This window comes from Rossellomorea pakistanensis (genome assembly GCF_016908495.1).
GTDB lineage: Bacteria > Bacillota > Bacilli > Bacillales > Bacillaceae_B > Rossellomorea > Rossellomorea pakistanensis.
In genome coordinates, this window is sequence record NZ_JAFBDZ010000006.1 from 1 (window position 1) to 57,671 (window position 57,671).

Genomic DNA, 57,671 nt, shown 5'->3' on the forward strand with positions numbered 1-57,671 from the left:
ACGACCAAATATAGTAAATGGGCATAAGAAAGGTCGTTCATAAAGGAGATGAACGACCAAATATCGTAAGTGGGCAAGAGAAAGGTCGTTCATAAAGGGGATGAACGACCAAATATTGTCAGTGGGGAAGAGGAAGGTCGTTTATAATGGGAATGAACGACCAAATATCATCAGTGTGGAAGAGAAAGGTTGTTCATAAAGGGAATGAACGACCAAATATCGTAAGTGTGGAAAAGAAAGGTCGTTCATAATGGGGATGAACGACCAAATATAGTAAATGGGCATAAGAAAGGTCGTTCATAAAGGGAATGAACGACCAAATATCGTAAGTGGGCAAGAGAAAGGTCGTTCATAAAGGGAATGAACGACCAAATATCGTAAATGGGCATAAGAAAGGTCGTTCATAAAGGAGATGAACGACCAAATATTGTAAGTAGGGAAGAGGAAGGTCGTTTATAAAGGGGATGGATGACCAAATATCGGAAAGCGAGTTCCTTCCGCTTTAACCACCCCTTTCAAATAGCAACAAAGCTTCCGAAATCAGCCAAAAATTTAAATGCTTCATTTCAAATTCTCATGATCTTTATGATAGAATGTTTGGTAAACGTAAATGGAACGTCATGTTATTGTTATTTTGAAAAAGCAAAAGTGTGATGGGTTTGAAAGAAAGAGGAGAGTTAGTATGAATACAAGATCAATGATTTTTACGGTTTATGGTGACTATGTCCGGCATTATGGAAACAAAATTTGGATTGGGAGTTTAATTCGCTTGCTTAATGAATTTGGCCATAATGATCAGGCGGTCCGAGCGGCTATTTCTCGAATGAATAAGCAGGGATGGGTACAGGCAGAGAAACAAGGGAATAAGAGTTTCTATTTTCTAACAGAACGTGGAGTAAGGAGAATGGAGGAGGCTGCAAACCGTATCTTCAAGCTAAAACCAGAAGAATGGGATGGGAAATGGCGGATTCTTATGTATACGATTCCAGAGGAAATACGTAATATTCGTGATGAGCTTCGGAAGGAATTGGTTTGGAGTGGCTTTGGGACACTTTCAAACAGTTGCTGGATCTCGCCTAATAATCTCGATAAACAAGTGAGTGATTTAATCGATAAATATGATATTAAGCAATATGTTGACTTTTTTATCGCAAACTATGAAGGTCCTGGAGAAAACCAACGACTCATCGAAAAAAGCTGGGATTTAAACGAAATCAATGATCGTTACCAGGAATTCATCACCCATTATAGTCAAAAATACGTAATCGATAAAAATAAAATAGAAAAAGGAAAAATGTCTGATGCGGAATGCTTTGTAGAAAGAACGAAGCTCGTGCATGAATATCGAAAGTTTTTATTTGTCGATCCAGGTCTTCCAGAGGAGCTTCTTCCAGCTAAGTGGCTAGGGGGCCATGCTGCAACGCTATTTGCACAATATTACAAGGAACTGGCACATCCTGCATCACGGTTCTTTGAATCTGTTTTTAAAGAAGGAAATGAGCTGACAAATAAAGATCAAGCTTATAATATGTTCGATCATCCACTAATTCTTGATTAATAGGAGAGGGTTCAATGAATCGATTAACAGATATCCTAAACATCCAGTACCCGATTTTACAGGGAGGGATGGGCAATATAAGTAATGCCAAGCTAACAGCAGCCGTATCGGAAGCAGGGGGTTTGGGAACAATCGGAGCAGGAACAATGCTCCCAGACGAAGTAGAAGAGATCATTCTTGAAACTAAAACATTTACAGATTATCCCTTTGCTTTAAATATTCCACTCTCTGTTACCCTGTCTGTTGAACAAATGGTGGGACTGGTTCTAAAGCATCAACTATCGGCAGTATCTTTATCTGCCGGAAACCCTGCCCCATTTATTTCGGCCTTTAAAGAAAAAGGCATTGCGGTGATTTGTGTAGTGGCATCGGCTAAACAGGCAAAAAAAGCGGAAGCAGCAGGAGCTGATATTATCGTGGCGGAAGGGTATGAAGCCGCTGGAATTAACTCTTCTTTAGAAACAACGACACTTACGCTCATCCCTCAAGTGATTGATGCTGTGTCTATTCCAGTCGTCGCAGCTGGAGGTATAGGGGATGGAAGAGGGTTAGCTTCTATCCTGGCTCTGGGTGGCAGTGGGGTGCAAATGGGAACGCGTTTAATTGCCACAAAAGAGGCACCCTTCCATGAAAATTACAAAAACACATTGCTTGAAGCAGATGACAAAGGAACAGTCATCTTAGGTAGAAGCTTTGGAAAAGTTCGCCGTGTGATGAAAACGCCGTATGCCGATTATCTTCTTAGAATTGAAAATGAAGTGCCGTTAGAGCACTATGCTGAACAAACCTCAGAAGATTATCACCGAATTGGTGCTTTAAAAGGCGAACTCGATAAAGGGTTTATCAACGGAGGGCAGATTAGTAGTCTTGTGTCAGATATTCCAACGGTAGCTGAATTATTTACTAGAATGGTAGAGGAAGCTAAAGGAAAGTTGAGGGAGGCTCAAAGATTATTGTAGGGGCTTATGATTTGGGCCCTGCAAATTAGTGAAAGCAAGAATGGGTACCTCAAAGGAGTCCAATGAGGCCCTGAAAGAGTGGAAAAGTGAAAATGAAGGCCACCAAGGAGTCCAATGAGGCCCTGAAAAAGCGGAAAAGTGAAAATGAAGGCCACCAAGGAGTCCAATGAGGCCCTGAAAAAGTGGAAAAGTGAAAAAGAGGGCCTCAAAGGAGTCCAATGTGGCCCTGAAAAAGTGGAAAAGTGAAAAAGAGGGCCTCAAAGGAATCCAATGAGGCTCTGAAAAAGCGGGAAAGTAAAATAGAGGGCCACAATAGGGAAAGGAGCTTTTTTATATCTTCTTATTTAAAACAGAAATATTCAAAAATGCAAAAAGCCCCATTATAAAAACAATGATTCATTCTAAATAGCCCCTTCTTTGAGAACGGATCCCAGCACTCCTAATCAACAGCAACCGTTCCTTCAAACCCCTCCCTATGGTAGAAATTGACACCCCAACATAAAAAAGAGCCCCAACTGCAGAAAGATCTTATCATAAATTCAATCATAAACTTCCTCTTCAAAAAACCTCTCTGTAATCAGGTTCTTCAGCACAAACCGTCTAAAGCACTTGTTCGCCCCTACCAGGAAAATCAAAACACAAGCTCCATCAAAAGAATCTACTCTTTCATGGAGGGACAGTCACTACGAACCTAAAAGAAAAAGCACTCGCAAGAGTTCAAAACACAAAAAGAAAAGCAGAAACTCTAGAAAAAATCAAATGAAAAGTATATACTTATACCAAATTTCAAATTTTCGGAATATTATTGACTTTCATATAACCTGAGTGATAATATAACGTTGTATTCACGATATGTGTATTGATTATCATATAATTCTTGTCTTTATTGTGAATCTTTGGGAGTTATTAGTCATTTGACTAATAAAAATATAAAAAAGGAATAAAAGGGGGATTTATTTGTGAGAAAAAGTTTGCTGCTAGTGGTTGCTTCCATGTTGGCATTAATGCTTGCTCTAGCAGGCTGTGGAAGTGAACAGGGTTCGAACTCAACAGAAAAGGAAGACAAGAAATACGTCATTGGTGCAACCCAGATCCTAGAACATCCATCTTTAGATGCTGCATTTAAAGGTTTTAAGAAGGCATTAGAGGATGAAGGGTTTAAAGAGGGAGAAAATGTTGAGTATGACTTTCAAAACGCTCAAAATGACCAAAGTAATGCCCAAACGATTGCAAATAACTTTGTTGGTGATAAAGTAGACTTGATTTTTGCTAATTCAACTCCAAGTGCATTAAGTGCGTTAAATGCGACGAAAGAAATCCCTATTGTATTTACCTCTGTTACAGATCCAGTAGGTGCTGGATTAGTTAAAGCTTTAGATGAGCCTGGGGAAAATATCACAGGAACATCTGATACACATCCGGAGGCAATTTCAAATACGGTTAATTTTATGATTGATGAGGTAGGAATTAAGAAGATTGGAATTGTTTACAATTCTGGTGAGCAGAATTCTGTAGTTCAAGTCAAAGAAGTCGAAAAGATTGCTAAGGATAAAGGGGCAGAAGTAGTAACAGCCTCAGTTGCAACCTCTGCTGAAGTAAAGCAAGCAGCTGAATCATTAGTTGGGCGTGTAGATGCAATCTATATGCCAACGGATAATACCGTTGTATCAGCAATTGAAGCCCTTATTGGAATTGCAAATGAAAAGGATATCCCATTATTCGCAGGGGATCTTGATTCGATGGAACGTGGAGCTGTAGCCGCAAGTGGCTTTAATTATGAGGATCTTGGCTACCAAACAGGATTAATGGCTGCTCAAATTTTAAAGGGTGAGAAGAAGCCTTCTGAACTAGATATTGAATATCCTAAAGACTTTACATTGGTAATTAATAAAGAAGCTGCAGAAAAGCAAGGGATAGAAGTTAAAGAAGAGTGGAGCGAAATTGGGAAGTTTCTTGAATAAGAAAGGATGATTCTTAGTGTTCACTGCAATTTTTGGTTCCTTTGAATCGGGAATCATCTATGCCATTATGGCTTTGGGTGTCTATTTAACTTTTAGAATACTAGATTTTCCGGATCTAACGGTAGATGGAAGTTTTGTTACGGGGGCTGCCGTCGCAGCCACCATGATTGTTGGAGGGACAAACCCTTTTGTTGCCACACTGGTGGCTATCGCAGCAGGTTTTGTGGCTGGTTGTTTAACAGGTGTTTTACACACGTTTGGAAAGATTAATGCACTTTTATCAGGTATTTTGATGATGATCGCTCTTTATTCCATTAATCTACGGATTATGGGAAGGTCCAATGTCCCGCTTCTCAATACAGATACATCCTTTACATCTGTAGAAAATGTTTGGGCAAGTCTTGGCTTCGATTCTTTTTTCAACGGAATTCTTTCAGCTGTTGGATTGGGAGACTCTCTTCCTAGTACATGGGGAGTTCTGATTTTTATGATCTTTGTTACGTTTGCGATAAAATTTTTAACAGATCGTTTTCTTGCTACTGAAATTGGTCTAGCATTAAGAGCTACTGGTGATAATCAAAGAATGATTCGAAGCTTTTCGGCGAATACGAATCTATTAATCATTCTTGGACTAGGAATCTCTAACGCTATGGTTGCATTATCTGGAGCACTTATTGCCCAGTATGGCGGTTTTGCAGATGTTGGTATGGGGATAGGGATGATCATTATCGGTCTTGCTTCAGTAATAATCGGGGAAGCCCTATTTGGAACGAAAACGATTGTTCGAACCACTTTAGCGGTTATTGGAGGGGCGATTATCTACCGTATTGTAGTCAGCCTCGCATTAAGGGTAGAGTTTCTCGAGACGGGGGATATGAAGCTTATTACGGCAACGATTGTGATATTAGCTCTCATTACACCTAAGGTTCTAGACCACTATCGAGAGAAGAAACGGAAAGCAGTCAAAAATGCAGAAAGATTACAAAAGGTTGCCGTACCAAGTGAAGGAAAGGGTGATAATGGTGCTACACTTAAATCAGATTCATAAAGTCTTTAACGAGGGTACACCAGATGAAAAAATTGCCCTTGATAATATTAATCTGAAATTAAACCCTGGGGACTTTGTTACGGTCATTGGAAGTAATGGTGCAGGGAAATCGACCTTAATGAATATTATTTCTGGTGTAATCCTTCCTGATACCGGTTCTGTCAATATTAATGATAAAGAAGTTAGTAGAGTGTCTGAGTATAAACGTTCCCGATTAATTGGGAGAGTTTTTCAGGACCCAATGGCAGGAACGGCACCATCTATGACGATTGAAGAAAACCTAGCAATGGCTTATTCAAGAAATAAGACACGTACATTAAAGCGAGGGGTTTCAAAGAAAAGAAAAGAGCATTTTAAAGACGTCTTGGAAACTCTTCATCTTGGTTTGGAGAATCGCCTGAATGCGAAGGTAGGGTTATTATCTGGGGGAGAACGCCAAGCGCTTTCCTTATTGATGGCAACCTTTACAGAGCCAGCGATTCTACTATTGGATGAGCATACCGCTGCTTTAGATCCATCAAGAGCAGAATTAATCACTAATTTGACCAGGGAAATTGTCGATCAGTATCATTTAACAACATTGATGGTAACCCACAATATGCAGCAAGCGATTGATCTTGGCAACAAGCTGATTATGATGGATAAAGGACAGATCATTTTAGAAGTAAATGAAGAAGAAAAGAAAAACTTAACAGTACCTGGATTACTGAATGAGTTTCAAAGAATTAGAGGATCACAAATGTCGAGTGACCGAGCATTATTATCCTAATAAAGCAATGGGCCAAATACGGCTCATTGTTTTTTTATGGAATAGGTGTCTCTTGAAATCATTTAATCTTTCTTCAAACAAAAGTGCTTCCACTTCTCCAGATGGGCTTGGTCTTCGAAATATAGACCGAGTTTTTCATAAGGTAAGAAAGTATAAAAAATTTGGAGTGTTTACAGATGAAAAAGTTTGTCATTGTCCAGCCCCTAGGCTTTCGAGTCATAAGCCAAGCCCACCTAGAAAGGGAAAAATCACCCTTTTTAGGTGACTCGACTTATGCTTGTCAGAGGTCCACAGGATGTGGGTCAGAAAGGCGTTGCCACAGAAGGTGGCGAACTTAGCCTTTCATCCTCTTTTCAAGGCCCTTGCGCATTTCTTAGTTTTTTAAATTTTTTTAATTAATTGACTATTAGTAATACAAAATGTTATTATATCGTTGAATAAACGTTATATAGATAATGTATTATTTACTTTAAAGGGGTGAAGAGATGAAGTCTGGAATGGAAGTAGGACGACAAGCGTCGATTATGTTCACCGTGACCCCAGATATGTTCGCTCAATTTGAAGGTGAGGTCGTTCATCCTGTCTACTCAACTGTTTCAATGGTCTATCATATGGAATGGGCTTCAAGAAAAATCATTCTTCCATATCTAGAGGATGAAGAAGAAGGAATGGGTGGTGCTGTTACGGTTCAACATCTGGCACCAAGTAGTGAAGGGTCTTCGGTTACTGTGACAGCGACGGTGACAAAAATAATAAAAAATGTCGTGATAACGGCAGTAGAGGCAAGGAACCAAAAAGAAATCATTGGCAAGGGAGAAGTAAAGCAAGTGGTGCTCCCTAAATCCAAAATTAGCGGTTTGATTGATCATTCCTTCTTTTAATCTACTTTTATTTTTGATGTGGTATGTAAGCGATTTCAAAAACTGTTGCAATGAGGTGAAAGTAGATGGATATGTTTGAAAAAATAAAAAATCATGAGCAAGTTGTTTTCTGTAATGATGAAGATACAGGCTTAAAGGCCATTATTGCTATACATAATACAACTCTTGGCCCGGCATTAGGCGGCTGCAGAATGCGCCCGTATCGTTCTGTTGATGAAGCCTTAGAAGATGTTTTACGTCTTTCAAAAGGAATGACTTATAAATGTGCTGCTGCAGATGTTGATTTTGGCGGTGGAAAAGCGGTTATTATTGGAGATCCAGTGAAAGACAAGAATCCTGAACTTTTCCGTGCTTTTGGTCAGTTTGTAGAGTCGCTTAATGGTCGTTTTTATACGGGAACAGATATGGGGACAACACCAGAGGATTTCGTCTATGCCCTTAGAGAAACGAATTGCATTGTCGGAGTGGATGAAGTATATGGCGGGAGTGGAGATTCTTCCATTCCAACGGCCTTAGGGGTTCTATATGGATTAGAAGCAACGAATCACCGCTTGTGGGGATCAAAAGACCTTTATGGTAAACGTTATGCCATCCAAGGATTGGGGAAAGTCGGCATTAAGGTTGCTGAACGTTTGTTAGAAGAAGGAGCAGACCTTTATGTTACAGATATTAATCAGCCAGCAATCGATCATCTAGTTTCAAAAGCTAGAGGTATGGGTGCAGCCCTTAAAGTCGTATCAGGAGAAGAAATCTATTCTGCAGATGCAGATGTCTTTGTTCCTTGTGCCATTGGAGGGGTTATTAATGATAACACGATTGAGCAGCTAAAAGTGAAAGCAGTAGTAGGTTCTGCCAACAACCAGTTACTAAATCTCGATCACGGAAAGAAATTGCATGAAAAAGGGATTCTATACGCCCCTGATTATCTCGTTAATGCGGGAGGGCTTATTCAAGTGGCAGATGAGCTTTACGAGCCTAATAGGGAACGAGTTTTACAGAAAACGAGAGCCATTTATGATTCTCTTCAAATGATTTATACCCAAGCAGAGAATCAAGGAATCACCACGGTTGAAGCGGCGGATCGATTCTGTGAAGATCGTATTCATTCACGTTCCCGTCGGAATAGTTTCTTTTCTCATATGAAACGCCCGAAGTGGTCTGTTAGAACGTAAATGGCAATAACAGCTTTACACTTTAAAAAAAGAGGTGAAGAAATGGAAAGTCAATTTCCGATCATTCGATTAATGGATGAACAAGGTGAGTTTGTGTCTGAAGATAATGTAAAGGACATTACCCCTGAACTTGCCAAGACCTTTTACCGTCATCTGACACGAATAAGGGTGTTTGATCGCAAAGCAGTAAGTCTTCAGAGACAAGGAAGAATTGGAACATATGCTCCTTATGAAGGACAGGAGGCTTCACAGGTAGGAAGCGCTCTAGCATTAAATGAATCGGATTGGATGTTTCCTTCCTACCGAGATCACGGTGCGACCATGACTTTTGGTCATACATTACGAAATATCCTATTGTTTTGGAAAGGGCGAAACGAAGGCTGTGTTCCGCCAGATGGCAAGAGAATTTTCCCACCCGGTATTCCGATTGCGACACAATTACCGCATGCAGTTGGTGCTGCTTTTGCTGAAAAAAAGAAAGGGACCCGAAACGTGTCCATCGCTTATTTTGGTGATGGTGCAACATCTGAAGGTGATTTCCACGAAGGGCTGAACGTAGCAAGTGTCTTTCACGCTCCAGTCATCTTTTTTAATCAAAACAACCAATATGCTATTTCAGTACCCATTCACAAGCAAATGAAAACAAAGACGATTGCTCAGAAAGCATTGGCCTACGATATCCCAGGAATTCGCATAGATGGAAATGATGTGTTTGCGGTTTATTTTGAAACATTAAAAGCTGCCGAAAGAGCCAGAAACGGAGATGGCCCCACTCTCATTGAAGCGGTGACATGGAGATATGGTGCCCACACAACGGCGGATGATCCAACGAAATATCGAAATCAGCAAGAAAGTGAACGGAAGCGAAAGGTGAGTGACCCCATCTTAAGACTAGAAAAATTGATGAAAAATCAAGGCTGGTTTGATGATGAATGGGCAGCCTCTGTGGAAAAAGAGTCCATTCTTGAAGTGGAAAAAGCCGTCGAGGAAATGGAGAGCTTTGAGGAAGCGGATCCAAAAGTGATCTTTGATTATGTTTTTGAAAAACCTACATGGACGATCCAGCAACAAAGAGATCTACTTTTACAACAGCAGAGAGGTGAAAGCTAATGGAAACGGCGGTTAAGACCAAAACTTTAACAATGGTTGGCGCGATTACAGATGCGATGAGAACGATGATCAAGGAATCAGAGGATGTCCTTTTATTAGGTGAGGATATCGGTAAAAACGGTGGGGTATTTCGAGCAACTGATGGCTTGCAGGAGGAATTTGGAGAAGAAAGAGTTATTGATACACCATTGAGTGAAGCAGGCTTCATTGGGGCTGCGATTGGCATGGCGGTCAACGGTTTCCGTCCAGTGGCTGAGATTCAATTTCTTGGTTTTATTTATCCAGCGTATGAACAAATTATGACACATGCAACACGGATACGCTCACGTACATTAGGTCATTTTACTTGTCCGTTAGTCATTCGTGCTCCATACGGTGCAGGAGTAAGAGCACCGGAAATCCATTCTGACAGCACCGAAGCCATTTTCACCCATATGCCTGGTCTGAAAGTAGTTTGTCCATCCAGTCCGTACGATGCAAAAGGACTTCTCATTGCATCGATTGAAGATCCAGATCCTGTCCTATTTTTAGAACCGATGAGGATGTATCGATCTGTAAAGGAAGAAGTTCCGGAAGGGAAATACTCGGTTGAAATCGGAAAGGGAAAGCTGCTTAAGGAAGGCGAGCATGTTTCTGTTTTTGCTTGGGGAGCGATGATGAAAGTAGCAATGGATGCTGCCAGCTTAGCTTCTGAAAAAGGAATTAAGTGCGATGTGATTGACTTAAGAACACTCTATCCATTGGATAAGGAGATTATCTCTCAATCCGTTCAAAAAACGGGAAGGACAGTCATTGTCCATGAAGGGCATCAGACAAGTGGTGTGGGAAATGATATTTTAGCCATCATTAACGATTCTTCATTTCTTTATCAAAAAGCCCCGGTAGAGAGAGTTACAGGCTTTGACACACCAGTTCCATACTTTGGATTTGAGGATTATTACTTACCATCAACAGAGCGAGTAGTCAAAGCAATAGAAAAAGTAATGGAGTTCTAGGAGGGGTTACATGGAAGTAAAGCTGCACGATATTGGCGAAGGAATGACGGAAGCGCATATATGTCATTATTTCGTCAAAAAAGGTGATGAAGTAAAGGCTGACCAGCCGCTTGTAGAAGTTCAAACGGACAAAATGACAGCTGAGATCCCCGCACCAAGTTCTGGTGTCGTCAAGGAAATTATTGTGCGTGAAGGAGAGACCATTCCTGTTGGCACCACAGTGTTAATCATTGAACCCATCAGAAGTATGATTGCAAAGCCTAAACAGTCTATTGTTGTTCACTCACAAAGGGTTTTAGCATCTCCCTACACAAGGAAAATAGCAAGGGAAAAAGGAATTGCTATTGAAGAGATTAAAGGGACTGGTCCATCTGGAAGAATAATGGACAATGATGTATACGAATTTATGTCACAACAAAATACAAAAGAATACGAACCTCAAAAAATTCAAGAAACCACACCTCAGATAACCAACAAAGAGATCCATCAAGAAGTTATTCCATTTAGAGGCAGAAGGAAACAAATTGCCCATAAAATGAGTCAATCTTTAAAGACGATTCCACATTGTACCCATTTTGAAGAAATTGATATGACTGAATTGATACTCCTTAAAAATTCATTAAAAGGTAGAAACCTGTCCATATCGATTACTGGCTTTTTAGTTAAAGCACTATCGCTAGCCTTAAAAGAATACCCGATTTTCAATGCACGGTTGGATGAAAACAATGAACAAATAGTACTTGAAAAAGAACATCATGTTGGGTTAGCAACAGATACAGAAGAAGGACTTATCGTCCCGATTATTCGAAATGTAGAGAAGAAAAACGTAAAAGAAATTGCTGAAGAAATGAAAGTTCTTTCAAAAAAAGCTATTAACAATGAACTTACCGTTAAGGACGTCAGTGGTGGAACATTTACGGTGAGTAATGTTGGACCATTGCATGGATCTATCGGAGCAACCCCTATTATTAACCATCCTGAGGTAGCCCTTGTTTCTTTTCATAAAACGAAGAAGCGTCCAGTTGTCAATGATCAAGATGAAATTGTTGTTCGTTCAATCATGAATATATCGATGTCATTTGATCATCGAATCGCAGATGGAGCGACGGCTGTTGCCTTTACAAACCGTTTTGCTCAGCTGATTGAAAACCCAAGTCTAATGATTGTGGAGTTGATATAAATGGTTGTGGGCGAAATTACAGAAGAAAGAGATCTAGTGGTGATTGGAGGAGGACCTGGTGGATACCATGCGGCCATTCGAGCGAATCAGCTTGGATTATCTGTCACACTTGTGGAAAAAGAGGAGCTAGGCGGAGTTTGTTTAAATAAGGGCTGCATCCCTTCCAAGTTAATGACTCACTTTGCAAAGCGCTATAAAGCGATAGAACATGACAGGAATATGGGACTAGATATTAGTGCGGTCTCTATTAATCTTTCAAGACTACAAGAGTATAAAAAGAATTTAACAAGTGGATTAAAAAAAGGGGTAGAGTCACTTTGCAAAGCGAATAAGATAGAGATCTTGAAAGGGACGGCTATGTTTCTATCTGAAGATCGAATCGGTATCGAAAATGGGCATCAATATTCGATATATCGCTTTAAGAAAGCCATTATCGCAACAGGGAGCACGACACGGCCATCTCCCCATTTCCCTAATAACGACTCAAGATGTTTAGACTCGGCTTCTATATTTGAATTAAAGGAGCTCCCTGAAGAATTGATCGTCGAAGGCAGCGGTTATATTGAACTAGAAGTAGCTATGAGTTTTCAGGCATTAGGCAGTAAAGTGACCCTCATTCTCAACAGTGAATTAGATTTCGATCAGACGATGACTAAAGAACTATTTAGAGTTTTAAAGAAAAATAAAGTGAAAGTTTTAAAAGGCTATTCATTAAAAGAAATGAAACATGAAGGGTCTTCTCTTAAAGCCCAGTATTCTTCCGACGGTGGAGAGACGATTTTGGTTGAAGGCTCCCACTATTTTTCGGTAGGCAAACAGGTGCCCAATATTGAAGAACTGGGAATAGACCGTTTGAAGCTAGAGCAGAATGAAGAAGGATTTTTGATAGTAAATGAACAATGTCAAACCTCCTTGCCACATATTTATGCGATTGGTGATGTAACAGGAGGAAAGATACTTGCAACAAAAGCCATTAAGCAGGGAAAAGTGGCGGCGGAAGCGATTGCTGGATTCGCTTCAGAATATAATGAGTTCTTTCTCCCAGCAATTGTTCATACAATTCCAGCTATCGCTAGTGTTGGACTAACGGAAGAACAAGCAAAAGATCGTTATGAAATTATGACAAGTGTCTATCCATTAGGAGGAAATGGCTTTGCACAGTTGACCGGTGAGAAAGAGGGAGTCGTCAAAGTCATCATGGATCGTCAGAGTGATGTTTTATTAGGTCTTCATATGATGGGAAGCTCTGCTGTTGAGCTCATTTCAAGCTCGATTATTGGGCTTGAAATGGGAGGTAGAGACGAAGATTTCACCTTTCCATTCTATCCACATCCAAGTATAAATGAAAGTTTATTAGAAGCAGTAGAAGCTTTAAAAGGGAAAGCCATTCACCTGCCCCCTTCGAAACAAAGGGAGATCGCAAAGGTCTAAGTCTATACCAATGTCTGTTTTCGCAAACGTTGATTTACTACTGTCAAAATGATTCTGTATCCCTATGTGTGCTTGATGTCAGAAGGAGAGTTCGAATTGTAGAAATTGGTGATTAGCCAATTTCTTTATTTAATCGTTTCTCATCCGAAAGGAGCTATTCCGATGAACAATCGGCTCCGCTTTACCGCGGAGAAGCGTTCTCGCTTTACACCCCGCTCTTGATAGAAAAATAATAAATAATTAATATAATATTCAGAAATATAAATTGATGGAGGGATATGAAATGCAAGAAAAAACAGTACCAACAAATGCAAAAGTAGATGATTTCTTTCCAGTTAAAGAAGTGGATTATCTAGAATATTATACAGGTAACGCGAAGCAGGCTTGCCACTATTTCTGTACCGCTTTTGGTTTTAAACCAGTTGCATACTCTGGATTAGAAACAGGTAATCGCGAAACTGTTTCGTATGTTCTTCAACAAAATAAAGTCCGTTTAGTTATAACGGGTTCATTAAACGATAGCAGCCGAGTTTCCCAATTTGTTTTGAAACATGGTGATGGTGTAAAAGATATCGCCCTTACGGTTGATAATGTTGAAAAGGCTTACAGTGAAGCTGTTTCAAGAGGAGCAATCGAAATTACTCCTCCGATGACTCTTACTGATGAAAATGGAACAGTAAAGAAAGCAATCATTGGTACATACGGAGATACGATTCACACACTAGTTGAACGAAATGATTATAAAGGACTCTTTATGCCAGGCTTTGAGGCGCTAGATTCCACTACTCCATATAAAGATGCAGGAATTATCGGAGTAGACCATGTTGTTGGAAATGTAGAAAGAATGGAAGAATGGGTTTCCTATTATGAGAAAGTAATGGGCTTTAAAGAAATGAGACATTTTACCAACGATGACATTAATACGGAATATTCTGCACTTATGTCTAAGGTTATGCATAATGGTGGACGAATTAAATTTCCAATCAATGAGCCTGCAGAAGGAAAGAGAAAATCACAAATTGAAGAGTATTTAGATTTTTATAATGGCCCAGGTGTTCAACATATTGCGATTTTAACAGAGGATATTGTGAAAACGGTAGGAATTCTTAAAGAAAATGGTGTTGAATTTTTAAGCACACCAGATACTTATTACGATATGTTATCAGAACGAGTAGGAGAAATTGACGAAGAAATTGAAAAGATTAAAGAATTAAGTATTTTAGTAGACAGAGATGATGAGGGTTATTTGCTGCAAATTTTCACTAAACCTATTGTAGACCGTCCAACACTGTTTATTGAGGTTATTCAACGTAAGGGTGCAAGAGGGTTCGGTGAAGGAAACTTTAAAGCTCTTTTCGAGTCAATTGAGCGTGAACAAGAGCGTAGAGGAAATTTATAAAAGCAATTAAAGGGGCTGTTACAAGGGAAGATATCTTCTTCTCCTTAAGCCCCTCAACCTTGATGTAACCGGGGGGTTAATCATTGGTCGTGAAGTTTAAAACTAGAAAAAGAGTCGAGGCAATTGCTCCTTATGTATTAGGAAAAAGCTTAGAAGAGATAAAGATAGAGAATGGACTCTCACAAATACGAAAGCTATCAGAAAATGAAAATATATACGGATGCTCTCCAGAGGTAAAGAAATGGATCTCGTTCGAGGGAAGTGATCTTAATCTTTATCCAGATGGAATGGCTGTTGAGCTAACGAAAAAAGTAAGTGACTTTTTTAAGGTGGATCAGGACCAGCTTGTGTTTGGGAATGGATCAGATGAAGTGATTCGACTATTAACACGCGCTTACATTAGTGAAGGCGAGGAAGCCATAATGGCCGACGTAACGTTTCCTCGTTATCAAACAAATGTGTATCTTGAAGGAGGAACACCTGTCATTGTTCCACTTGAAAATGGAATCCACCACCTAGAAAACATGCTAGAAGCTATTACAAAAAAAACGAAAATGATCTTCGTCTGTAATCCTAACAACCCAACAGGGACGATTGTTGGAAGGGATGAGCTGTTATCTTTTATTAAGAAAGTACCAGAGCACATCCTCGTAGTGATAGATGAAGCATACGTAGAGTATGTTTCAACGGATGATTTTTTGCATACCGTTCCATTAGTCGAGCAATTTGAAAACTTAATTGTTCTTAGGACGTTTAGCAAAATATATGGTTTAGCGGGCCTTAGAATCGGATTTGGCATAATGAATAAAGAAATCACAGAGCAGCTCCGAAAAGTAAAGGATGTTTTCAATGTAAGTCGTTTAGCCCAGGGCGCTGCAAGGGTTGCTCTTGAAGATCAAGCTTTTATTAAAAAATGTTCTGAAAATAATTTAAAGGGAAGAAAGTTCCTTGAGGGTTCTTTTCAAAAAATGGGTCTTAATTATTTTCCATCACAATCGAACTTTATTATGGTGGACTGTGAACAAAACGGAGATGTCGTTGCAAGAGGGCTGATGAAAAAAGGAATCATTGTTCGTTCAGGAACATTATTGGGATATCCAACAACGTTACGTGTAACGATTGGATCAGATGAAGATAATCATTATTTCATTGAATCCCTAACTCAAGTGTTGAAAGGCGTGTGATGTCATGGAGTTAAGACCAGATGCGTTAGAGTGGAAAGATGCCTATAAGCTAATGGTGGGATCAATTTTACCAAGGCCCATCGCATTTGTATCAAGCGTAGATGAGAATGAGAATGTTAATCTTGCCCCTTTCAGTTTTTTTACAGCCATATGTGCCGATCCGATGCTAATCTGTTTTTCACCTATGAGAAAAGGGACGGATGGCAGTAAAAAGGATACATTATTCAATATTGAGCAAACGAAAGAATTTGTTATCAATATCGTAAGTGAAGATTTTGTTCAACAAATGAATGATACAGCCGTGGAATTTGATTGTGAGATTGATGAATTTGAACAGGCATCCTTAACAAAAGGAAATTCAGAAACCGTTCGGCCTCCATATGTAAAAGAAAGTAAGGTCCAATTGGAATGCACTCTCCATCAGGTTCTTCATTTTGGTGATAAACCAGGAGCAGGAAGTCTTGTCATTGGTAAAGTTGAGTTTGTCAGAATTGCAGATGATTTGTACTACGAGGGAAAAATTGACTCAGATTTACTTCAACCCGTAGGTCGTTTAGCTGGCCAATTATATACAAAACCAATGAGTGATACTTTTGAACTAGTGCGTAAAAGGTGAAACTATGAAGCTGATAACTTTTGAAAATAAAGAGGGAAAAGAAAGAATTGGATTGCTTATGAATGAAGGAGTACTGGATCTTTTTGAGAGTTCGAATGGGATGATCCCCAATAATATGGTTTCTTTTATAGAAAATCATGAAAAATATCTTCCCATGATTAATCCATTCTCAAATAGTCAACTGTATTCGAAAGAGGAGATAAAAGTAAAATCACCGCTTCCAAGGCCGGTTAGTGTCCGTGATTTTTATGCTTTTGAAGAGCATGTCAAAACGTCAAGGGCAAAGCGTGGACTTGATGTTGTACCTGAATGGTATGAGATTCCTGTTTTTTATTTTACGAATCATTTAGCCATTAAAGGTCCTGAAGAAGTTATTGAGAGGCCAATCGGATGTAAGTGGCTTGACTATGAGCTTGAAATAGCCTGTGTAATTGGTAAAGAGGGGAAAAATATTTCTAGGGAAGAGGCAGAAGACTACATTTTTGGGTACTGCATTATGAATGATTGGAGTGCTCGTGATTTCCAAAGACAAGAAATGAAAGTTGGATTGGGGCCAGCAAAAGGAAAAGACTTTGCGACCTCATTCGGCCCATACCTTGTGACAAAAGATGAACTAGAAGCCTATCGAGTAGGAGACCGTTATCAGTTAGAAATGACAGCTAAGGTTAATGGAAGGCTTCTTTCGCAAGGGAATTACGAGCAAATCTATTATTCGTTTGCAGAAATGATTGAACGGGCGTCCGCAGGGGTAACCCTCTATCCAGGCGAAGTTATTGGATCAGGGACTGTAGGAACTGGTTGTATTTTAGAGCTTGGAACGGATGTTCACCGCTGGCTTGAACCTGGTGATGAAATAGAATTAGAGATTACGGGATTAGGGGCATTAAAAAATACTGTAACGGAAGGAGGAGTTTGATGTATTACCGTAAGCTAGGGAAAATACCTAAGAAAAGACATACGATGTTTAAGAAGGAAGATGGTAGTCTTTTTCGTGAGCAAGTAATGGGAACAAAGGGCTTTTCAGGAACACAATCCATTTTGTATCACCACCATTTGCCTACAGAGGTGGTAAAGTCTGAAGTTGTAAAAAAATATCTTCCCGAATATGAAATAGAGGATGAGAAGGCATTAAGACACCGTCACTTTTTAACAAGTGAAGTAAAGAGAACAGGAAATGGTCTTGATGCCCGCGAGTATATACTGGGGAATGATGATCTGCTTATCGGAACGGCTCAGGTTACAGAAAATATGGGCTCTTATTATCGTAATGGTGATGGAGATGAAATGCTTTATATCCACTACGGAAAAGGGAAAATTGAGACAATGTTTGGTACACTCAGCTATCGGCCAGGAGACTATGTAACAATTCCAATTGGGACGATTTATCGAATGATGCCGGAAGAGGAAACAAAGATGCTTTTTGTCGAATCCTTCAGCCAAATTACGACTCCAAGGAGATATCGTAATGAATATGGGCAGCTTCTTGAGCATAGCCCATTTTGTGAACGTGACCTTAGAGGGCCGGAGACATTGGAAACTCACAGTGCTAAGGGTGAGTATGAAGTTTTAACTAAATCAAGAGGCTATATTCATTCCCATATTTTAAATCATCATCCACTTGATGTTGTGGGATGGGATGGCTATTTATATCCTTGGGTGTTCAATATTGAAGATTTTGAACCGATCACAGGAAGGGTACATCAGCCGCCGCCAGTCCATCAAACCTTTGAAGGTCATAACTTTGTGGTGTGCTCCTTTGTTCCGAGACTGTATGATTACCATCCAGAATCGATTCCAGCTCCGTACTACCACAGTAATGTGAACAGTGATGAATTGCTTTATTATGTGGAAGGCAATTTTATGAGTCGTAAAGGAATTAAACAAGAATCGATTACACTTCATCCAAGTGGTATTCCTCATGGGCCACATCCAGGAACAACAGAAGCGAGTATCGGTAAGAAAGAGACATTGGAATTAGCCGTCATGATCGATACGTTCCGTCCATTAAAAATTGTAAAGTCTACGACTGGATATGAGGACGATCACTACATGTATACATGGATTGAGAAATAATTTATTACTCAAAGAACTTCGCATAGGAAGAAAGCGAAGTTCTTTTTTAAAGTGAAATTAGTGGGTATATATTGAATAAATGGTAATATTATACTATGGTAGTATAAGAGGAAAAAAGTAAACAGAATTCTATTAATTCGTTTAGATATAGAATGTATAAAACCTTTTTATTCTCAAATAGGGGAGTTGGAGTATATATGGCACTAAATTTCACAAAAGCATTTTCTTTCAAAACCATCGAATTTCATGACAAAAAAGAAGCGGATATTAATGGGCTTGAACATTTAGAAGTAAAGACAAGCTCTACAGATGTAAGAGTTGAACCAACAGATGGGGATACCCTCGTGGCAAAACTTGAAGGGAAGATTAGTGAAAAGCTTGAAGAGGAATACGAGCTAGTTTTGGAGAAAAAGGGAAATATTCTAGAGATTTATATTGCTGACCGAGGCGGGTTTAAGCTTCAAGTAGGAGTCACCATTAAAGATTTGAATCTTAACATTAAGGTTCCAAATAAGCTTTGGAAAAGTATTACCTTCGAAACATCTTCTGGGGATATTGATGTATTGAATATGAAGGCGGATCATATGGAATTAATTGCGAGTTCAGGAAATGTTCTAGCGAAAGAATTGTTAATTTCTGATCGTTTTTCTTCAAGAACAAATAGTGGTGATGCTGATATTATTGATGTTGATTCAAGCATTATGGAAATAAAAGCAAGCAGTGGAACCATTCTTCTACAAAGAGTGACTTCTGAAAAAATCAGAATGTACACTTCATCCGGAGATGTGATCGTAAAGCAGGGAGCAGGAACGATTACAGCAGAAACAAGCTCAGGAGAAATAGATTTAGAAATAAATCGACTTCTTGGAGATATTGACACTCAGACTTCAAGCGGTGATATCTTGATAAACTTTAATGAATCCCCTCAATCTCTCTCTCTGGATTTCAGAAGTAGCTCAGGCAATGGAACGGTAAAATTAAAAGAAATGGCGTATAAGGAAAAATCCGCTCAGCGTATTGTCGGAAGTATTGGTGATGAGAAATATTTAATCCGTGCAACAACGTCTTCAGGGGACTTTACTTTAATTTAATAAAATACAAGAAGCTTGCGGATTTTTTCTGCGGGCTTTTTTTATTTTCCCTTAAAAAAATATCAATTTTTCGTCGAATAAAAAGTTTTTGTGTCCGATTAAAAAAAGGTGTCGAAATGGGTCTGATAGGAAAAAAAATAAAAATTTTTTTAAATATAGGAATGTTGATGTAAAGATGATGTAAGCGTTTACTATTAGACTGACTAATCTAAATTGTCAAAAAACTTTTCAAAAGGGTGTTGACCAATCATAAAAACCGGCGTAATATTGTCCTCAACATAATTTTCTGACAACTATTTATCGGTGTCAGTTTAGCTTATATGTCATTGCCATTTTGGACAAAAAACAATGAAGGGAGCGATCGACATGAGCGAACAATGGATTTACTTAAACGGCCAATATGTAAAAAAGGAAGAGGCGGTCGTATCTGTGTATGATCACGGATTTTTATACGGAGACGGGGTGTTCGAAGGGATTAGAATGTACGACGGCAATGTGTTTCGACTGAAAGAGCATGTTGATCGCCTATATGACTCAGCAAAATCCATTATGTTAAACATCCCGCAAAGTAAAGAAGAATTATCAGACGTCATTGTAGAAACCTTAAGAAGAAATGAATTGCGTGACGCATATATACGGGTAGTTGTATCAAGAGGTGTTGGAAATCTTGGGTTAGACCCTTTCACATGTAGTAAACCACAAATCATCGTTATTGCAGAACAGCTCGCATTATTTCCAAAGAGCCTTTACGATACAGGGATTGAAATTGTCACGGTTGCCAGCAGAAGAAACCGGGCTGACGTTTTATCTCCAAAAGTAAAATCATTAAACTATTTAAATAATATTCTTGTAAAAATTGAAGCGAATCTAGCAGGAGTAAGTGAAGCGTTAATGTTAAACGATCAAGGATATGTTGCAGAAGGTTCAGCAGATAATATCTTTATCGTCAAAGGAAATGTGATCAAAACACCACCTGGTTATGTTGGAGCATTGGAAGGTATTACGCGAAACGCGATCATCGATATGGCTCAGCTATTAGGATTCGAAATGCGTGAAGAAGTGTTCACAAGACATGATGTCTACACAGCAGATGAGGTATTCCTCACTGGAACAGCGGCAGAGGTGATCGCAGTTGTGAAAGTGGACGGAAGAGAAATTGGTGATGGTAAACCTGGAAGCTATACAAAACAACTTCTAGAATCATTTAGAAAAACGGTCACTGAAGAAGGTCGTAAAGTTTATACACATGGAAATGTTCAAGCAGGATAAAAGCAGATGGAGGAGATACAGTGCGCAGTGACATGATCAAGGTCGGCATTGACCGTGCTCCCCATCGAAGCTTGCTATATGCAACGGGAGTAAAAACAAAGGATTTAGAAAAACCATTTATCGGGGTGTGTAATTCCTATATTGACATCATCCCAGGACATGTACATTTAAAAGCTTACGCTGAAATCGTAAAAGAAGCAATTCGGGAAGCAGGTGGCATCCCATTCGAATTTAACACCATTGGAGTCGATGATGGAATAGCAATGGGACATATCGGTATGAGGTACTCACTTCCTAGTAGGGAACTGATTGCCGATTCAGCTGAAACCGTCATTAATGCTCATTGGTTTGATGGAGTATTCTTCATTCCAAACTGTGACAAAATCACACCAGGGATGTTAATGGCAGCAGCAAGGACCAACGTACCTTCTGTGTTCGTCTCAGGAGGTCCCATGGAAGGTGGAACATCCTCATCCGGAAAACCACTTTCACTCGTTTCTGTATTTGAAGGTGTTGGAGCCCATCAATCAGGACAAATGACAAGTGAAGAGTTATTAGACATTGAACAAAATGCATGTCCAACATGCGGATCCTGTTCGGGAATGTTTACAGCCAATTCAATGAACTCCTTGATGGAAATGCTTGGGTTAGCCCTTCCAGGTAACGGGACAATTGTTGCCACGTCAGAAGAACGGCATCAACTGATTCGAGAAGCTGCCCATCATCTAGTAAAAATGATTAAGAATGATATCAAACCTAGAGACATTATTACCAAAGAAGCGATTGACGACGCATTTGCTCTTGATATGGCAATGGGAGGCTCAACAAATACGGTCCTTCATACACTAGCGATTGCAAATGAAGCAGAGATTGAATATGACCTTAACCGAATAAACGAAATTGCTAAAAAGGTTCCATACTTATCAAAAATTAGCCCAGCATCAGATTATACGATGGAAGATGTACATCATGCGGGTGGAATTAGCGCCATTATTAAGGAACTTTGTGAAATTGATGGGGCCGTCCATAAAGACCGTCTAACTGTAACTGGAAAATCGATTTATGAGCTGGTAAAGGACTATGAGATTAAGAATGATCAAGTGATTCGACGAAAAGACAATCCGTATAGTCCTGTTGGAGGATTATCGATATTGAATGGAAACCTTGCCCCTGATGGCTGCGTCATCAAAGTTGGAGCCGTGGATCCATCAATTAAAACTTTTATGGGAGAAGCGATTATTTTTGACTCTCAAGATGAAGCCCAAAAAGGAATTGATGACGGTACTGTTAAAGAAGGCCATGTAGTAGTCATACGCTATGAAGGTCCAAAAGGCGGACCGGGAATGCCTGAGATGTTAGCTCCAACCGCAGCTATTGCTGGTAGAGGGTTAGGAACAAAAGTAGCGCTTATTACAGATGGTCGTTTCTCAGGTGCATCCAGGGGAATCTCCATTGGACATATTTCTCCAGAAGCAGCTGAGGGTGGACCGATTGCTTTCATTGAGAATGGAGATCCGATTTTTATCGACCTTGAAAATAGAACAATAAATGTTCTTATCCCTGAAGTCGAATTAGAATACAGGAAACAAAACTGGGTACAGCCTGAGCCGAAAATTAAAAGGGGTTATTTAGCCCGCTATTCCAAATTAGTAACCTCCGCTAGTACTGGAGGAATTATGAAAATTTAATACAGTTAAAACGTTGACGAGGTAAAAGTAATTGGATTTCGTATTTCCAGAGAGCCGGTATAGCTGGAAGCCGGTAATACGCCCAATCGCGACATCCCCTCTGAGTATCGTTCTGAACCCTCTCTAGTAGGAGCGATCGAGTATAGTACTCGTTATCAAAATGGTAGTCATTCGAAGAAATACTGAATGACTCGTTAAGGTAGTGTTTGTGAAAATACTACAAACTAGGGTGGTACCATGAAGAGGAAAATAGCCTTTTCATCCCTACGAAACTAAGTAAGTGTCGTAGTGGGTGAAAAGGCTTTTTTATATGGAACAAATTGTCATTCTGTTATCGCCAAGGCGCTTATGCTTTTGTATTAAACAATTCCTGGGAGGAGATTAAAAATGAAGGTAAATGTAAAGGCAGATCCTGAGTCACGGCTAAGCGGTGCTGAAACTCTGATTCATGCCTTAAAGCAAGAAAGTGTTGAGGTTGTTTTTGGTTATCCGGGCGGAGCAGTTTTACCAATTTATGATGCACTTTATCAAAATCCAATTAAACATGTGCTAGCAAGACACGAACAAGGCGCTATCCACGCTGCAGAAGGATATGCAAGAGTTTCCGGAAAACCTGGTGTTGTTATTGCGACGTCAGGACCGGGCGCAACGAATCTGGTTACGGGGATAGCAGATGCGATGATGGACTCGCTCCCACTAGTGGTTTTTACAGGGCAAGTAGCATCTGGAGTCATTGGGACGGACGCCTTCCAAGAAGCCGATGTCATGGGAATTACGATGCCGATTACCAAGCACAACTACCAAGTTCGAGATTTGCAAGATCTCCCTAGAATTGTGAAAGAGGCCTTTCATATAGCAACAACTGGAAGACCAGGACCTGTACTCATTGACATACCAAAAGATGTATCGACTACAACAGCTTTCGTAACATTTGATGAACCTGTCCATCTTCCCGGGTTTCAACCAACCGTACATCCAAATGTGTTACAAATAAAAAAGTTAAACGAGGCGATTGAAACTGCAAAGAAACCAGTCATTTTAGCAGGTGCTGGTGTATTGCATGCTAAAGCATCAGAACAATTGCTTGCGGTAGCGGAAACGAAAAATATTCCAGTTGTTCACACACTTCTTGGATTAGGTGGATTTCCGGCGAGCCACCCCTTATTTCTAGGGATGGGAGGGATGCATGGATGCTATGCCGCTAATATGAGCTTATATGAATGCGATTTACTGATCAGTGTTGGAGCAAGATTTGACGATCGATTGACAGGAAATCTGCAAACCTTCGCTCCAAATGCAAAAGTGGCCCATATTGACATTGACCCAGCTGAAATTGGAAAAAATGTTGACACTCATATCCCGATAGTGGGAGATGCAAAAGAAGCATTACAAAAGCTTTTAGAGGAAAACGGATCAAGCTCGTTGTGTGAGGAGTGGCTCGTGCATCTTGATCAATACAAACAAGAATATCCATATTGGCATAACGAGGTGAAGGAAAGTATATCACCACAAGGATTACTAGAAATGATTCACACAATGACAAAGGGAGAATCGATTGTCACTACTGATGTTGGTCAGCATCAAATGTGGGCAGCTCAGTATTACACATTCAATGAGCCTCATAATTGGGTAACATCAGGTGGATTAGGGACTATGGGATTCGGATTTCCTGCAGCCATTGGAGCCCAATTGGCACAGCCAGATAAAAACGTTATTGCAATGGTTGGGGATGGTGGGTTTCAAATGACATCTCAAGAACTCATTCTGTTAAACGAATTGAACCTCCCCATTAAGGTAGTCCTTGTAAACAACGGAGCCCTTGGTATGGTAAGGCAATGGCAGGAAACCTTTTATGAGAAGCGGTATTCCCAATCATTGCTTTCTGTTCAACCTGATTTTGTAAAACTTGCGGAGTCCTACGGTGTGAGAGGGTTTAAAGTGACATCAACAGAAGAAGCAAGAACCATACTTTCTAAAGTTCTTCATACACGCGAGCCTGCCGTAATCGATTGTCGAGTTTGCCCATCAGAAAATGTTTATCCAATGGTCGCACCTGGTACTGGGCTACATGAAATGATTGGGGTGAAACCATGAAAAAGAGAGTCGTAACGGCAACGGTTTTTAATCAAAGTGGAGTTCTAAATAGAGTTACAGGTCTTTTTACAAAACGTCAGTTCAACATTGAAAGTATTACAGTAGGTCACACCGAAACAGAAGGTGTTTCCAAAATGACATTTGTTGTTTCTGTAGAAGATGACCGACAAATCGAACAGCTTATTAAACAATTAAATAAGCAAATTGATGTACTAAAGGTATCTGATATTACGGATCAAGCCATTGTGGCAAGAGAGCTCGCACTCATTAAAGTGCTAAGCAATGGTCAAACCCGGGCAGAGATTAGTGGAATTGTAGAGCCTTTTCGGGCAACAATCATTGATATTTCAAGAGATAGTGTCACCGTTCAAGTAACCGGTGATACGGAAAAGGTTGAAGCAATGATTGATCTATTAAAGCCATACGGAATTAAAGAATTAGCTCGCACTGGTTTAACCGCTTTTACTAGAGGTTCACAAAAATCAGTCACAGATCTTAAGCAATACACATTATTAAAATAAATCGAAAAGGATGATGGAGAATGGTAAAAGTATATTATAACGGAGATGTAGCGGAAGACTTATTAAAAGGAAGAAAGGTAGCTGTTGTTGGTTACGGTTCACAAGGTCATGCTCATGCACAAAATTTAAGGGAAAGCGGTTATGAAGTCGTAGTAGGATTACGTAAAGGAAAGTCATGGGAGCAAGCTGAAAAAGACGGTTTTTCAGTAAAATCAGTAAAAGAGGCTAGTGAAGAAGCAGATGTGGTAATGGTTTTACTACCAGATGAGCTGCAGCCTACTGTGTATAAAAATGAAATCGAACCCGCTTTATCACCAGGAAAAGCCTTAGCTTTTGCCCATGGATTTAATGTTCATTTTAATCAAGTAGTCCCTCCTAAAGATGTTGATGTATTCCTTGTAGCACCTAAAGGTCCAGGACATCTTGTAAGAAGAACGTTTGAAAGCGGCGCTGGAGTACCTGCTCTTTTCGGGGTTTATCAAAATGTAACAGGTGATGCTGACAAATTAGCCCTTTCTTATGCAAAAGGGATCGGGGCTGGACGTGCTGGAATTTTAGAAACAACCTTCCAAGAAGAAACGGAAACAGACTTATTCGGAGAGCAAGCAGTCCTTTGCGGAGGCTTAACCTCTTTAGTAAAAGCAGGATTTGAAACCCTTGTAGAAGCTGGTTATCAACCAGAAGTTGCCTATTTCGAGTGTTTACACGAATTGAAGCTCATTGTAGATCTCATGTATGAAGATGGTCTCGAGGGCATGAGATACTCTATTTCCGATACAGCTCAATGGGGAGATTTCGTTTCAGGACCACGAGTTGTGAATGAAGAAACGAAAGCAAGAATGAAGGAAGTTCTTGAAGATATTCAATCTGGTAAATTCGCAAAAGGCTGGATCCTAGAAAACCAAGCAAATCGTCCAGAATTTAATGCAACAAATCAACGTGAAAATAACCATCAAATTGAAGTGGTAGGAAGAAAGTTGAGAGAACTAATGCCATTTATTAAAAAAGATGAGAAGAAGGAAGTGGTGATGAGTGCGCAAGATTGATGTCTTTGACACAACCCTTAGAGATGGAGAGCAATCTGCCGGTGTAAATTTGAACACGCTTGAAAAAGTGGAAGTGGCGAAACAATTAGAAAGATTAGGTGTCGATATTATCGAAGCGGGATTCCCTGCAGCTTCAAGAGGCGATCTTCAAGCAGTAAAAATGATTGCCGACACGATTAAAGGCAGTTCGGTTACTGGACTCGCCAGAGCAAATGAAAAAGACATTGATGCTGCATGGGAGGCTTTAAAAGGATCCAGTGAGCCAAGGTTACATGTATTTCTTGCAACATCACCGATTCACATGACTTATAAATTGAAAATGACAACAGATCAAGTATTGGACACGGCGGTTGCAGCAGTGAAATACGCTAAGAAAAAGTTCACACATGTTCAGTGGTCTGCAGAAGATGCATGTCGATCAGATAAACAGTTTTTGGTCAAAATCATTACTGAAGTCATCAATGCAGGAGCAACGGTTATTAATCTTCCAGATACAGTAGGGTATCGAGCTCCGGAAGAATATGGTTCCCTTTTCCGCTACATCAAAGAGAATGTTCCAAATATTGAAGGGGTAAAGCTATCCGCTCATACTCACGATGATCTTGGGTTAGCAACAGCCAATTCATTGGCAGCTATTGAAAATGGAGCAGATCAAATTGAAGGAACCATCAATGCCATTGGAGAGAGAGCAGGAAATGCGGGACTAGAAGAAATTGCTGTAGCTCTGCATATTAGAGAGGATTTTTATCAAGCCTCCACAAGATTGAAGCTGGATGAAATTAAGCGTACGAGTAATCTTGTAAGTAAGCTTACGGGAATGATCGTCCCTGGAAATAAAGCTGTCGTTGGAAACAACGCATTTGCCCATGAATCAGGGATCCATCAAGATGGCGTTTTAAAAGAAAAAACGACCTATGAAATCATTACTCCAGAGCTTATTGGTGTAAAAACCAATCGTTTAGTTCTTGGAAAGCATTCAGGCCGACACGCCTTCAAAAATAAAGCAGTGGAAATGGGCTTTGAACTTAATGATCAAAAGCTAAATGAAGGCTTTAAAGCATTTAAGGATCTTGCGGATAAGAAAAAAGAGGTAACGGACGAAGATATCTTCGCCATTCTCACAGATAAACAAACAGAAGCTCAGGATGTAAAAACTTACGAGTTAAAGAGTTTGCAAGTTCAATATGGAATGGATAATATTCCAACTGCGACCATTGCCGTTGTTAAACCTGATGGAGAATACAAGCAAGAAGCAGCAACTGGTTCTGGTAGTGTTGAAGCCATTTATAATACGATTGAAAAACTAGTAGAAGACACCGTAGTCCTCTTAGATTACAAGATTAACTCTGTTGGCGGCGGAAGAGATGCATTAGCTGAAGTTTTCGTCCAAGTAAAATATAACGAGACCGTCTCGAGCGGTAGAGGAACTGCTCAGGATGTTTTAGAAGCATCTGCAAGAGCCTATTTGAACGCAGTCAATCGAGTGCTAGGTGTAAAGAGTAAAGAACGGAAAGAAGTAACGGTATAAATGCAACTGACTGAATAAACAAATAACAACTGGAGGGATGATGATGAAAAAGAAAGTGGCAGTACTACCTGGAGATGGAATCGGTCAAGAAGTAATGAATGGAGCTCTTGATGTATTAAAAGCCGTTGGCGACTGGTTTGGTCATGAATTTGAAGTGGTACAAGGAGATATTGGTGGTGTTGCCATTGATCTTCATGGAAATCCTCTTCCCTCAGAAACACTTGAGCTATGTAAAAAGAGTGATGCAGTACTTCTCGGCGCGGTTGGAGGACCGAAATGGAAGGATGTACCCGTTCATCTTCGACCAGAGAAAGGCCTGCTAGAAATTAGAAAAGAGCTAGGTTTGTTCGCTAATCTACGACCAGTCTCTACATTTGAAAGCTTGCTTTCGGCTTCTCCGTTAAAACGTAATGTTGTTGAGGATGTTGATTTTGTCCTCGTAAGAGAGTTGACGGGTGGATTATATTTTGGGAAACCAAGCGAAAGAAGAGGAAAAAATAAAGAAGTGGCAGTGGATACCCTTCAATATGAAAGAAGCGAAATTGAAAGAGTCGTTCATAAAGCCTTTCAACTAGCATCAAAACGTAGAAAAAAACTGACATCAGTGGATAAAGCAAATGTACTAGAAACGAGTCGAATGTGGCGGGAAATCGTGGACGAAGTTTCTGGGAGCTACCCAGATATTGAGGTCGAGCATCTGCTAGTAGATGTTGCCGCTATGAAGCTTGTATATCAGCCTAAGCAATTTGATGTTATCGTGACAGAGAACATGTTCGGTGACATCCTAAGTGATGAAGCCTCAATGCTAACAGGCTCACTCGGTATGCTCCCTTCTGCTAGTTTACGTGAAGATGGATTTGGGCTGTATGAACCCGTTCATGGATCAGCCCCTGATATTGCCGGACAGGACAAAGCAAATCCGCTGGCCATGATCTTATCCGTTGCGATGATGCTGAGGCATTCCTTTGGTTTAAAAGAAGAGGCGGAAATGATTGAGCTCGCTGTGCAGGAAGTGCTTAATGCCGGCTATCGAACAGGAGACCTTTGGAATCTCGGAAACGGTCCAGTTGTCGGCACAAAGGCCATGAGCCAATTCGTTGTCGAACGACTAGAAGCAGACCATGCCCTATCATCAATCCTAAGCGCATATTTGTAAGAAATATTGTCAAGGGATTGGGAGTCGAAGGTGTCAGGTACAAAAGCGGTGAATTGTACGTGGCAAACACACCACTACCGATTACATTTAAAACTTTCATCTTTATATATGGTTGTTTTCTAAAAGAATGTTGTTTTTTAAGAACATTATTTAAAAAAGGTTGGTCTTCGCTGCAGGTGCGAGACTCCTGCGGGAGTAGCGGGACAGGTGAGACCCCACAGGAGCAAAGCGACGAGGAGGCTCACCGCCCGCCCCGAGCATCCTGTAGCGGAAACCAACTAACTCCTTTTCAAATAACAACAATGTTTATGAAAACGGCCATATATTCTAAATCAAACTATTAATAAGGGAGGGTAAAAACCTTTGAAGCCAAAGAATATCATTGAAAAGTTATGGGACGATCATGTGGTTTATAAGGAAAATGGAAAACCTGATTTGTTATATATTGATCTTCATCTTGTCCATGAAGTCACCTCGCCACAAGCGTTTGAAGGATTAAGGATGAAAAATCGAACCGTTAGAAGACCTGAACTAACATTCGCCACAATGGACCATAATGTTCCCACGAAAAACAGGGACGTAATCGATGATGAGGTAGCGAAGACACAAATGTCGAAGCTCAAGGAAAATTGTGATGAGTTTGGGATCGAACTAGCGGATATTCATCATCCTGATCAAGGCATCGTCCATGTAATTGGCCCGGAGCTTGGTCTTACACAGCCAGGAAAAACGATTGTGTGTGGTGATAGTCATACCTCTACACATGGAGCATTTGGTGCTCTCGCATTTGGAATTGGAACTAGTGAAGTTGAGCATGTCCTAGCTGCCCAAACGTTATGGCAATCAAGACCGAAAACCTTACAAATAAAAGTCAATGGAACCCTTGGTTTTGGTGTTACAGCTAAAGATCTCATACTAGCGATTATTGCCAAGTTTGGGGTTGGTGTAGGGGCAGGCTATATTATTGAATTTACAGGTGAAGCGATTAGAAACCTTTCAATGGAAGAACGGATGACCGTTTGCAATATGTCGATTGAGGCTGGGGCGAGAGCTGGAATCATCAGTCCAGATGACGTCACCTTTGAATACCTAAAAGGTAGAAGACATGTTCCAGATGGTACCGAATTTCAAAAGGCTGTTGAAAAGTGGAAGCAGTACTCTTCAGATGAGGAAGCTACCTATGATTTGACCCTAGAGCTTGATGGAGCCGAAGTTGAACCTCAGGTCACCTGGGGAACGAATCCATCCATGGGAATTAGTATTAGTCAAAAGGTTCCAACACCACAGCTGTATGAAAAAAAATCTGAACAAGAAGCGGTTGAAAGAGCTCTAGATTATATGGGGCTTGAAGGTGGGATCAATATCAATGAAGTAGCGGTTGATTATGTCTTCATCGGCTCTTGTACGAATTCGAGGTTAAGTGATTTAAGGGCAGCGGCAGAGGTGGTTAAAGGGAAAAAAGTTCAGGATAGTGTCACAGCCCTTGTTGTCCCGGGTTCCCTAACGGTAAAAGTTCAAGCAGAAAAAGAAGGTCTTCACAAGATTTTCGAAGAAGCAGGTTTTGAGTGGAGAGAAGCGGGATGCAGCATGTGTCTCGCCATGAATAATGATGTAGTACCACCAGGAAAACGTTGTGCCTCTACATCGAATCGAAATTTTGAAGGCCGTCAAGGAAACGGATCACGTACGCATCTTGTTAGTCCTGCCATGGCTGCAGCCGCAGCTATCACTGGGAAGTTCACTGATGTTCGTACATTGATGCAAGTACTTCAATAAAAAAGGGGGAGGAGGGAATATGTCAGGCATACGGCAATTTCAAGGAAAAGTTTTTCCACTTAATCGAGAAAATGTGGATACAGATCAGATTATTCCAAAACAATTTTTAAAAAAAATCGATCGTCAAGGGTTTGGTCAATATTTGTTTTATCATTGGAGATTCAATGACGACGGTTCTCCCAATAAGGATTTTTCATTAAACAATGAAAAATATCAAGGTGCCACCATATTGGTAGGGGGAGATAACTTTGGATGTGGATCATCTCGAGAGCATGCCCCATGGTCATTGCTTGATTATGGCTTCCAGGTGATCATTGCTCCAAGCTTCGCCGATATTTTTTACAACAATTGTGTAAAGAACGGTATTCTGCCCATTCGTCTAGGTCAAAAGGATGTTGAGGTTTTGTTAGGAAAAGCAACACAATCAAACTTTGAATTAGCTGTTGACTTAGAAGAACAGACGGTAAAAGATCAAGATGGTTATAAATCCTCATTTGAGATAGATCCATATTGGAAGCAAATGCTTATGAATGGATGGGATGAGATTTCGATTACCCTTTCATATGAGGATCAGATCAAACAATTTGAATTATTACGATAGGAGTGAAGAGTGTTGGGGATTTCTTAAACGGAAATGAAGTTGTTTTAGCAATGGAGAATTTGATGAATTCTGTTCATCGGACTCCGCTAAAACAATCAGCGACATTAAATCGAGTAACAGGGCGTCAAGTGTTCCTGAAAATGGAGAACCTACAAAGAACAGGTTCCTTTAAACTGCGTGGTGCATTAAATAAAATTTCTTCACTGACAGAAGAAGAATCATCTCGTGGAATTGTCTGTGCATCTGCAGGAAATCATGCTCAGGGAGTAGCACTAGGAGCATCTCAGCGGGGAATACCTGCCAAAATTTTTATGCCAAAACGGACTCCGTCTGCCAAAGTGGAAGCCACGAAAGAGTACGGTGCTGAAATTATTTTAACAGGAGAAACCTACCAAGAATCCTATAAAGCAGCTAGAGAAGATATGCTTGCATCAGGATCAACCTTTGTTCACGCCTTTGATGATCCAAAGGTCATTGCTGGCCAAGGAACGATTGCACTTGAAATGATGCAGCAATGTCAGGATTTAGAAGTCATCGTGGTACCTGTTGGGGGCGGGGGATTAATTGCAGGGATGGCCACTGCAATCAAAGCGTTTAACCCTAGTATAAAGATCATTGGTGTCCAATCAATGGGGGCCCCTGCTACGTATAATCAGTTTACGGGTAAAAACTCAGGCAGTTTATCACAAGTTCATAGTATTGCAGATGGGATTCTTGTGAAAGAACCAGGGAAACTAACCTATCCTATTATTGAGAGATTGGTAGACGATATGGTTACCGTAAATGATGAGGAAATTGCCTATACGATTATGTTTATGCTTCAAAGAGAAAAGACATTAGTAGAAGGGGCAGGCGCAGCAGCAGTAGCATCGATCCTTTGTAATAAATTGGGCTGGCATGGCAGGAAGGTGGGATGTGTCGTCAGTGGCGGAAATGTCGACCTTAACAAACTCTCACTTTATAAAGAATTATCGAAACGAATTAAATTACTTCAGCACATTGGCTGAAAGTGAAAGAGGACTGATAAGAGATGACCCGTCTCTTTATCGGTCCTTCTTTTTAAAAACTTTATTAATGTACATGATTTAAACTCTTAATTTAATTCCTCATACAAAAGAGTTTTATAAACAAATTTTTTCTTAGGCTGTTTTCTAAAAGATTATCGTTTTTTGAGAACATAAATTTTTTGTTAAAAGGTTGGTCTTCGCTGTAGGTGCGAGGCTCCTGCGGGAGTAGCGGGACAGGTGAGACCTAAGCAGGAGCAAGGCGACGAGGAGGCTCACCGCCCGCCCCGCGGAAAGCGAGCATCCTGTAGCGGAAACCAACCACCCCCTTTTCAAATAACAACATTGTTTACGAAAACAGCCTTTTCTTAAACGCACAGCGGGTGAAACCCCTTACATAATAAAAAAATGATAGAAAGCTATTGTAAAAAGTAAGTCCATCCCCTATAATGTCCACTATACACAAACAAATGTATTTTTTAGAAGAACAGAAAGGATGTTAAGAATGGAGACAATATCTATTGGTTTATTAGGGCTAGGAACAGTTGGATCAGGGGTTGTAAAGGTGATTAAAAGTCATCAGGATAAACTGATTCATCAGGTAGGCTGCCCTGTTGAAGTGAAAAAGGTGCTTGTAAAGGATATTCAGAAGGTAAGGGACGTAGATATTGATTCAACCATTCTAACAACCAATCCTAATGAAGTAGTTGCAAATTCAGAGATTGATATTGTTATAGAAGTGATGGGGGGAGTGGAGGAAACAAAAAATCATCTCCTTCAAGCATTAGAAAATAAAAAGCATGTTGTAACAGCTAATAAGGATTTGATGGCTGTTTATGGTGCAGAGCTGTTAGCGGCAGCTTCATCTAATCGATGCGATCTATTCTATGAAGCTAGTGTAGCAGGAGGAGTCCCGATTTTAAGAAGCTTAGTAGATGGATTAGCTTCTGATCGTATCACAAAAATGATGGGGATTGTGAATGGTACCACGAATTACATTTTAACGAAGATGAGTAAACATGGAAGTGCCTATGAGGATGTACTGTTAGAAGCTCAAAAATTGGGCTATGCTGAAGCGGATCCTACATCTGATGTCGAAGGATTAGATGCCGCCAGGAAAATGGCGATTTTATCGACACTTGGGTTTTCCATGAATGTCGATTTAGACGATGTGAAAGTATCAGGGATTTCATCTGTTTCAGAAGAGGACCTTCAATACAGCAAACAGCTAGGGTATACTATGAAGTTAATTGGAATTGCTCACCGACACGGAGAGAAAGTAGAAGTAAGTGTACAACCGACACTTTTACCGAATGCACATCCATTAGCCTCTGTAAACGACGAATATAACGCCGTTTATGTTTATGGAGAGGCGGTCGGAGAAACGATGTTTTACGGACCAGGTGCGGGAAGTTTACCAACCGCAACCGCTGTCGTATCTGATTTAGTGGGAGTAATGAAAAATATGAGATTAGGTGTTAACGGTCAAAGTGCCGTTCTTCCACAATTTCCAAAGCAATTGAAGAAGGATGACGAGATTTATTCAAAATTCTTCCTTCGTCTTCATGTTGTAGATGAAGTAGGAGTTCTAGCTAAAATTACCTCGATCTTTTCAGAATGGGGAGTGAGCTTTGAGAAAATCATGCAAAATCCATTAAAAGAAGATAATCTATCGGAAATTGCTCTAGTTACACACCGAGCTTCTTTGAAGGATTATCAGGATATCTTAGTAAACATAAGAGATTTACAAGCCGTGGAAGCAGTAAAAAGCTCTTACAGGGTCGAAGGGGGAATGGGAGCATGAGTTGGGAAGGCCTCATATCAAACTATCAACAGTACTTACCAGTAAATGAGAATACTCCGCTATTGTCGCTGAAGGAAGGAAATACTCCACTCATTAAACTGGAACAGTTGTCAAAGGAATGGAATATTGATTTACATGTGAAGGTCGAAGGAGCAAATCCAACAGGATCCTTTAAAGATCGGGGAATGGTATTAGCGGTAGCGAAAGCAGTAGAATCTGGTAGCCAAACGGTGATTTGTGCCTCTACCGGAAATACATCTGCTTCAGCAGCTGCCTATGCTGCAAGAGCTGGTATTCGTTGTGTGATTGTCATTCCTGAGGGGAAAATCGCTCAAGGAAAACTTGCGCAAGCAGTCATGTATGGGGCCAGTATCGTTTCCATCGAAGGAAACTTTGACGAAGCATTAACCCTTGTTAGAGAAATAGCCGAGAAAGAAGACGTAACCTTAGTCAACTCTGTTAACCCATTTCGAATCGAGGGACAGAAAACAGCTGCATTTGAAATATGTGATCAGCTTGGAAGTGCCCCGGATTATTTGGCGATACCAGTTGGGAATGCAGGGAACATCACGGCGTATTGGAAGGGCTTTAAAGAGTACAATCAAGAAAAGCATAGCGGACTTCCTCGTATGATTGGATTCGAAGCAGAGGGAGCAGCTGCCATTGTCCACAATAGGGTGTTTCATGAGCCGGAAACGATTGCAACAGCAATCCGAATTGGGAATCCTGCTAGCTGGACCACTGCTGTCCGAGCAGCTAGTGAATCAGGAGGCTTAATTGACGAAGTAAGTGATGAGGAGATTATCGAAGCATATAAAACGCTGGCAAAATCCGAAGGAATCTTTGCTGAACCTGCTTCCTGTGCATCATTGGCTGGTGTGTATAAAAAAGTTCTAAATGGAAAAATCCCATCTGGCTCTACAGTTGTAGCTGTTCTCACTGGAAATGGTTTAAAGGATCCGAATGTAGCATTGGATGTTAGTCCTGTAAAACCGGTCGCTTTACCAAAAGAAGAAAGGGCGATTGTGGAATATATTAAGGGAGCTGTCGGGGTATGATCTCCGGCAACAGCTTTAAGATCAAGGTACCGGCAAGTACGGCTAATCTTGGTCCAGGGTTTGATTCCATTGGACTTGCACTTAATTTGTACCTGGAAATAATGGTTGAAAAGAGTGAAAGGTGGCAGGTAATTCCCCTATCAAAGGAATTAGAAGTTTTTCAAAATGATGAGTCTCACTTTATCATTTCGGTTGCTAAGCAAGTAGCGAAGAAATATTATAAAACATTGCCTCCTTGTCGTCTATCAATTAAAAGTGAAATTCCTTTAGCTAGAGGATTAGGCTCAAGTGCCTCTGCGATCGTAGCAGGCATTGAGCTTGCCGATGTATTAGGTGCATTAAATTTAACATCACAACAAAAGCTTGATATCGCCATAGATTTTGAAGATCATCCTGATAATATTGGGGCCTCCTTGTATGGAGGACTTGTTATTGGTTCAAAAAATGATGATCATACAGAGATCGTTTCCATTCATGACCTCCCGGTTGAAATTGTGGTTATGATTCCAAAGGAGGAGCTTTTAACAAAAGAATCACGTGCGGTTTTACCAGATTCCTTCTCATTTGAAGTAGCGGTTCGGGCAGGGAGTATATCGAATGTGTTTATCGCTGCATTATTAAGTCAGGAGTGGAATAAAGCAGGTAGGATGATGAGGAAAGATCAATATCACCAGCCTTTTAGAAAAAGGCTTATTACGGACTACGATCAAATTGAGGGTCTTGCCTATAAGGCTGGAGCATTCGGAGTAGCATTAAGTGGGGCAGGACCATCGATTATTGGGCTAGTTGAAGCTGGAAAGGGGAAGGAAGTAGCCGATAACCTCTCTTTGGTTTTACCGAAAATGAATGTTTTATGTTTATCTATTGATAAAGCAGGGAGTCTGGTTGAACCCACTGCTTCGATTCCGTATATAAGAAAAGCTCTTTAGGTTTAATTTGCTTTCAGGCACATGTCACGAAGAAAATGGTGATCACTGTGCCTGATTTTTTTGTGAATCAACTTTCTAGTTCTAATATAAATCTTTTTTCCACTTCATCAATATAGAGACAATATTTATTTGGGGGATGGATGCCTGTAAGTTGTCGAAGTTCCTTTGGGATATGGACGGCCCCTTTTTGAGAAATATACCGTTTGTTATGGAGGCTGAATTCATCTGCCTGTTTAATGATAATGGAGTTGTTATTTAATAAAAACTCTACCTGATTACCCGGATATAGTCCGAAGTTCTGCCGGTACTTGTTAGGTAATGTTATATTTCCAGTTTTACTAACATCCTTACATTGATATTTTTTAAGCATATCCGAAACCTCCATTAGTAGTACATAACCCGAAATGATAAACGCTGAAACCTTAAATGAATCATCTACTTGCAATTTGAGGACATCGACCTAAACTGTAAACCGTCCTGTCGAAGCATTGCCATGACTAAATCTAATGTGGCATACGCTCTAGTCTTCATAAATCATTAAAAGTGAGGCATTATAGAAATATTAAGATAGGAACTTAGGTGAATACGAATTGAAGAATCAATCACGGAGAATTGCCGGTAGAATCGCACTCATCTATATCATTGTCGGAGCGTTATGGGTCGTAAGTTCAGACCATTTCTCCATGATTCTGGCAAATGACAAATTAGTATTATACGTGTTTTTTCAAAGATATAAAGGCTGGTTGTTTATTGTGGTGACAGGTTTTTTGATTTATTTCCTAATTTATTGGAGAACGTACAAACTCCTTCAATCGCAACAAAGTTTAATTCAAAAGGAACATCAATTACAGGAAAGTAAGGAGCATTACCAATCACTATTCAATCATAATCCAGATGGGGTATTTGAGTTAAAGCGATCTGGTGAACTTGTTTCCCTTAATCCAGAGGGGGAAAATATTATCGGCTGCCCTACAGAAAAATTGCAAGGAACCCTCCTTGAACAATTCGTGGTGGAGGAAAAGCGTAATGAATTAAGAGAAATATTTAAAGCTGTTATTGAAGGAAAAGGAAGGAAGTTTGAATCAGAGATCATAAATGCCAAGGGTCAGAAAAAGATAGTCCGTTGCACACTTCTACCTATTGTCGTTAACTACGAAATTAACGGAGTATTTGGGATTGCGAGGGATATTACAGAGCTGAGAAAAAATGAGGAAATGATGATCAGGACAGAAAAATTATCGCTCATCGGCCAGCTTGCCGCTGCTGTTGCTCATGAAATTCGTAACCCACTCACATCCATTAAAGGCTTTATTCAACTTTTAAGTGCAACTAAAAAGGTAGAGGAAAGCCATTTGAATATTATCCTTTCAGAAATTGACCGAATTCAAATTATCTCTGGAGAAATGCTGATCCTTGGAAAAAAACAGGCATTCACCTATAAACGTGAAAATCTTAGGGAGATTTTAAAGCAGGTTCTCGTATTAATGGAGGCCCAATCTAATCTCGTTAATGTTAAAATAAACTATCGTGACGTAAGCAAGGATCCTCCTCATGTTTACGGAGAATCCAATCAGCTTAAATCAGTCTTTATAAATATCATTCAGAATGCAGTGGAAGCTATTGAAATGGAAGGATATGTTTCAGTATCCTTAAATACTAGTGATAACGATGTCATAATAGACGTGGAAGACAATGGTCACGGAATATCAGAAGAGAGACTTTTGAGCTTAGGAGAACCCTTTTTTTCCACTAAAGAAACAGGAACAGGTCTAGGACTGGTTGTTTGTAAAAAGATTATTGAAAGGCATAATGGAGAAATATCATTTCAAAGCGAACTAGGAAAAGGAACAAAGGTGAAAATTAGATTACCTAAAATGTCGTAACATTATTGAGAAAGAGAAAGGACTTTTAAAATGGAAATAATCCAAAATATGAAACCATTTATTCAGCAAGCATGGAAAGAATCAGAATTTCAAAAGCTGACAGATATTCAGGAAAGATCAATTCCGCTCATTTTAGAAAGAAAAGATCTTATCGGTGAATCTCCAACAGGGACAGGAAAAACACTTGCCTATTTACTTCCAATCCTACAATCCATAGATGAATCTAAAAAGAATGCACAAGCGGTTATTTTAGCGCCTTCACGTGAATTAGTGATGCAAATTCATCAAGAAATTCAAAAGTGGACCAAGGGAAGCGGCATTCAAAGCGCCGCCTTTATTGGTGGAGCAAATGTAAAGAAACAAATTGAAAAGCTAAAGAAAAAACCCCATATCATCGTAGGTTCAACAGGCAGATTACTAGAACTAATCAAACTAAAAAAACTAAAAATGCATGAAGTAAAAACGATTGTTGTCGATGAATTTGATCTTATGATTGGGAATGAGCATATTAAAGAAGTTGAAACCATCATCTCGACTACGCTGCGTGATGAACGGCAGCTGCTATTCTTCTCAGCCACTTTATCTGAAAAAACAGAGGAAGTATCCAAACAATGGATGAAGGAGTATGATCTCATTCAGGTAAATGAAACCGTACAAACCTTTGAAAATGTCGAACACACCTATATCTATTGTGAACAAAGAGAGAAAGTGGAAACGTTAAGAAGATTAACAAACATTGAAGGTATGAAAGCACTAGTTTTCATTAATAGTTTAAAAAAGTTAGAAGAAGTAGAAGAAAAGCTAAAATACCATGATGCTTCAGTAGAAGTGCTTGCAGGTGAATCCAAAAAAATGGAACGAAAGCACGCATTGGAAAAATTCCGGGCAGGGAAAGTCTCCTTTCTGCTGACAACCGATGTAGCGGCTAGAGGGTTGGATATTAAAGGTGTTACACATGTAATCCATTTTGATTTCCCCACAGATTCAAAACAATATGTTCATCGCTCTGGCAGAACCGGAAGAATGGGAGCTTCCGGCATAGTCGTTTCACTTACAACCAAAAGAGAGGAAAGCTTCTTAAAGAAAATGAGCGAAGAACTTGGGGTCACCATTCATGAAAGAATCGTGCATGGTGGACAAATAAAGGCTGCTACAGTGGGAAAATGATTTTTTTAAAACCAAATGATATATTGAAATATACTTATTAGAAGAAAAAGGATTATATTTAAAAAATAAATAAATGTGACGTACTCTACTTAACGAACGAGTGCTTTAGTGGAATAAGAGTTACTGAAATGCAATAACCAGACTTTTTAATAAAAACCAAGCTCAAATCTGCTAGAAAAGAAGCCATTTTGATCTATCTTTTTTCAAAATGGCTTCTTTTTATTTATTGTAAAATGTAGGTTCGGAAGGTGTTTATGTTCAAGCTTATTTTAAATCGTTCGCATCGTTAATCGTAGCTGTGCTGTCTTTTAATAAAAAATGGAGAATCCTCCTTAACGAAAGATTCCCCTATCAATCTTAATTCATAATTGGTGAAGTTAAAATTATCATTACGAATGATAATAAAATTAAATAGATTAAAGAATAACGTAAATTCGACTGTGCCCATTTCTTCACATCTTTTGCTCGTGATCCTTTCATCGCGAGAATAATCCAACCAATTGTTAAGGAAATAGCAAAAATAAAGAAAAACCAGCCTAAAGAAGCAATCAAAAAGAATGGGAAAAGCATCAATGCAATAATATAAATTAAATTTTGCCGAATCGTAACATCAACACCGTAAACAACTGGAAGCATAGGTACACCAGCCCGAGTATAATCTTCCAACCTTTTTATCGCGATAGCAAGCGTGTGCGGAACTTGCCAAATGAATAATATACAGAACATAACGATTGGAACGGTATGATTTGCTGGCGCTATCGCTGCCCAACCGATTAAAGGTGTAAATGCCCCGGAAACACTACCTACAATTGTATTCAATGTAAACTTTCGTTTTGTCCAAAATGTATAAAGAACAACATAGACAAACCAGCCTAAAAATGAATAAACGGCTGCTTCAAGTGTTGTAAATAGCATCATGACCAGTCCTATGATTGATGTGATAATCCCTGACCATAAAACTGTATTCAAGGAAAAATTCCCGGTAACTGTCGGTCTTTTTTGGGTACGGACCATTTTTTTATCCAAATCGACTTCATACCAATTATTCAGAATTAACGCTCCAGAAATAACTAGCGTACTGCCGATTATTGTTATCAGAAAAAGGCCCCAATTATCAACAAATCGTTCCCCGCTAAAATAAAGTGCTAACCAATAGGCTGTAAATACAGGCAGTACATTGGCTACTAACACTTTACCTTTTAATAAATATTTGATATCAATTAATAAGTTAAGAGCTTTAGAAGAGCTTCCTGCTGTTGTTTCTAATGTTGTTTCAGATAGTAATTGTCCATTTTCCATAAATATCCCCTATTTTTATCGTAGTGTAGGTGAAAATACAAAAAAAATGCCATATATACTTAAATCATACCATGAAAGGTTTGTCCTATTTGTGAATAAAATTTGAAATGATAGTCCTGCTAGTAATTACCAGAAAAAATGCTGGAGAACTGTCTCAAAAGTATTGGTATCGAGAGGATTTAAAAGAGCGATTTGGTCCGTATAAACTTTACATCAGAGATAGCCATTCGCTTCAATGGTGATAGTGCGTTCTCAGATTTCGTCGACTTTATCCACCACTTCCCAAATAAAGAATCTATTGTTTGTAATCCTGCAAAATTGGATAGATGAACTACCGACGGAGCGTGAGCCTGTATATGAGTTGATTAAGAGCGGGGGTGATTGGGTTAGTGCGAACTTTACAAATGAAGCCATTATTCTTCTTCAACGGGTGCGTTCGTTGAAGAAAAATTAAGTTTATTTACTTCCGTGTTTCTATTTTCGTTATTTACATTATAGGGCGCTTTAATAGAGTATCAAAAAAAGCCCAATTTTCTTATGATTAATGCTAAGAAATTGGGCTTTTTAATATTGGAATTTCCTTACTATACGGTTCCGCTACCACTAATGTTTAGATATCATTTTTTGTAAGCCATTTGCTTTATAAAAGAGGTATATGCAACAATCATAATCCTTTATAGCGATGATCATAAATACATTGATAAAAATAAAAATCTGTGGTAAATTTATATAGATACACGAAAAATGGATTTTTGTATAAATTATCCCTATTTTAATTATACATCATAAAATCCTTTTCAGTCAACCCCTATTTTTATTTTTTAAAAAGGAGTGTTTGATATGAACATGGAACTTCGCCAGGAGCAAGAACGAGTGAACAACGTAATGGAGACAATTACAGAGCAAATCAATAGATTGGAGGGCGAAACTTCCAGGAGGCGGAAAGAAGTTGTGAATATCCGCAAACACTTTTGGGATGAAGTAAAGGTTAATATTGATACCTTCGATGATTATCTAGAGACAATCATCGGTTTGAGACAAGAGGCTCAAGCTCTGTCTGTAAGCCAAAGCACCCATAGACATGCATCTAAGAGATTATCTGCGCTTCGGCGTATGCAAGAAGCGCCCTATTTTGGTCGAATCGATTTCAATGAGGAAGGAACTTCAACTGCGGAACGAATCTATATCGGTATCTCTACGCTCACGGATACAAGCGGAGAAAATTTCCTTATTTACGACTGGAGGGCTCCGGTCTCGAGCGTCTACTACGACTACCAGCCTGGTTCTGCCAAGTATGCTACACCTGGAGGCATCATCCATGGCATATTGGAGAAAAAGTGGCAATATCTCATCCGCGGCGGCATTATCCAATCTATGTTCGATACCAGTCTCACAATTGGAGACGAGGTTTTACAGCAGGTGCTTGGTAAAGGTACAGACAAACATATGCACAATATAGTAGCCACCATTCAACAGGAGCAGAACCGGATCATCCGGCACGATCGCGGGCGGATGCTCATTGTGCACGGCGCTGCTGGCAGCGGTAAGACATCGGCTGCCCTGCAGCGGATTGCTTATTTACTCTATAAATATCGAGATATGCTGAATGCCGATCAAATCATTCTTTTTTCGCCTAATTCGATGTTTAATCGTTACGTTTCCAATGTGTTGCCAGAACTCGGCGAAGAGAATATGCAGCAGGTTACATTCCAAGAATACTTGGATCATCGTCTTAAAGTTGAGTTTCAAGTTGAGAATCCTTACGATCAATTGGAATATGTATTAACTGCAGTGGATAATCCATTATACAGAACAAGGATTGTGAGCATCCGATTCAAGGCTACCAACCGTTTCTTTGAGGCGATCAAATCATACAGGGAGTCGCTGGAAATATCCGGAATGGTATTTAAAGGGATTGTCTTCAGGGGAAAGACAATTGTTACTGCTAAACAAATCACGGAAAAGTTTTATAGCAGCAACATCTCGCTTCGCTTTCATAGCAGACTTGAAAAATTGAAGGATTGGTTAATTAAGCAAATAGATGAAGCCGAGAAGCTCGAACGGACTAAGCCGTGGGTACAGGAGGAAATCGAACTGCTTAGTGATGAGGAGTACCATAAGGCATATACCTACTTAGCGGAAAAACGCGGCTTTATAGGAGAGTCAATTCATGATTATGAAATGGAACCTAAAGCGTTAGCCCGCTTGATTGTTCGACAGAAGTTTAAGCCTTTGCGAAAACGGATCAAGGCATTTCGTTTCGTCAACATTAGGGGAATATATAAGCAGTTTTTTTTCGATCCCATTCAGATCAAACAGTGGATGGACCGGGAAGCACCCGAGGAGTGGCCGGATATTTGCCTATCGACTGTGAAAATGCTGGACGAAGGTAAACTATTTTACGAAGATGCTACTCCGTTTTTATTGATGAAAGAGCTGATTCAAGGCTTTCAGACGAACAGCTCGATCAAACATGTACTTGTAGATGAGGCGCAAGATTATTCTCCGTTTCAATTCGAGTTTTTGAAATGTTTGTTTCCTTCGGCAAAAATGACCGTGCTCGGTGACTTTAACCAAGCTATATTTTCCCATGCCAGCGAAAGGGTCGATTTCCACACGCTTACTGGCTTATACGGTCCGGATGAAACCGTTACGATCAACTTGACGCGCAGCTACAGATCCACAAGACCGATTGTCGAATTTACACGCGGAATCGTACACGACAGCGAACGGATTACTGCTTTTGAACGCGATGGCGAGAGGCCGGTATTGACGCAACTGTCCAATCGTGCTGAATTGCATCGTTCCATAGCTTCCAAAGTTGCAGACTTACGGAAACGGCAGTATAGCACAATCGCGGTTATATGCAAATCTGCAGCGGAAAGCACCGCTGCATACGATTCCTTGAGCGGTATCGAAGAAATTAAGCTCGTGAAGAGCGGATCGATTGAATACGAGCAAGGCGTTGTCGTCATACCGGCGTATTTGGCCAAAGGTATCGAATTTGACGCGGTTATTATTTATGATGCATCAGCGGAAGTATACGGAGACGAGAGCCTGCGTAGATTGTTTTACACTGCCTGTACCCGGGCTATGCATCACTTGCAACTATATAGTGTAGGCGAACCGAGCCCCTTTTTGCGCGGCGTTGCGCCCGAAAGCTTAATTCTGAGCTGATTTAACAAGGACTGAAGAGTGGGTTAATCATTATTAAAATTGAAAAATCCAAATTTTAATGATCATTCGAATAAAGGTAACATGATTTCAGATCCAAAATTAAAAGCCGTTAAACACTCCTGCAGTCCTTATTGGAGTATTTGGATCATCTGACTTTAGAAAAGGCAATCTGCTAGATAAGAATCCATTTTGATCAAACTATTGTCAAAATGGATTCTTTTTTTATCGTAAAATACTGGATTGTAAGGTCTCTTTGATTAAAAATTCAAGTAACATCTATCAATTAGTTAGCGTTGCATGGGGAATCGATTTTATTTACGAAAGGGCTCAGCTCGAAAAATTCCAGTTATAAGAGTTAGAATGAGTCTCATAAATCAAATTTTCGGCTGATAGATGCCTCATTCGCTTTTCAAAATGGTGATACATCAATATTCATGATTTTTACATTTTAGCGAATTTGCCCTTTTTGGACATCTCTTGATTTTTCCCTCAATTAACCCTGTTCCCCTCTATACTTCTTTGGAGTTAAACCTGTGAATTTTTTAAAGATCTTAATAAAGTAACTCTGATCGTAGAAATTTAGCCATGTCCCAATATCTGAGATCGAGTAATTCGTTATCGTTAATAGCTTTTTGGCTTCGTCAATTTTTTGTCGTTGAATGTATTCACTTATTGTAATACCTACCTCTTTTTTAAAAAGGGACGATAAGTAATTAGGGCTTAAATGAGTTATTTCCGCAAGTTGGTCCAGTGTAATTTCACCATATAGATGATTATAAATATATTTCTGACAAGCAGTGATCGTTGCAGAATATTTTTGTTCGTTTAATTGGGAGACCCGGTTGGTAAAGTCGTAAATGGCTTCCTCTATTAATGCTAAGATATCCTTTAGCCTTTCTAGTTCTTCAAGCTGTTGAATATAGAAATCACTAAGTGTAAAAGCGGTTTCTTCATTCAAACCACCTTCAATTGCAGCCCTGCATACAAGGGCTACTCCAGTGATCATTAAATTTTTTTCACTTCTTAAGCGGCTTCGTTTAGACAATAATCCTAATTCTGCATTCCCAACAATCGAGTAATCAATGAAATCCTTTAATTTTTCTACATGTCCATTTTTTACATAATCAAGTAATACTCGCTCATATGAAAGGTTTGAATGAAAAATAAAATTTCTTCTTCCTTTTGAAAGCTCAAGCTCTGGATTTTCCATTTGAATCCTAAAAGTCTCTAACTCTTTATTGTGTTCGATTACCATCGACCTGTCTAATTTTTGATGATAGATCAAATAGTAAACCAACAGACTTATCGAAAGTAATGATTGCTTAGGTATAACTGGGAGCAATTGATAAATTTCGATGAGATTTCTTTTGTTTATATTTTCCTTCAAAGCATTCATAATACGTTTAATTTTTTCATCGGATATTTCTGACTGGAGGGATGGACCGATAATCATAGTCCCTAAGAAATCGTCATTTCTTTTTATATTGATATAGAAAAAATCCATATCAGAATTAGAGGTGAAAATTGGATAATTATTGGGATCATCTTGATAAGGATACCTACTTATTTGCTCCTTTAAAGAAGTGTAAAAAGGATTTTTTTGAAAAACACTTGCTGAAAACTCATATTCAAATTCACCAACCTGGTTGATATAAAAAACTGAAATATGATGGGTTTCATATATTAGCTGACCTATATAGGGCAAATCAGTTTTGGATATTTCCATTTCTACTACTCCATTCACATTTTTTCATTAAATAAAAATGCTGAAATGATAACGTTTATATTTTTTTATTGTATACAATAAAAAAATACTATTATGCATAAAAAATTACAATAAATAAAAAAGGATGAGCAATAAAATGATAGATGAAGGATCCTTAATTAACCGATAAGGAGGAAATAAAATGGAACTCAAAAATAAAATAGCGGTCATTACGGGTGCTGGAAGCGGTATTGGAAGAGCAGCCAGTATGAAACTAGCTGGCAATGGAGCAAAAGTCGTATTAGTCGATTTCAATAAAGAAGCGGGAGAAAAAACGCTAAACCTTATTCAAGAGCAAGGTGGAAAAGGAATCTTTGTACATGCCGATGTATCAAAGAGTGAAGATGTTCAACGATATGTGAATACAGCCATTGAAACATACGGACGTATCGATGTGTTTTTCAATAATGCAGGTATTATCCAAAAATTTGCCCCCCTTACTGAGGTAGAGGAATCTGAATTTGATCGTCTTATTTCTATCAATGTCAAAGGAGTATTTCTAGGATTGAAATATGTATTAAAGGTAATGGAAAGTCAAGGAAGTGGTTCAATCATTAACACGGCTTCCACTGCGGGTGTACGAAGTGAGCATAGTGTGTCTGTTTATTCTGCAAGTAAGCATGCTGTAGTCGGTCTTACTAAATCCGCTGCGTTAGAGTATGTTAAGAAAGGCATTCGCATCAATGCGATTTGTCCTGGTGGCGTCGAAACAGCATTAACAAACAGCGTTGCTGAAATGTTTGAAACATCAGGCTATGTTCCTGAGGAGTTACCAAATATGAGAATGGGTCGTTATGCAGCACCTGAAGAGCTTGCAGAAATGGTAGCCTTCTTAGCATCAGATCGTGCTAGCTATATGACTGGATCAGTTGTTGTTGTAGATGGAGGGTTAACTTTATAAAATAACTTCAGTTACGGCTTTCTTATCCCCTCCTAATTTTTCTTTAAATATTGAAGTAGGAGCCTTAGCCAATTAAAAGAGATTAAGAGATCTTGGAATTGAATTCTAAGTTTAACAAACTTAATTTATTTTACGGAAGGATGTTGAAATATGGGACGTTTAAATGGAAAAGTAGCCATCATTACTGGTGCAGCAATGGGACAAGGGGCCGCTGAAGCTGTTCTTTTTGCAAAAGAAGGAGCAAAGGTAGTAGCAACAGATATTCAAAAAGAAGCTCTTACGAAAGTAGTAGATGAAATTAAAGCAAATGGAGGAGACGCTATTGCTCTTAAACACAATGTCGCTTCTGAAGAAGAATGGATAAGTGTTGTTGAAAAAGCCGTAGAAACATATGGGAAAGTTGACGTTCTTGTTAATAATGCCGGTGTTAGCGAGCCTAAAACACTATTAAATATTACAATGGAACAGTGGAATCGAGTGATGGATATTAACTTAACAGGCTGTGTATTAGGAATGAAATATACCATTCCTGAAATGCAAAAAGCGGGTGGTGGCTCCGTTATTAACATTTCTTCCATTGGTGGTCTTGTTGGTATGGCAGGTACTAGTCCATATACTGCAGCTAAAGGGGCGATCCGCTCCTTATCGAAAGCTGGAGCTGTCGAATATGCAAAGCAAAATGTCCGCGTTAACTCTGTTCACCCCGGTATCATTATGACACCTATGGTAGAAGAGCATCTTGACGAACAAACAAAACAATATTTCAGTGCATATACACAACTACCTCGTTACGGTCAACCAGACGATATTGCTTATGGAGTTCTCTATTTAGCATCTGATGAATCCTCATTCATGACAGGTTCAGAAATGGTCATTGATGGTGGCTGGACGGCAATTTAATGATAACATCGGTGTCCGAAACTACATTTTTTAAAAGTGATGTTGTGGTTCCGGACACCATTGAATTTTGGAAAAAGGAGCTTTTCTAATTTACTAGTATTTTAGTTTATGAAAAAAACAGAGCATACACTCGACCTATAGTTCAACAAAATCATTTTATTGATCTGTCCACTTTTTCCATTTCTCCATTATCAAAGACCCCCATTATTGTTTGATATTTATCTTTAAAAAGGATGATCCATTTCTACGCAAGCTTTTTCACTATAAAAATATATAACTATTATAATAGTAATCACTATAATTTGACAGAATAGTTTGAACTTGTGATTGAGTTAGCTTAATATAATGTCTGTAATAACAATAAATTATTTAAAGGGGAGACAATTGATGAAACAGAACCGGATCGGTTTAGCAGGCATTGGAAAATTGGGTAGTGCTATGATGAAACATTGGTGTGATCAGCAAATACCAATTGGGGTTTATCACCCTAATAAGTCAAAAGCTGAGCAATTCATTTCCCGCTATTCTAATGGATATCTGATTAAGAAAGAAGATATTAATGAATTAACTGTTTTTATTTTGGCACTGCCTTCAGATGCTGTGGTTCCGTTTATTTCTCAACTCATTTCTCCACAAATCCCCCTTGAGAATACCTGCTTAATCAATATGGCTACCGCTTTGACTACAAATGAGGTTAGTAGTAAATTTCCTGCCTTATCTATTGCCGGCATGAAATTTATGGGTCATTCCACCGACTTATATGAACATGGAAATGGATTATTTATTACAGAACATTCCTTGCCTGATGGAATTTTAGAGTTATTTCGGGTTCTTGGAGAGGTGAAAAGAGACAGTGAAGAAGTAGTAATCAACGTTAACAAATCTGCTACCTATCAAGCAGTCAAAGCGGCCATTGAGCTCGAAAAAGAGTTTGCAAAGAAAAACCTCCCAGCTGAATATAAAAACAGAGCCCTAACATCACTTTTTCCAGAGGTAATACGTTCATACAGTAAAGGGACCCTTGGACATTTTGCAATCGAAATCGTAAATGAAATAAAAAATAGAAGATAATGCTGTCGAGTAATAATAAAGTCGTTTACAATACTAGTCATGTATTCCACAATCTAACGGAATAAGTAGAAAATCAAGTTCCGGTAAAGACAAACGAGTCGTCATTAACGACTCGTTTTTAATTATATATGTCATCCTCCTTTTTTCATTAATACCGCTTTTTTGAAAAAACATAACTAAACGGAATCCTTTACTTATAGATTAGTCTTTATTTAATTCCTTCAATATTTGAAAAGGAATCCTCAAGGTATTTTTAAAGAAAATTAATCATTGACATTTATCTTTAAACTGATTAATATTTAAATGGTTTAAATATTAATCGGATAAAGGATAAAAGGGGGAAAAATGTGAGTACTTTAGATTTAGACCTTTATTTGGATCGGCTATTCACAGCTTTTGATACTTCAACAAGGCATATACAACAGGACCTTGCTAATATAAAGGACTTCGGTTTAACTGGACCGCAATTTTATATATTAAAGCTACTTTTTGATAGGGATAATTGTACTGTTAGTGAATTGGCAGAAATTTTACAGGTGAAGCCAAGCGCTATTACCGTTATGATTGATCGCCTAATAAAAAATGAATTTGTCAAAAGGGAAAGAAACTCTCAAGACCGGAGAATTGTTGTCATTCAAATGACGGAAGCAGGGAAGAAGGTTTTTTTCCATGTAAGAAAGAAGCGTAAGGAAGTGTTCAAACACTATCTTTCTTATTTAAGTAATGAAGATTTAAATGCTTTGGTTGGTATTTACGAAAAGCTTGCGATAGCCATTCAAGAAAATAAACAAACAGGAGAGAACAAGTATGGCAAAACAGAAGGAAATTAATACGAGATTGGTATTGACGGGTCTTATTATTGGAATGTTTTTCAGTGCGTTAGAACAAACCATTGTAGGGACAGCAATGCCTACTATTGTATCGGAACTGAATGGGTTCTCCATTTTTGCTTGGGTAACGACAGCCTATCTAATCACATCTACTACGGTGACTCCCATTGTAGGTAAGTTATCCGATCAGTATGGAAGGCGGTTATTGTACTTAATCGGGGTGATTATTTTCATCATTGGCTCTGCTCTTTGTGCAACCGCTGAAACGATGGAGCAGCTCGTTATTTATCGAGGTATACAAGGTATTGGTGGCGGGATGATCATGCCATTGTCTCAAACCATTATCGGGGACATCTTTACGGCTGAACAACGTGCAAAATGGCAAGGAGTTTTTGGTGCATTATTCGGATTGAGTTCGGTCATTGGGCCATTTATCGGTGGATTTATTGTGGATACTATTAGTTGGCATTGGATTTTCTTAATTAATGTCCCATTTGGTTTATTATCTGCTTTTATGATTTATATTGGGTTGAAAAATGAGGCAATGGAGAAAAAAGAAAAAGTAAATATCGATTATCTAGGAATTGCTACACTTGTTCCAGCGCTCGTTTTATTTTTAATCGGGCTTAACTTTGGTGGGGATAAGTTTTCGTGGATGTCCTTAACAAGCTTCTTATTATTTGGTGGAGCGATCGTTCTATTTATCGTCTTTGGGTATATCGAAAAAAGAGCGGCAGAGCCAATCTTAGATTTAAGCCTATTTAAAAATAGAGTATTCGCTACTACGAATGCTCTAGGGTTTTTATTAGGACTCGGAATGTTTGGGGCAATTATGTTTGTACCAATGTTCATGCAAGGGATTCTCGGAGTAACACCTACCGAAGCAGGGTCCACTATGACTCCAATGATGATTTCAATGATTTTTGCAAGTGTCATAGGTGGGCGGTTATTATTGAAATTCACATTCCGCTCAGTCCTTACTACAGGAATGATCACAACTGTTTTTGGTTTCTACCTGATGAGCACAATGGGTCCTACGTCCAATGAATTAACAGCGTACATCTATATGGTTGTATTGGGACTTGGGATGGGACTTGTGATGCCAACCCTAATGATTGCCATACAAAATGAGTTTCCTAAATCAAAGCTTGGAACGGTTACTTCTGCCTCCACATTCTTCCGTTCTATTGGAGGAACGATTGGTATTACCGTATTGAATGCCGTAATGAACCAAACCCTCCAAGGGAACATGGAAGAAGTAACAAAAGCAGAAAGCAACCCAGCAATTGCGGGTATCCTTCAACAGCTTTCTGAAAAAACAGATGCTTTATTTGGGATTCTTGTCAATCCAAGCGTTCTTCAAGCACCGTCGAACATTAGTGAAGTGGTAGTAACAGCTATCGAAACAGCATGGTCACAATCATTCACTACAGTCTTTATGACGGGTTTGATCTTTATAGCAGTAGGGATCCTAGTTGCCCTATCTGTTGGAAATGGAAAAATTAAACGTGATAAAGAAGTCGAAAAAGAAAAACTTCAAGCTAGTAGTAAGCCTGAACCTGTTTAAAAGGAAATAACCCTGTCTCCATGGAGATAGGGTTATTTCTTTACATTTCTATAGTTTAATTTTATTTGAAAATAGGCAGATTTTATCAAATAAAACACTGAACATACTCCCAATAAAGGCACTTTTAGTAATGTCAGAAGGGTCATGATGACCAACCCAAATCCGGGAAAAGCCAGTTAAAGCAGATAATCCTAGCAAAATAGTGCCTAGAACACGAGCATAAAGAAAAATAGAGGTCGACATTGCAAAGGTAAGAAGAGTATGTTTGCTCGGAAAAGAAGAATCTTTTTTTGAAGGAATTAAGATTCCTACTTTTCGTTTTTCGTATGTACGAGTTTTATAAAAGCATCTTTTTAAGATCCCGTTTAGTATGAATGACCCGATAATAGAAAGGACTGCCTTTTTTGAAAGTTTTCGAAGGCTTGAATCCCGAACCCATAAATAGATAAGCACAAAAAGAAAGACATAGCGAATTCTATTTGAAATCAGGATCATGAGTTTGTCCAAAAAGGGTGAACTTCCAGAATAACGATTGATTGCCCAAAACAGTTTTTCATTCATGGTGGTTGACTCCTTGTTTTTTATCTACTTTCCCCTATGTCTTGGATTATCATGTAAATCAAATAAAATTAAGTTTTAGATAAAGATGGTAATTTCCATTGTGAAATGTTAGAATATTGTTAAAACTATTTGGGAAGAAAGGAATTTGTTCTGTTTATGCCAACATCTACTTTGTAATGGACCTAATGAATTGGATAGGATTACCCTGGAAAAACGATCGTTTTTTCTCCCAGGGGGTAGTCTGCCTATTAATCCCATTACAAAGGAACGGAACAAACCTGCTGTAGTATGTATGCTAAGGAGTTCTCCATATGGATGGGGAACTCTTTTTATTACTAAAACTTACTATACATGCTGCAAGACAACCAAATAGTCTGTGACGTTCCTTTATCTTAATACGAGGTGAAGGAATATGAAATCGATGGAAATTGTATGGAATTTAGTTGATCAAGAGCATGAGCTTTATTTGGATCGACATTGTTCAAATTGTGGAAAAGTGGTGACGTTTAAGGATACTCTTATTAGACGACATAATGCTAACGGAAAAAACATTTACCGTTTTGCCATCTATAAATGTGAAAAAAATCATACGTGGAATCGAAAGTTAGAGAGTTATAAAACCTATCAAAATCATGTAAGGTTATATAAAGAACTACCACGTGAAGAAGATGTAAAGGCGAGAATTGATGTCGAGGAGCAGCTTCTAAACGGATATGAGTTCATAGAGATAACGATTGGATGTGTACATGGACATTTTCGAATTGATAAAGTACTGTCTGATCGAGTTAAGGGGTGGAGTCGTTCACTAATTTCAATGAAAATAAAAGAAGGATTGGTTAAAGTGAATGATGAAAAAGTGAAGCGAAGTACAAGAATTTCTGAAGGTGATCTTGTGGTTATTGCGCTTAAGTGATTACCGCTTTTGAAAATTAAAGGAGGAAACTAAATGGTGAAATATCGTAGAGCTTTAGTGGAAGACGCTCGTTCTTTAGCTAATCTTTTTAATGATTATCGTTTGTTTTATGGGCAGGAGTCCGATCTAATTGGTGCAGAGAAATTTTTGAAGGCGAGGCTTGAGAGGGAAGAGTCCGTGGTTTATTATGCCTATGAGAGTAATGGAGATGTAGTGGAGCCAGTAGGATTCACTCAACTCTATCCTTCGTTTTCTTCCGTTTCTATGAAGAGAGTATGGATCTTAAATGATTTGTTTGTAGCAAAAAGGGCAAGAAGAAAAGGGGTAGCACAAGGTCTAATTGAAAAGGCTAGGGACTTAGCGGTGGAGACAGAAGCCAAAGCGGTCACCCTCGAAACCGACCACGACAACCACAACGCCCAAAATCTATACGAAAAAATCGGATTCACCAAAGACACTCAACACCATTACACACTTAATGTACCACGTTAAAGCACCGGGGGACGGTTCTCGGTTGCGGTAATGCGATAAAGTTTATAGGTTGTTTTGCCTGATGTGTGGTCATTTCAGCAGAGTAATAAGTCGAAACTTGTCGCCTTGTCAATTTGTTGGGATCTGGATGAATTATCTGCCAAAATGTACAGATAATGGATGAATTGGACAAATTAATTTCGTTGCCAACACTCAAACGTTGGCAACATTAAACTTTTCATAGTTGTTATACAACCTTTATTAGTTCCTGAAATTGATAATATAATATTGGGAGAAAAATCCTCATTTTTAAAGGAGTTACTGCTGATCAGCAATTCTCTCTTACTAACTTTAGCACGTTAACCCAATCGAGAACCGTCCCCGAATGTGGTGACGCGGTAAATAAGTAAAGCACCGTCCCTATTGGGCGGTGCTTTTGGTTTAACTCAAATATTTCCGATGTCCCCTGTGATTACTTAGGGTCATATAATAGCGCTCCTCCTAGAATAATTTCGTTGTCCAGGATTCACAGTTCCATACGTCCGTAACAAGACCTTCATAGAACTCTGGTTCGTGGGAGATGAGAAGGACGGAGCCTTTATAAGCTTGAAGAGCTCTTCTTAGTTCTTCTTTTGCTTCTACATCTAAATGGTTGGTTGGCTCATCAAGCACGAGAAGGTTTGATTCTCTATTAATAAGCTTACAAAGGCGTACCTTTGCTTTTTCTCCCCCACTTAACACTTCTACTTTACTTTCGATATGTTTTGTCGTTAGCCCGCACTTGGCAAGGGCAGCACGAACTTCATATTGAGTAAATGAAGGGAATTCACTCCATACTTCTTCGATACAAGTGTTGTTATTCTTATTTTTCATTTCTTGCTCAAAGTAACCAATTTCAATATGATCTCCAAGCTCAACCTTACCTGATACTGGCTTGATTTCACCAAGAATGCTTCGAAGTAATGTGGTCTTACCGATCCCATTCGCACCTGACAAAGCAATCTTTTGTCCTCTTTCCATTCTGAGGTTAAGAGGTTTAGATAGTGGTTCATCATAACCGATAACAAGATCCCTTGTTTCAAAAAGAACTTTTCCAGGGGTTCTTGCTTCTTTAAAACGAAACTCCGGCTTTGGTTTTTCGGCAGCAAGCTCGATGACGTCCATTTTATCCAGCTTTTTTTGACGTGACATGGCCATATTACGAGTCGAAACACGGGCTTTATTGCGTGCCACAAAATCCTTTAAGTCAGAAATCTCTTGCTGTTGTTTTTTATAGGCCGCTTCAAGCTGTTGCTTTTTCATTTCATAAACCTTCATGAAATCATCATAATCACCAACATAGCGATTCAGCTCTTGATTTTCCATATGATAAATCAGATTGATAACGCTATTCAAAAACGGAATGTCGTGGGAAATGAGGATAAAAGCATTCTCATATTCCTGCAAGTAACGCTTTAACCACTCGATATGTTTAACATCAAGATAGTTTGTCGGCTCATCCAGTAAAAGGATGTCCGGTTTCTCTAATAATAACTTCGCCAATAATACCTTTGTACGCTGCCCACCGCTCAAGTCCTGGACTTCACGGTCAAGGCCAATGTCGTCTAAGCCTAATCCACGGGCAGTCTCTTCAACCTTGGCATCAATGATATAAAAATCATTATTGGTAAGTACATCTTGAAGGGTTCCGGTTTCTTCTAAGAGCCTCTCAAGCTCTTCAGCATCGACATCACCCATTTTCGCAAACAGCTCATTCAATTCTTTCTCCATATCAAAAAGATACTGGAACGCCATTTTTAAGACATCACGAATCGTCATTCCTCTTTCTAACACCGTATGCTGATCTAAATAGCCAACACGGACCCGCTTTGACCAGCTTACTTTTCCTTCATCCGGCTCAAGTTTTCCGGTAATAATATTCATAAACGTGGATTTACCTTCACCGTTCGCACCGATTAACCCGATATGCTCTCCTTTTAAAAGACGAAAAGAGACATCGTTAAAAATAGCACGGTCACCAAATCCATGACTTAAGTTTTTAACTGATAAAATACTCATCACATTACACCTTTTCCTTTAAAACTTTACACTCTGCTTCTTATTATAATCGTCAAACGAATAAGAGAATAGTGCTTTTGTCCAAGAAAATATTTCAATTCATTAGTTCTTGTTGGCTTACGACAGGATGTAGAGTTAATACGCTTACTGTTTCCCCTTTATATAATTAGTTGGAATTTAACAAATTAATAAAAAGCGGACATAAAATGTAGAATCAAGTCGAATATCCTCTAATGAGTGTAAAGGAGGTGAAAATATGTACTTCCGAAACATCCTTGTAACGGGGTTAATTGTCGGAGCAGCATTGTTTTTCCCAAGTGATGTCTTTGCTAAAAATGATGGTCAGGATCAAAAACCAGTTACTTCTAATCAGAATGTTGAAGTGAAAAAAGTAACAGAGAATCAAAAGAAACCAAAAGTGGTTAATCCTGTTCCAGCAACAGTGAAGAAAAACTCTCAGGAAAAAGACCTTCCAAGTCAGGCTAGTGAAAAAGCTAGGGAAGCGGTTAAGGCCAGTAAACAAAAAGCTAATAAGCCTATTGAGCAAACCTTGCCTAATCACGCGAAAGCCAAAAAGGAAGAAATAAAGAAAAAACCACAACCTGCGAACAAGAAAATACAAACTGAAACATCAAATCAAGTTGAAAAGTTTTCTAAGCCCGTACATAACGTCGTTCCTAAGGAGGAACCAACATATCGAAAAGCGGATAGAAGGCATCCCGTTGTAAATGATAGTTCAACTCAAGAAGCTACAATAAAAAAAGAAGATCCTCCTATCCACGATCGAGTTACGGATAAAGAAAACTCAACAGATAAAAAGAAAACACCTATTTCTACGGAAAAGTTTCCGAAAGAAACAATCATTGTGAACCACTCACATAACATTAAAGCCCCTGGAGGGACATCGAAAGACCGAACAGGACATGGGCAAACAATTAATAGCTTTATAGAAAAGTGGTTCCAAGCAGAAAAGGGTTTAAGTATAAATCTAATCCAATCCTATTGTTCTCGAGAACGAGTATATCGTAATCAATGGGTTCATGCTCCGCCAACAGAACCACCGAAAATGGCTCCTGATTTCTTCATGTAAACCGTTGGTATGAACACGGATAAGAATAAGGAAAAAGGAGCGAATTTTTAAAATGAAATTAAATATTAAAGGATCAATAGTTGTAAAATCTTTCGTATTGGCAGGCGTACTTTCAGTAGGAGCTTTGGCAGGCGGCCATATTAGTGAAGCTGCAGGTCATGGAAAGCATGTTTCTCATGATGTTAAAACAGAAGCTGTTATAAAAGTAAAGAAAGAAAATCCATCTGTAGCAAACAAAGCAAACTCAAAGGCAAGTATTCATGCAAATGATAACGCAAAAATGCATGCAGCAGCAAACGCAGCTGTACATGCTAAAGTTGCCGAAAAGGAAGAAGAATCAACAGTAGAAGAGACAACTGAAGTAGTAGTTGAAAAGAAAAAAGAAAGAACAGCCAATCCATCTGTCGTAAACAAAGTAAATTCTCAAGCAAATGAACATGCAAGCGAAAACGCAAAAATGCACGCAGCAGCAAATTCAGCGGTACATGCTACAGCAAAGGAAGAAGAAACAACAGAAGTAGAAGTTGAAGAGCAAACCGAAACGGCAGTAGAAGAAACAACGGAAGAAGCTGTATCTCCATCTGTAGAAAACAAAGTAAATTCAAAGGCAAGTGAACATGCTAGCGAAAATGCAAAAATGCACGCAGCAGCAAATTCAGCGGTACATGCTACAGCAAAGGAAGAAGAAACAACAGAGGTAGAGACTGAAGAGCAAACCGAAACGACAGTAGAAGAAACAACGGAAGAAGCTGTATCTCCATCTGTAGAAAACAAAGTAAATTCAAAGGCAAGTGAACATGCTAGCGAAAACGCAAAAATGCACGCAGCAGCAAATTCAGCGGTACATGCTACAGCAAAGGAAGAAGAAACAGCAGAGGTAGAGACTGAAGAGCAAACCGAAACGACAGTAGAAGAAACAACGGAAGAAGCTGTATCTCCATCTGTAGAAAACAAAGTAAATTCAAAGGCAAGTGAACATGCTAGCGAAAACGCAAAAATGCACGCAGCAGCAAATTCAGCGGTACATGCTACAGCAAAGGAAGAAGAAACAGCAGAGGTAGAGACTGAAGAGCAAACCGAAACGACAGTAGAAGAAACAACGGAAGAAGCTGTATCTCTATCTGTAGAAAACAAAGTGAATTCAAAGGCAAGTGAACATGCTAGCTAAAACGCAAAAATGCAAGCTAATTTAAACTCTGCTATCCATGCTACTATTGTTGAACAAGGTTCTGAAGCAGTAGAGGTTATTGAAGGATAAGCTGATTAATTGCCGAAGGGGGGTCTCCTCTTCGGTTTTTTAATTATTATAAAAAAATATTTTAATAATATGTTTTTATCCTAAACTTTTCATTGTCTAAAACCCCATTCCTTGTTAGCATTTGAGAGGACATTATTAAAATACGATAGGTGAGAAGTTTGGAAGATATTTTTGCGAAGAGTCCATTTGGGATAGCTGATGCAACAGTGCCCCGTGCACAGGTTACAGAAAGTCAGAGCACAACCGAGTTAGTGAAAAATCAAGAAGAGGATTCTTTTTATTTTCGATCTTTAGAGAATAACGGAATCCATCTAAATAAGGCACAATTAAAGGCTGTTCGCCATGTGGATGGACCATTTTTAACACTTGCAGGCGCTGGTTCTGGAAAAACGACTGTTCTAGTATGCCGTACAGGCTATCTGATGACAGTAAAAAAGGTTGATCCTCGTCAGCTCCTTCTTGTCACTTTTACGAAAAAAGCAGCAATGGAAATGAAAGCGCGAATTGCGAAGCTACCTGGTGTAAATAAAAGCCAAGCGGATAAAGTAATGGCAGGTACATTTCACTCCTTTTTCTTATACCTGCTGAGATCACAAGGAAATCGAGAAGAGATTCTTTCAAGTGAAAGACAAAAGCAAATCATCTTAAAACAAATTCAGAGAAGTAAAGGAATTCATGACCCGTATGAACCAGAAGTTCTACTTTCGACATTATCATTCTATAAAATGAATTTAATAGATCGAGGAGATTGGCCTTCATCAACTCAAGTCGAAAAGGAAAAGAATGAGATTCTGATAGCATTTGAGAATTGGAAGGCTGAAAATCGGAAAATGGATTTTGATGATATTCTCGTTTATGC

At 39.2% G+C, this 57,671-nt stretch carries 49 protein-coding genes and 1 other annotated feature (1 of these 50 running past the window's edge); of the genes, 44 read left to right on the forward strand and 5 right to left on the reverse strand.

The genetic code is table 11. The annotated features are described in order from the left end of the window. Positions 1-682: 682 nt before the first annotated feature. The 30 genes from paaX to thrB all read left to right on the forward strand — a co-directional run bounded on the left by paaX (position 683) and on the right by thrB (position 35,901). A complete protein-coding gene (gene paaX / locus JOC86_RS21370; RefSeq protein WP_205174999.1) occupies positions 683-1,558 on the forward strand; it encodes a phenylacetic acid degradation operon negative regulatory protein PaaX in 876 nt (291 codons plus the stop codon). A gap of 14 nt (positions 1,559-1,572) precedes the next feature. Continuing rightward, complete coding sequence (locus tag JOC86_RS21375) at positions 1,573-2,517, forward strand: NAD(P)H-dependent flavin oxidoreductase (RefSeq protein ID WP_205175000.1); 945 nt, start codon at positions 1,573-1,575, stop codon at positions 2,515-2,517. Positions 2,518-3,476: 959 nt separating this feature from the next. Next, positions 3,477-4,478: an ABC transporter substrate binding protein gene (locus tag JOC86_RS21380; protein ID WP_205175001.1), complete on the forward strand. Its 1,002-nt coding sequence runs from the start codon at positions 3,477-3,479 to the stop codon at positions 4,476-4,478. Positions 4,479-4,494: 16 nt separating this feature from the next. Continuing rightward, positions 4,495-5,526: an ABC transporter permease subunit gene (locus tag JOC86_RS21385; RefSeq protein ID WP_205175002.1), complete on the forward strand. Its 1,032-nt coding sequence runs from the start codon at positions 4,495-4,497 to the stop codon at positions 5,524-5,526. Continuing rightward, positions 5,501-6,295, forward strand: coding sequence for an ATP-binding cassette domain-containing protein (locus JOC86_RS21390; RefSeq protein WP_205175003.1), 795 nt, complete (start codon positions 5,501-5,503; stop codon positions 6,293-6,295). The genes JOC86_RS21385 and JOC86_RS21390 overlap by 26 nt, the downstream gene beginning before the upstream one ends. A 485-nt stretch (positions 6,296-6,780) precedes the next feature. Beyond that, positions 6,781-7,176, forward strand: a complete 396-nt coding sequence (locus tag JOC86_RS21395) for a thioesterase family protein (RefSeq protein ID WP_205175004.1) — start codon at positions 6,781-6,783, stop codon at positions 7,174-7,176. 65 nt (positions 7,177-7,241) lie between these two features. Continuing rightward, complete coding sequence (locus tag JOC86_RS21400; RefSeq protein WP_205175005.1) at positions 7,242-8,348, forward strand: Leu/Phe/Val dehydrogenase; 1,107 nt, start codon at positions 7,242-7,244, stop codon at positions 8,346-8,348. A gap of 42 nt (positions 8,349-8,390) precedes the next feature. Further along, on the forward strand, positions 8,391-9,458 hold the full coding sequence (gene pdhA, locus JOC86_RS21405; protein ID WP_205175006.1) for a pyruvate dehydrogenase (acetyl-transferring) E1 component subunit alpha: 1,068 nt from the start codon (positions 8,391-8,393) through the stop codon (positions 9,456-9,458). After that, on the forward strand, positions 9,458-10,453 hold the full coding sequence (locus JOC86_RS21410; protein WP_205175007.1) for an alpha-ketoacid dehydrogenase subunit beta: 996 nt from the start codon (positions 9,458-9,460) through the stop codon (positions 10,451-10,453). Before pdhA ends, JOC86_RS21410 begins: the two co-directional genes overlap by 1 nt. 10 nt (positions 10,454-10,463) lie before the next feature. After that, positions 10,464-11,633, forward strand: a complete 1,170-nt coding sequence (locus JOC86_RS21415) for a dihydrolipoamide acetyltransferase family protein (RefSeq protein ID WP_205175008.1) — start codon at positions 10,464-10,466, stop codon at positions 11,631-11,633. Next, a complete protein-coding gene (lpdA, locus tag JOC86_RS21420) occupies positions 11,634-13,064 on the forward strand; it encodes a dihydrolipoyl dehydrogenase (RefSeq protein WP_205175009.1) in 1,431 nt (476 codons plus the stop codon). It abuts the gene before it with no gap. 283 nt (positions 13,065-13,347) lie between these two features. Next, positions 13,348-14,463: a 4-hydroxyphenylpyruvate dioxygenase gene (gene hppD / locus JOC86_RS21425; protein WP_205175010.1), complete on the forward strand. Its 1,116-nt coding sequence runs from the start codon at positions 13,348-13,350 to the stop codon at positions 14,461-14,463. Between the two features lie 89 nt (positions 14,464-14,552). Next, positions 14,553-15,647, forward strand: coding sequence for a histidinol-phosphate transaminase (hisC, locus tag JOC86_RS21430; RefSeq protein WP_338021806.1), 1,095 nt, complete (start codon positions 14,553-14,555; stop codon positions 15,645-15,647). 4 nt (positions 15,648-15,651) lie between these two features. Continuing rightward, the gene (locus tag JOC86_RS21435; protein ID WP_205175012.1) at positions 15,652-16,263 is read left to right on the forward strand and encodes a flavin reductase family protein; all 612 of its coding nucleotides are present in this window, start codon (positions 15,652-15,654) and stop codon (positions 16,261-16,263) included. 4 nt (positions 16,264-16,267) lie between these two features. Continuing rightward, positions 16,268-17,179 (forward strand): fumarylacetoacetate hydrolase family protein, encoded by a 912-nt coding sequence (locus tag JOC86_RS21440; protein ID WP_205175013.1) that lies wholly within the window; start codon positions 16,268-16,270, stop codon positions 17,177-17,179. Next, positions 17,179-18,336, forward strand: a complete 1,158-nt coding sequence (locus JOC86_RS21445; RefSeq protein ID WP_205175014.1) for a homogentisate 1,2-dioxygenase — start codon at positions 17,179-17,181, stop codon at positions 18,334-18,336. Before JOC86_RS21440 ends, JOC86_RS21445 begins: the two co-directional genes overlap by 1 nt. 197 nt (positions 18,337-18,533) lie before the next feature. Further along, on the forward strand, positions 18,534-19,427 hold the full coding sequence (locus tag JOC86_RS21450; RefSeq protein ID WP_205175015.1) for a DUF4097 family beta strand repeat-containing protein: 894 nt from the start codon (positions 18,534-18,536) through the stop codon (positions 19,425-19,427). A gap of 366 nt (positions 19,428-19,793) precedes the next feature. Then, positions 19,794-20,696, forward strand: a complete 903-nt coding sequence (ilvE, locus tag JOC86_RS21455) for a branched-chain-amino-acid transaminase (RefSeq protein ID WP_205175016.1) — start codon at positions 19,794-19,796, stop codon at positions 20,694-20,696. Positions 20,697-20,716: 20 nt separating this feature from the next. Then, the gene (gene ilvD, locus JOC86_RS21460; protein WP_205175017.1) at positions 20,717-22,384 is read left to right on the forward strand and encodes a dihydroxy-acid dehydratase; all 1,668 of its coding nucleotides are present in this window, start codon (positions 20,717-20,719) and stop codon (positions 22,382-22,384) included. A gap of 4 nt (positions 22,385-22,388) precedes the next feature. Then, positions 22,389-22,653: a binding site (T-box leader), on the forward strand. A 118-nt stretch (positions 22,654-22,771) separates the two neighbouring features. Further along, positions 22,772-24,478 (forward strand): acetolactate synthase large subunit, encoded by a 1,707-nt coding sequence (gene ilvB / locus JOC86_RS21465; protein ID WP_205175018.1) that lies wholly within the window; start codon positions 22,772-22,774, stop codon positions 24,476-24,478. Continuing rightward, positions 24,475-24,999: an acetolactate synthase small subunit gene (gene ilvN / locus JOC86_RS21470; protein WP_205175019.1), complete on the forward strand. Its 525-nt coding sequence runs from the start codon at positions 24,475-24,477 to the stop codon at positions 24,997-24,999. Before ilvB ends, ilvN begins: the two co-directional genes overlap by 4 nt. Before the next feature lie 20 nt (positions 25,000-25,019). Next, complete coding sequence (ilvC, locus tag JOC86_RS21475) at positions 25,020-26,045, forward strand: ketol-acid reductoisomerase (protein ID WP_205175020.1); 1,026 nt, start codon at positions 25,020-25,022, stop codon at positions 26,043-26,045. After that, positions 26,032-27,573 (forward strand): 2-isopropylmalate synthase, encoded by a 1,542-nt coding sequence (locus JOC86_RS21480; protein WP_205175021.1) that lies wholly within the window; start codon positions 26,032-26,034, stop codon positions 27,571-27,573. Before ilvC ends, JOC86_RS21480 begins: the two co-directional genes overlap by 14 nt. A gap of 43 nt (positions 27,574-27,616) precedes the next feature. Continuing rightward, positions 27,617-28,729: a 3-isopropylmalate dehydrogenase gene (gene leuB, locus JOC86_RS21485; RefSeq protein ID WP_205175022.1), complete on the forward strand. Its 1,113-nt coding sequence runs from the start codon at positions 27,617-27,619 to the stop codon at positions 28,727-28,729. Between the two features lie 363 nt (positions 28,730-29,092). Then, positions 29,093-30,505 carry a 3-isopropylmalate dehydratase large subunit gene (gene leuC / locus JOC86_RS21490; protein WP_205175023.1) on the forward strand — a complete coding sequence of 471 codons (1,413 nt, stop codon included), beginning with the start codon at positions 29,093-29,095 and terminating at the stop codon, positions 30,503-30,505. 19 nt (positions 30,506-30,524) lie between these two features. Further along, positions 30,525-31,106: a 3-isopropylmalate dehydratase small subunit gene (leuD, locus tag JOC86_RS21495; protein WP_205175024.1), complete on the forward strand. Its 582-nt coding sequence runs from the start codon at positions 30,525-30,527 to the stop codon at positions 31,104-31,106. 50 nt (positions 31,107-31,156) lie between these two features. Next, positions 31,157-32,113 (forward strand): threonine ammonia-lyase, encoded by a 957-nt coding sequence (ilvA, locus tag JOC86_RS21500; protein ID WP_205175335.1) that lies wholly within the window; start codon positions 31,157-31,159, stop codon positions 32,111-32,113. A gap of 502 nt (positions 32,114-32,615) precedes the next feature. After that, positions 32,616-33,914, forward strand: a complete 1,299-nt coding sequence (locus JOC86_RS21505; protein WP_205175025.1) for a homoserine dehydrogenase — start codon at positions 32,616-32,618, stop codon at positions 33,912-33,914. Further along, complete coding sequence (gene thrC, locus JOC86_RS21510) at positions 33,911-34,972, forward strand: threonine synthase (RefSeq protein WP_205175026.1); 1,062 nt, start codon at positions 33,911-33,913, stop codon at positions 34,970-34,972. The genes JOC86_RS21505 and thrC overlap by 4 nt, the downstream gene beginning before the upstream one ends. Then, positions 34,969-35,901, forward strand: a complete 933-nt coding sequence (gene thrB, locus JOC86_RS21515; RefSeq protein ID WP_205175027.1) for a homoserine kinase — start codon at positions 34,969-34,971, stop codon at positions 35,899-35,901. Before thrC ends, thrB begins: the two co-directional genes overlap by 4 nt. 67 nt (positions 35,902-35,968) lie before the next feature. On the opposite strand, the gene JOC86_RS21520 is transcribed toward thrB, so the two are convergent. Continuing rightward, positions 35,969-36,271 (reverse strand): AbrB/MazE/SpoVT family DNA-binding domain-containing protein, encoded by a 303-nt coding sequence (locus JOC86_RS21520; RefSeq protein ID WP_205175028.1) that lies wholly within the window; start codon positions 36,269-36,271, stop codon positions 35,969-35,971. A 220-nt stretch (positions 36,272-36,491) separates the two neighbouring features. On the opposite strand from JOC86_RS21520, the gene JOC86_RS21525 reads away from it, so the two are divergent. After that, positions 36,492-37,784 (forward strand): ATP-binding protein, encoded by a 1,293-nt coding sequence (locus JOC86_RS21525; RefSeq protein ID WP_205175029.1) that lies wholly within the window; start codon positions 36,492-36,494, stop codon positions 37,782-37,784. A gap of 48 nt (positions 37,785-37,832) precedes the next feature. Continuing rightward, positions 37,833-38,951, forward strand: a complete 1,119-nt coding sequence (locus JOC86_RS21530) for a DEAD/DEAH box helicase (protein WP_239587765.1) — start codon at positions 37,833-37,835, stop codon at positions 38,949-38,951. Between the two features lie 357 nt (positions 38,952-39,308). Here the strand turns inward: JOC86_RS21530 and cyoE are convergent, their stop codons facing one another. Then, positions 39,309-40,250 (reverse strand): heme o synthase, encoded by a 942-nt coding sequence (cyoE, locus tag JOC86_RS21535; protein WP_205175031.1) that lies wholly within the window; start codon positions 40,248-40,250, stop codon positions 39,309-39,311. 235 nt (positions 40,251-40,485) lie between these two features. Between cyoE and JOC86_RS21540 the strand changes: the two genes are divergently transcribed. Then, positions 40,486-40,704, forward strand: coding sequence for a hypothetical protein (locus JOC86_RS21540; RefSeq protein WP_205175032.1), 219 nt, complete (start codon positions 40,486-40,488; stop codon positions 40,702-40,704). Positions 40,705-41,090: 386 nt separating this feature from the next. After that, the gene (gene helD, locus JOC86_RS21545; RefSeq protein ID WP_205175033.1) at positions 41,091-43,427 is read left to right on the forward strand and encodes an RNA polymerase recycling motor HelD; all 2,337 of its coding nucleotides are present in this window, start codon (positions 41,091-41,093) and stop codon (positions 43,425-43,427) included. 493 nt (positions 43,428-43,920) lie between these two features. On the opposite strand, the gene JOC86_RS21550 is transcribed toward helD, so the two are convergent. Beyond that, entirely contained in the window at positions 43,921-45,153 is a 1,233-nt protein-coding gene (locus tag JOC86_RS21550) for a helix-turn-helix domain-containing protein (protein ID WP_205175034.1), read from the reverse strand. Positions 45,154-45,334: 181 nt separating this feature from the next. On the opposite strand from JOC86_RS21550, the gene JOC86_RS21555 reads away from it, so the two are divergent. The 5 genes from JOC86_RS21555 to JOC86_RS21575 all read left to right on the forward strand — a co-directional run bounded on the left by JOC86_RS21555 (position 45,335) and on the right by JOC86_RS21575 (position 50,461). Further along, positions 45,335-46,093, forward strand: a complete 759-nt coding sequence (locus tag JOC86_RS21555; RefSeq protein WP_205175035.1) for an SDR family NAD(P)-dependent oxidoreductase — start codon at positions 45,335-45,337, stop codon at positions 46,091-46,093. A gap of 150 nt (positions 46,094-46,243) precedes the next feature. Further along, entirely contained in the window at positions 46,244-46,993 is a 750-nt protein-coding gene (locus tag JOC86_RS21560; RefSeq protein ID WP_205175036.1) for an SDR family NAD(P)-dependent oxidoreductase, read from the forward strand. Between the two features lie 387 nt (positions 46,994-47,380). Continuing rightward, positions 47,381-48,064 carry an NAD(P)-binding domain-containing protein gene (locus JOC86_RS21565; protein WP_205175037.1) on the forward strand — a complete coding sequence of 228 codons (684 nt, stop codon included), beginning with the start codon at positions 47,381-47,383 and terminating at the stop codon, positions 48,062-48,064. A 347-nt stretch (positions 48,065-48,411) separates the two neighbouring features. Next, positions 48,412-48,894, forward strand: coding sequence for a MarR family transcriptional regulator (locus tag JOC86_RS21570; RefSeq protein WP_205175038.1), 483 nt, complete (start codon positions 48,412-48,414; stop codon positions 48,892-48,894). After that, on the forward strand, positions 48,872-50,461 hold the full coding sequence (locus JOC86_RS21575) for an MDR family MFS transporter (RefSeq protein ID WP_205175039.1): 1,590 nt from the start codon (positions 48,872-48,874) through the stop codon (positions 50,459-50,461). Before JOC86_RS21570 ends, JOC86_RS21575 begins: the two co-directional genes overlap by 23 nt. A 48-nt stretch (positions 50,462-50,509) precedes the next feature. On the opposite strand, the gene JOC86_RS21580 is transcribed toward JOC86_RS21575, so the two are convergent. Beyond that, entirely contained in the window at positions 50,510-51,022 is a 513-nt protein-coding gene (locus JOC86_RS21580; protein ID WP_205175040.1) for a phosphatase PAP2 family protein, read from the reverse strand. 412 nt (positions 51,023-51,434) lie between these two features. Between JOC86_RS21580 and JOC86_RS21585 the strand changes: the two genes are divergently transcribed. Continuing rightward, entirely contained in the window at positions 51,435-51,935 is a 501-nt protein-coding gene (locus tag JOC86_RS21585; protein ID WP_205175041.1) for a S4 domain-containing protein, read from the forward strand. A gap of 36 nt (positions 51,936-51,971) precedes the next feature. Next, positions 51,972-52,427, forward strand: a complete 456-nt coding sequence (locus tag JOC86_RS21590; protein ID WP_205175337.1) for a GNAT family N-acetyltransferase — start codon at positions 51,972-51,974, stop codon at positions 52,425-52,427. 480 nt (positions 52,428-52,907) lie between these two features. On the opposite strand, the gene JOC86_RS21595 is transcribed toward JOC86_RS21590, so the two are convergent. Next, positions 52,908-54,464: an ABC-F family ATP-binding cassette domain-containing protein gene (locus JOC86_RS21595; protein WP_205175042.1), complete on the reverse strand. Its 1,557-nt coding sequence runs from the start codon at positions 54,462-54,464 to the stop codon at positions 52,908-52,910. Between the two features lie 256 nt (positions 54,465-54,720). Between JOC86_RS21595 and JOC86_RS21600 the strand changes: the two genes are divergently transcribed. The 3 genes from JOC86_RS21600 to JOC86_RS21610 form a co-directional block, all read left to right on the forward strand. Next, a complete protein-coding gene (locus tag JOC86_RS21600; RefSeq protein ID WP_205175043.1) occupies positions 54,721-55,554 on the forward strand; it encodes a hypothetical protein in 834 nt (277 codons plus the stop codon). A gap of 52 nt (positions 55,555-55,606) precedes the next feature. Continuing rightward, positions 55,607-56,722 (forward strand): hypothetical protein, encoded by a 1,116-nt coding sequence (locus tag JOC86_RS21605; protein ID WP_205175044.1) that lies wholly within the window; start codon positions 55,607-55,609, stop codon positions 56,720-56,722. Between the two features lie 248 nt (positions 56,723-56,970). Then, positions 56,971-57,671, forward strand: the start of a protein-coding gene (locus tag JOC86_RS21610) for a UvrD-helicase domain-containing protein (protein ID WP_205175045.1). 1,534 nt of this gene lie beyond the right edge of the window; 701 of the gene's 2,235 nt are visible here — the first part of the coding sequence; its start codon is at positions 56,971-56,973; its stop codon lies beyond the right edge, outside the window.

Bases quoted from the DNA above. Each gene is read 5' to 3' on its own strand.
- JOC86_RS21565 (WP_205175037.1), top strand. From the start codon at position 47,381: ATGAAACAGAACCGGATCGGTTTAGCAGGCATTGGAAAATTGGGTAGT.
- ilvB (WP_205175018.1), top strand. From the start codon at position 22,772: ATGAAGGTAAATGTAAAGGCAGATCCTGAGTCACGGCTAAGCGGTGCT.
- JOC86_RS21395 (WP_205175004.1), top strand. From the start codon at position 6,781: ATGAAGTCTGGAATGGAAGTAGGACGACAAGCGTCGATTATGTTCACC.
- JOC86_RS21375 (WP_205175000.1), top strand. From the start codon at position 1,573: ATGAATCGATTAACAGATATCCTAAACATCCAGTACCCGATTTTACAG.
- ilvA (WP_205175335.1), top strand. From the start codon at position 31,157: ATGGAGAATTTGATGAATTCTGTTCATCGGACTCCGCTAAAACAATCA.
- helD (WP_205175033.1), top strand. From the start codon at position 41,091: ATGAACATGGAACTTCGCCAGGAGCAAGAACGAGTGAACAACGTAATG.
- JOC86_RS21520 (WP_205175028.1), bottom strand. From the start codon at position 36,271: ATGCTTAAAAAATATCAATGTAAGGATGTTAGTAAAACTGGAAATATA.
- paaX (WP_205174999.1), top strand. From the start codon at position 683: ATGAATACAAGATCAATGATTTTTACGGTTTATGGTGACTATGTCCGG.
- pdhA (WP_205175006.1), top strand. From the start codon at position 8,391: ATGGAAAGTCAATTTCCGATCATTCGATTAATGGATGAACAAGGTGAG.
- JOC86_RS21540 (WP_205175032.1), top strand. From the start codon at position 40,486: ATGGTGATAGTGCGTTCTCAGATTTCGTCGACTTTATCCACCACTTCC.
- ilvN (WP_205175019.1), top strand. From the start codon at position 24,475: ATGAAAAAGAGAGTCGTAACGGCAACGGTTTTTAATCAAAGTGGAGTT.
- JOC86_RS21560 (WP_205175036.1), top strand. From the start codon at position 46,244: ATGGGACGTTTAAATGGAAAAGTAGCCATCATTACTGGTGCAGCAATG.
- ilvC (WP_205175020.1), top strand. From the start codon at position 25,020: ATGGTAAAAGTATATTATAACGGAGATGTAGCGGAAGACTTATTAAAA.
- JOC86_RS21580 (WP_205175040.1), bottom strand. From the start codon at position 51,022: ATGAATGAAAAACTGTTTTGGGCAATCAATCGTTATTCTGGAAGTTCA.
- JOC86_RS21575 (WP_205175039.1), top strand. From the start codon at position 48,872: ATGGCAAAACAGAAGGAAATTAATACGAGATTGGTATTGACGGGTCTT.
- JOC86_RS21435 (WP_205175012.1), top strand. From the start codon at position 15,652: ATGGAGTTAAGACCAGATGCGTTAGAGTGGAAAGATGCCTATAAGCTA.
- JOC86_RS21445 (WP_205175014.1), top strand. From the start codon at position 17,179: ATGTATTACCGTAAGCTAGGGAAAATACCTAAGAAAAGACATACGATG.
- JOC86_RS21410 (WP_205175007.1), top strand. From the start codon at position 9,458: ATGGAAACGGCGGTTAAGACCAAAACTTTAACAATGGTTGGCGCGATT.
- JOC86_RS21440 (WP_205175013.1), top strand. From the start codon at position 16,268: ATGAAGCTGATAACTTTTGAAAATAAAGAGGGAAAAGAAAGAATTGGA.
- leuD (WP_205175024.1), top strand. From the start codon at position 30,525: ATGTCAGGCATACGGCAATTTCAAGGAAAAGTTTTTCCACTTAATCGA.
- hppD (WP_205175010.1), top strand. From the start codon at position 13,348: ATGCAAGAAAAAACAGTACCAACAAATGCAAAAGTAGATGATTTCTTT.
- JOC86_RS21400 (WP_205175005.1), top strand. From the start codon at position 7,242: ATGGATATGTTTGAAAAAATAAAAAATCATGAGCAAGTTGTTTTCTGT.
- ilvE (WP_205175016.1), top strand. From the start codon at position 19,794: ATGAGCGAACAATGGATTTACTTAAACGGCCAATATGTAAAAAAGGAA.
- JOC86_RS21530 (WP_239587765.1), top strand. From the start codon at position 37,833: ATGAAACCATTTATTCAGCAAGCATGGAAAGAATCAGAATTTCAAAAG.
- JOC86_RS21600 (WP_205175043.1), top strand. From the start codon at position 54,721: ATGTACTTCCGAAACATCCTTGTAACGGGGTTAATTGTCGGAGCAGCA.
- JOC86_RS21585 (WP_205175041.1), top strand. From the start codon at position 51,435: ATGAAATCGATGGAAATTGTATGGAATTTAGTTGATCAAGAGCATGAG.
- thrC (WP_205175026.1), top strand. From the start codon at position 33,911: ATGAGTTGGGAAGGCCTCATATCAAACTATCAACAGTACTTACCAGTA.
- JOC86_RS21555 (WP_205175035.1), top strand. From the start codon at position 45,335: ATGGAACTCAAAAATAAAATAGCGGTCATTACGGGTGCTGGAAGCGGT.
- lpdA (WP_205175009.1), top strand. From the start codon at position 11,634: ATGGTTGTGGGCGAAATTACAGAAGAAAGAGATCTAGTGGTGATTGGA.
- leuB (WP_205175022.1), top strand. From the start codon at position 27,617: ATGAAAAAGAAAGTGGCAGTACTACCTGGAGATGGAATCGGTCAAGAA.
- JOC86_RS21550 (WP_205175034.1), bottom strand. From the start codon at position 45,153: ATGGAAATATCCAAAACTGATTTGCCCTATATAGGTCAGCTAATATAT.
- JOC86_RS21595 (WP_205175042.1), bottom strand. From the start codon at position 54,464: ATGAGTATTTTATCAGTTAAAAACTTAAGTCATGGATTTGGTGACCGT.
- JOC86_RS21605 (WP_205175044.1), top strand. From the start codon at position 55,607: ATGAAATTAAATATTAAAGGATCAATAGTTGTAAAATCTTTCGTATTG.
- thrB (WP_205175027.1), top strand. From the start codon at position 34,969: ATGATCTCCGGCAACAGCTTTAAGATCAAGGTACCGGCAAGTACGGCT.
- cyoE (WP_205175031.1), bottom strand. From the start codon at position 40,250: ATGGAAAATGGACAATTACTATCTGAAACAACATTAGAAACAACAGCA.
- JOC86_RS21450 (WP_205175015.1), top strand. From the start codon at position 18,534: ATGGCACTAAATTTCACAAAAGCATTTTCTTTCAAAACCATCGAATTT.
- JOC86_RS21505 (WP_205175025.1), top strand. From the start codon at position 32,616: ATGGAGACAATATCTATTGGTTTATTAGGGCTAGGAACAGTTGGATCA.
- JOC86_RS21415 (WP_205175008.1), top strand. From the start codon at position 10,464: ATGGAAGTAAAGCTGCACGATATTGGCGAAGGAATGACGGAAGCGCAT.